Genomic DNA, 57,671 nt, shown 5'->3' on the forward strand with positions numbered 1-57,671 from the left:
ATTGTTCCATGCGATCGCCCATAGCTTGAGAAGAATATTGAGTTTCAGCTTGCTGGCGACAGGCGCGACGGTCGATTTCATTTAGGCGATGAATGGCTTCTACCAAGCCTTCCACGCTGTCTGGTTCTACTAAAAAGCCTGTTTTGCCGTCTTGGACAATTTCTGTTAAACCACCCCGACTATAGGCTATCAGAGGTACTCCACAGGCCAGCGCCTCAAGTGCTACGTTGGGATAAGCCTCAATCCATCGGGGAGTGATAAAGACTGCTCGACACTGACCTAATTGGTGTTGTAGTTCATGGGTGGATAAAAAGCCCACATATTCTATAGGTGCGTCAGGGTATGTTTGACAAATCTGCTCCCAGTAAGCCTCATTCTGTTTCAAACCGAAGATTTTCAGGGGAATTCCGGTGATATTGGCCGCTGCGACTGCATCTTCTAGACCTTTTTCCGGTGCAATTCTCCCTACCCATGCTAAGGCAGAACTTGGTTCACCACAAAACGTATAAGCTGATATATCCAGCCCATTTAACAGACAGTGACATTTTTCGGCAAATGTAAAAGTAGCGGCTTGTGTTTTGCCGTGGACACCAATTGTACCTGGAAAATTATTGGCGACCTTTTCAATCATATCGTCCATCACATCTGTTAAGGAACCCATGCTGATGAGATGGGCGATGGGACGATGAAAAAATGGTGTTAAATATAATGGTAACCAATCATAAGAAAAATTCACTATCAAATCATAGTCTGTTTGCACTTGACGAGCATAGTCCCACATATTGGCCAAAACAGAGTTAGTCGGGACAAAAATTGGGTCGGTACGATTTTGATTTTGGGCTGATAATTGTAGTTTCCCTGGAATTTCTTTAATGGGTAATGAACTAATAGCAGAACCTTGTGGTGCTACTATTTCTAATTTGTGTCCTCGCCGCAAAAACTCTTGTGCAATATTAAATAAAGTAAGTTCTACTCCCCCTCCTAATCCTGTGCCTAAAGCACCAATGGGAGTAGACACAAATAATAATTTGTAAGTTTGTGATACCATTTAGTTTAAGTTGAAACTAGAATTAATTGAGTGATACAAGTAAGCAAGCGACAATAAATTAAGGCATATTAATTAAGCTAAAAAATAATCTGGCTCATAGTAAGGTATAAGCCTCACTGTGAGCCTTCTATAATTAATGCTGCTTTAATTAATTTAACGTGAATTCGACGGCTGAAAAACCCCTCTCCAAACCTCTCTCCTTGCAGGGGAGAGGCTTTGAAATCTTGATTTTTCGTCGATATTTCGTGCTATTTGCTCCCCTCTCCGTGTCGGAGCGAAAAGTCTGTAGCTTGCTTCCCGTAGGGTGCGGAGGCTTCCTCCGAACAGAACTTTTCAAGACAGAGGGGTTGGGGGAGAGGTCAAAAAAGACTTATCGAACTTACGTTAATTTAATGATATCAAACTAGTGTCACCTAATTTTACTAACCAGAAACTTTAGCTACTGTAGATGGTCTTGGTGGGTTAACTTGCAACTTTTTAAACATTGCTTCCCGTGCTTGTACAGCCAAACTATCATCTAGAGGTTGTAAAGTAATTGGTTGCTGATACTTTAACCGCAATGCTGTTTGAATCAACCAATCAGCCACAAAGGGGTTTTTGGGTAATAGTGGGCCGTGGGAATAGGTTGCTATGGCATTTTGATAAAATGCGCCTTCTGTACCATCTTCACCATTATTACCTAAGCCATAAACCACTTTTCCTAAAGCTTCCACCTTACCTAACTTAGTGCGTCCGCCGTGATTTTCAAAACCCACTAAATAGGCTTTGCTTCCTGTCATTTCCTCTAAATCTTTTGCTAGACGACTGGCCGTAACTTCAATTACCAAGTTACCGATACAACGTTTAGTATTTTCACCAGGATGGATAGAAACTAAATCCAGTATTCCTAAACCTTCAATACGTTGTCCTAAGCCTGGTTCGTAATAGTGTCCTAATAACTGGGGTGAACCACAGGTAAAAACTCCTGGTGTACCATTGTCGATTTTCTCACGCATCGCGTCAGCTTTCGCACCTTGCAAATCGCGCATGACGATTTCTTGCTGTCTGTCTTGTGCGCCACCACCAACTATCACATCTACAGACTTAATATCTTCTGCTGTGGAGTTTTGGTCTAAAGGTAATACTTTCACCATATATCCCCGCCATTGGGCGCGACGTTCTATAGTAATCACATTACCGCGATCGCCATAGGTACTCATTAATGTAGGATATAGCCAACCGATAGTTAATTCTAGGGTCATATTTTTTAAATGGGGAGATGAGGGAGTAGGGGAGCAGGGGAGCAGGGGAGCAGAGGTAGCAGGGGGAGCAGAGGGAGCAGAGGGAGCAGGGGAAGTAAAAAAGAATAACTATGGACTATGGACTATGGACTATGGACTATTGACCAATGACAACCGACAACTGACTAATTTAAAGAATTTTCCTACCTGTGAGGACTTCGCGCACTTCTAGCATGGCGGAATAGGTGGGGAGGATGTGCAGGGTTTCGGTGGCTGGGGTGTGTTCTAAAGCTGTGGCGATCGCTTGACGCAAATCTGCTTCGACAATTAAATTGAGATTACTCTGCGCCGATTTTTCACTATAACGCAGACGTAACGCCATATCATAGACGCGATCGCCACTGACTACTAAGGTTCCTCCCCGTTCGACTAGTTTTTCTGTATCTACGTCCCAAATCCAAGATACATCTGTGCCATCGGGTGTGCGATCGTTTAATACTAATAGGGTGGTTTTATCTGTGCTTTGAGTAACGACGCGAATTGTTTCATTTGTCCCCACAGGATTTTTTGATAATAAAATTCTGACGCGTTTACCATCAATCACTAAATCTTCCGCACGACCAAAAGCCGCCTGGAAATTATTAATAGTATCTCTAATTGTGGTTTCATCCACACCTAATTCAATAGCGGCGGTGGTAGCGGCTAAGGTGTTGTATTTGTTATATAAACCAACGAGAATTTGCGACCATTCCCTACTGGCTAAAGTGGGTTGACTCTTAGTAAATCCGCAACTGGGACAAGTAAAATCTCCCAAGTGGGATAAATACACACCTTGGTAATCTAAAGAATGTCCACATTGAGGACAGTAGATAGAATCAACGGCGTGAGGAATGGCTTCTAAATAATGTTCTGGTTCATTTAAGCCAAAGAATAAAACCTTTTGGGGTAACTGCTGGCCGAGAAGGGATAAAGTCGGGTCATCAGCATTGGGAATGACTACTGTTTCTCTGGGAAGGGTCGAGATAACCTTTGTCCACCGCTTGCTGATGGTGTCTACTTCACCATACCTATCAAGTTGGTCACGGAACAGGTTTAAACAGAGGATAATTCGTGGCTGGAGTGGTTTTAAGACTCTGGGAACAATATTCTCGTCTACTTCCAGAATGGCATAATCCACATCTAGCGTCCCCACCAGGTTAGTGCTGTCTAGCAACGCGGTCATTAACCCATTTTCTAGATTTGCACCTGTGGAGTTATGACAAACACGGTAGCCTTTATTTTCTAAAATAGTGCATAACAGCAGTGCTGTGGTGGTTTTGCCGTTAGTCCCCGCAATGATGATGACCCCATTTTTCACCTGCTGACTCAATAATTGCAGCAACCGGGGTTCAATGCGACGAGCGATAGACCCTGGTAATACACTAGCAGCACCGAGACGGAGCGATCGCACTAAAAACGTCACACTTTTCGCCAGCAACACCGCAAAACCCAACCGCAGCCTATCTATAACTTTGATTTTATTTGCCACATCCATACCCTAATTTATTAATAGTCATTAGTAATTAGTCAATAGTCCATAGTCAACGGTCAAAGGTCAACAGTCAACATTCCCCACAGATCCCACTAGGCGCTATCTTAAAAAATAGTATACGGGCGTAATTATATATCCAGCCCAGGTTGCCCCATTCAGCACAAACCGAAGACAAACAGTAGCTTGTAAGGTTCATTTTGATGAATAGTATAGAGTTTTCTTTTTTACATAGACAGATTGCTGACTGGCGACGGTTGGTTTTTAAAGGCCTGTGTTTGCTTATATGTCTATTGATTGTAGGAATACAGCCAGCCTTTGCAGGTATTAACGATGATGTATACGACGGCAATATGTTCGTGGTTTATGCGGGTAATGGATCGTTAGTGCCATCCAGATTTACTTTAGCCCAATCGTTAGCAGAACATAAGCCAATATTTCTGGCATTCTACTTGGATGACAGTAGCGATTGCAAACAATACGCCATTGTAATTTCACGGGTGCAAGAATTCTACGGTAAAGCCGCAGAAATTATCCCCATCAGTGTGGATACAATCTCATCCAAAAAGACTTACGAACCCACCGAACCAGGATATTACTATTCTGGAGGCGTGCCTCAAGTTGTAGTGTTTAATCAGTCCGGTGAGGTAGTCTTAAACAAGAAAGGTCAAGTTCCTTTTGAAGAAATCGATGACAGACTACGAGAAGTATTTGATTTATTACCACGCACCGAATCAGTACAATTAAAAAGGCGATCGTTCAATGAGTTTAGTAGTGAGTTAGCCAAGTAACTTCGGGGGTAGACCAAATTGGTCTGCCCAAATTTTTAGTGATATCTGTTACTGTATTCCCCATCATGCCAAGAGATAATGTCGAAATATCAACAGTTCAGAGTCAATAGTCAACAGTCGAAAACTAGAACTAATGACCAACGACCAATGACCAATTAAGTGTGTTCTGATGTCAAAGGTTTATACCACCGAAGAACTAATCCACATCTTGGCAGCTGAACGCCTAGCTTGCCTTAAAGGAGAGCGTCTAAAATTAGAAGTAACAGTTTCTGGTAATCCTATAATTGACCAGTTTATCAGAACAGATGGACTACAAAAATTTACTGCCTATCAAGATTTTAAAAATGCCATACATGACTATCAAAGAGAATATCAAATTTCCGGTATTCTTTGGAAAGAAATTTCCATAAAGGGCAAAATATTACGTTATCCAGAAGTAGATACCCAACTGATTGCTTTAAGTAGTGATCTAGAAATATTACAATCTGCTAAAAATTCCATCTTAGAATTTTGGTATGAAGCCTCAGCCGGGATGGATTTATATTTAAGCTTTAATAATAATAAACAACATCAGTTAATTTTTATGTCTGATGTAGAAAGAATTGTCCAAAGAACAGAATGGGCTACTTTATGGAAATCAGAAAGTTCTAATTTTTTAGAAATAGTTTTACAGTTGGGATGGGGTAAACCAGAAGAAGCCAGTTATAAACGCGGTAGACCAAACTCAGGTAGTGAGTTTATTCATGCAGTTAATCCTGGTAATCATCCTATTGGGTAATTGGTTAGTTTGGAAGCAAATTGGAAGAAGATTGATGCGTTACGCGGTTGTAATTGAAAAGGGTGAAACTAGCTATGGTGCTTATGTACCTGATTTACCAGTATGTGTAGCTGTGGGTGAAACTTTAGAAGAAGTTAAACAACTGATTACAGAAGCTATTGAGTTTCATATAGAAGGAATGCTTGTCGATGGGTTACCTATTCCTCAACCCACAAGTATGACTCACGAAGTTGAAGTCTTAATGTCATGACCAAAATAGAGATAAGACAGTTTCCCTATTTTGGCAAATGCCTATAAATCAATCACTAATAATATCTGTATTAGTTGGTAATCGGTAACAGGTAATGGGAAAGACCAATTACCTGTTACCGACAATACCAAGCATATTTCCAGCAATTAGCAGGACTTAATTTACATTTCCTAATTACTTATCCTTGCACTTGACACAGCAATAAACCAAACCACTGATTTGCATCAGTCCAGGTCTGGACAGGTATTAAACCTTTGGCTGCGAGTTGTTGCTGAATGCTGTCGAGATTAAATTTGCGGGAAATTTCGGTGAGGATGGTTTCACCTTGGGCAAGATTGACGGTGAGATTGAGAGACTTTAATTGGACAGTTTGCGATCGCTCACTTTTCAAGTGCATCTCAATGCGCTGTTCACTCTCATTATAAAATGCCCAGTGTTTAAACTGTGTCGTATCAAAATTTCCCTCAAAACTTCGGTTTAAATGTTCCAACATATTGAGGTTAAACTCTGCGGTGACTCCTTGACTGTCGTCATAGGCTGGTTCCAAAATCTCCTTGGGCTTTTGCAAATCCACTCCCAATAAGAAATATTCACCGACATTTAAAGTTGCTCTAATTTGGGACAAGAAGACATCACACTCTTGCAGATTAAGATTACCCAAGGTACTACCAATAAAACAAATCATCCTACTAGATAATTTTTTGGGAGTCAGTTGTGCAAGCGCTAATTCATAAGTTCCCGCTAGCGCATAAACTTCTAGGGAAGGATAGTCTTGAAGTAATTGCTTGGCGCTACTTTCCAAAATCCCTGCACAAACATCAATCGGTAAATAACGCAGAGGATAATCTAGTTGCTGATAAGCATCCAGTAATATACGAGTTTTGGTAGAGTTACCGCTTCCCAGTTCTACTAACTCGCAAGCACCAGTAATTCGAGCAATTTCACCCGCAAACCTTTGTAAAATAGCCGTTTCTGTGCGTGTCACGTAATATTCAGGTAACTCACAGATACGCTCAAATAATTCAGAACCTCTGTCATCATAGAAATAACAAGGGGGTAAAGTTTTGGGTGTTTGAGCTAACCCCCTTACCACATCACCCCCAGCAGTAGATGTAACTACGCGGGTTGGCGCTTGCAAACGCTGTATTTGCAAACGTTGTTCAATGCTGTTAGTAGCTTTCAGTACTGACATTTAACCTCCGGATGCTGGATGTAAGAGATTGCCCTGAAAGACGAATCTTTACACTAGCCAGTGAAACATATAGCCATAATAAATAACATCACGCTACAGCAGGAATACTTAAACTTTAAAGCTATATTTAAGGTTTTTGTCCAAAAAAGTGCCGTTAGCGATAGCGGGGCTTTCACCCTATCCTGAGTAAGAATTTTTATCTCACTTTCTCATTCCTGTTTCATTTCTCATATATAAAACTCCCAAAACCCTGTAGCTTCTCCTAACGGAGTGGCTACATCATTTCACGACTAATTTTGAATTGATTCATCTTTAATCCCTCACACAACGAAACCCAGCAAAAATCTGACGAACCTGGGGATGATACCAATTGCGGAAACTAGAACGTAGCACCCAAGGACGCGTTGCCCAACTACCACCTTTTAACACACGATGTTTTTGGTCAAAATAAACTTGCGCGTAACCTTTGTATGGGTAACTTTGAAAACCTTTGTAACCATCAAACCATGACGCTGTCCACTCCCAAACATTTCCTAAAGTGTCATATACACCATAGGCACTTTGACCAGCATGGTAAGCATTGACTGGGGTGGTTTTATCGCCTAAACCTCGTCGTAGTCCATCACAATTACAATTTTGAGGTGTGGGGATATCTTCCCCCCAAGGGTAGGTGTGGCGACAGTTAGCTTTGACATTCCAACTTGCGGCTTTTTCCCATTCAGTTTCTGTGGGTAAACGCTTACCAACAAACCGTGCATAAGCTTCGGCTTCATACCAACTAACACCATATACTGGGTGATTCTCCGTGGTAGAGCTTAGGTGATTCCAGTAAAGTGGTTGTATTACTTGCTCCGTTTGTAACCATTCCCAACCTGCTACTGACCACCATTCAGGGTTTTGATACCCTCCAGCCTCCATAAATACTTGATATTCACCACAAGTCACAGGGTAGCGGTCAATCCAGTAAGTATCTAAATAAACTCTATGTGCTGGACGCTCATTATCTAAAGCATCAATGGAATCGTTACCCAACTCAAACTCACCTGCTGGAATTTCCACCATCTCCCCCACAGAATTGAAAGTTTGACCATTGACTATTGACCATTTACCATTGACTATTGACCGTTGACTATCAAGTAATTCCAACACCATAGTTATGATTTCGCAGTGTTGGCTTTCGTGCTGAATTAAAAAGCGCCAAAGTCGCTCTTGCTGTAGAATATCAGCTACTTCTAGATATTCCAGCACTTTTGCTCTCACTGTATCCAAGTAATAAATAATTTCTGCTATTTCTGGTAATTGGACTCGTTGCGTTTTCGGTAAACCATCAGCTGCGAATAACTGACGATATTGGGGAAATAAGCATGGTAAATCAGCACTGTGTTCTAATACCCACAGAGATTCAATATAGGCAATATGTCCTAAATGCCAACCTACAGGACTGAAATCAGCATGAGGTTGACAACAGAATGTAGCTGCATCCATACCTACAAATAAACTGAGGGTTTTAGTGCGACATTCCTCCAAAGCAAAAGCAATCAACTCTTTCACACTAGATGCTTTCAATTTTGATATCACAATCCTCTCCCACACTGATAATGCTATTTTCTGGACAAGCAGTCCAATTACCTGCAAACAATGGTTCAGATGCAATAATGACAGAATTAGGAAAAGTCAAATCATCTTTGAGCCAATACAGCGATGGCGGTGATGAAGATGAAGCAAAGCGGGAGGCGATGAGGCGATCGCCATCACTAAAAACTACATTTGCAGAAGCATTAACTTGATGACGTTTGGCCATCTCCCACAGCATTAGTAAAGTGTTACGTAACACCGACTCTACAGAACGATGTTTATTACTTTGTATTTGAGAAAGTAGTAATGCAAAAATATGCTCAGAATCAGTACTACCATTGATATGTTCGTAAAAATCTGGGGTTAAAGTACTGCGGAGTTTACGATGTAAGGTCTTGCGAAAATTCTCAATGTACCCATTATGAATAAATAAGGATTTCTTATAATTGAACGGCTGACAGTTGGCAAAATCTAGAGCTTGTCCTGCTGTCGCACTACGAACATAAGCTAAAACACACTTAGATTCCACATAACGGCTCAGACTCGGCAAATTAATATCGTTCCAAATAGGGAGAGTATTTTTATAGGTAAAAGGTTCAGTATCTTTTTGGCTATGATACCAACCCACACCAAAGCCGTCTGCATTTACCACCCCAGAAGTCATTTCACGGGGTTGGTAACTTTGAACTATCAACGAATGTTCTGGTTTATATAAGAGATATTCCAGAGAAACAGGCGAACCAAGGTAGGCAAGTAGACGGCACATAATGAAAGAATTTGCTCCTAATTCCTGTATAGAATAAACTGTGTTGAGCATTATTGACGTAATACCGCATCAATTTCAGTCATTCGTCAAGTGACCAATGCCCAATATCACTCACCTTAAGCCCCCACATAATTCAGAAATCAAACAGTAGCCATATATTTTTAAGTCGTTGCATAAATGAGGGATGAATTGGGACTTTTGTACAAAGCAGAATATTGATTCTTTGCGTCTACCCTGCGGGTTCCGCTTGCGGTATGCGTGTTAGCGTTAGTGGGGCGTAGCCCGACAAAAATCATCCCACTAGTCGGCAACGCCAGTTTTAAAAGACGAATAAGGCGCAAGTTAGAGACTATTTATTAGAGACTATTTATAATCTCATAGAACTCGTCTTTACCTTCGTTCAAAAGCATCAGCGAGATTGTTTCCTTATTTTATGGGTCGCCCGGGATTCGAACCCGGAACTAATCGGTTAAAAGCCGAGTACTCTACCGTTGAGTTAGCGACCCTTGCGGTTTGTTTCGCAACTTTGCCATCATAGCATAAACATCCATAGACTTGTAAAGGGGTTTTAGAAAAAACTTGCCGATAATCTTACAGATGCTTTGTAGCTAGCTCCTGGCTCTAGCACTGTCAGCTTTTCACCAGTATTGAGGGAGTTACGAGGAGCGCTCCAAGGTTCTAGACAATAGAATTCTTTGCCCTTCAGCGTCCAAAATACCAACATTGAAAAAATATCATCAGCCTCCAAAGTTAGTTTAAAGTGCCGATTACGGTCGATGACACTAGCAGACTGACTGGTGATGTGACCAAACGCAAAATCCATTTCATCACGGTTAAAGTCAAAATTGCCATTAAAGGGATGAACTTCCTTTGTTTGCTGGTCTTGATACTCCTGGGAGGGAATGTCAAACTCCAGTTGATTTTTATCCCCAGTCAAGAAGTAAGGATGGAACCCAGCCGAGAAGGGCAATTGGGTAGATGAGAGATTTTGGTACTCCTGGCGAATTTCTAGCGTATTCCCTTGTAGTACGTAAGTGAATACTAGTTGGAAATCGAAAGGATAAACCGCCTTTGTATGTTCGTTGCTGCGGAGAACTAACGTCAGTGCAGCAGTGTCCTTAGTGGTCTGCTCAACTACCTCCCAGGGCAAATCACGGGCAAACCCATGTTGTTTGAGTGTGTACTGCTGACCGTTGAGGGTGTAAGAATTATCCGGTAAGTTACCGCAGATGGGAAATAAAATTGGTACTCCACCTCTGACACTCAAATCTGGATGAGTGAAGCGTTCAGCGTCTAGGTAGAGAATTTCCTCTCCCTTCACACGCCAACGAGTAATAATACCGCCACGTTCTGGTACAACTTCCAGTTGAGAACCAGCCGTTTCATCAGAAAGGATATAGGTTTTGTACTGTTGCTGTTGAATGGCAATACTAAACACAAGTTGAGTCCTCAGAGGCTAGGGGCTAGAGGTGAGGTGTTGGGGTTCAGAGGCTGAATATATAATTCCTGCTCCCTCATCCCCAATCCCCAGTCCTCAATTTATTCGTCTTCTGCGAAGACAAAGCGATATAATTCGCTGGGGTCTGGTTCAGGGCTACTTTCTGCGAACTTCACCGCATCGTCGATAACGTCCTGAATCTTGCGCTCGATGGCTTTGAGTTCTGCCTCATCTGCCAAGTTCTGCTCTATCAGATAAGCTGCTAGCTTCTTAATTGGGTCACGGGAAAACCAAAATTCTTTCTCAGCTTTACTACGCATTTCGTCTGGGTCTGCCAAGGAGTGACCACGGAAACGGTAGGTTAGGGCTTCTATTAAAGTTGGGCCTTCACCCGCACGCGCACGGGCTACAGCTTCTTGAGCGACTGCACGCACCGCCAGCACATCCATACCATCTACTTCTACGCCAACCATGTTAAAGACGCTGGCTTTTTTGTAAATTTCTGGGTCAGAAGTTGCCCGGTCGTGAGCCATACCAATAGCCCACTTATTATTTTCTACCACGAAAATAATCGGCAGTTTCCACAGAGCAGCCATATTGAGAGTTTCAAAGAACTGCCCGTTGTTAGCAGCGCCATCACCGAAGAAACAAGCTGTTACTTGGTCGGCGTTGGGGTCTCCCAATACTTCCCGGCGGTATTTACTTTGAAAAGCTGCGCCAGCTGCTACAGGAATTCCTTCCGCTACGAAAGCATAACCACCTAATAAGCCATGTTCGGCGGAAAACATGTGCATAGAACCGCCGCGCCCTTTGCTGCAACCTGTGGCTTTGCCAAATAACTCTGCCATGACTTCTCTAGCAGGGACTCCAGCGCTCAAAGCATGAACGTGGTCGCGGTAAGTACTGCTAACAAAGTCTTCCCCTGGTCGCATTGCTTGAATGACACCAGTAGACACTGCCTCTTGTCCGTTGTACAAGTGGACAAAACCAAACATTTTGCCTCTGTAGTACATTTCGGCACATTTGTCTTCAAAAAAACGCCCCAAAGTCATGTCTTCGTATAAAAGCAATCCTTCTTCTTTGGTGATTTTGGCGTTGGCGGTATTAAATTTAGGTATTGTGCGTTCTTGAACCATTATTTTTTAGTATTCCTGTCTAAAATCGAAATTTACCATTTTAAATAGGTTGTTTTCTGAGCAATTTTATTTTCCCCAGTAGGGTTTACTAGAGTGAACAACCAACATTTTCTACACCACAAAGAGTTAGGGGAAATAGTAGAGAGTAAATGGGGGAATTTTGTGTTTATGGGACATTTATCTAGGAATATCTCACTGTAACAACAATATTCTTTTTCTCAGTCTGACTCATCCCTATTTCAGTTCATAGACTATCACCCAGAATAGCTCGGTTTCTGCATACCGATGAACAATTTCCAGGAAATTAAGAGTGACGACTCCTCAATGTATATGAGGATTCAGTTTTGATTTTCCTTCGGGTAAAGTGGTGTAGCCATACTGATTTCCGTAGTTAGAAGACAGAGGAGAAGGGAAATTAAGATGTAGGGAATTTTTCTGCCCAGGCTATGCCAATAGTGATTACATCGGATACCTATATTTGTGTAGTTGCCATAAAAATATAGTTATGATATTATCTTGTTCTTTCTGTTATCCGCATCTACCATTAACAATGGTGCATATTTAACCCCTTAATCAGAAGATTGTCTGATACAGGATTAATTGTACCTATGTGTAAGCACAACATTAGTCATCAAAAACAATGATTCTTATGTTGGTTTTACAGTAATTTAATTATTGATAACAGTTATTTTCAGCAGAAATACTAAGAATTAAGACAAAACATCAACATTTCCTAGCCAAGGAATAAAATATGACACAAATTTTTGGGAAGATACAAAAGTAATTGTTGCAATATACACTTATAGTGTAAGTTCACCACGGTATTATTCACCGTACGATTATGGCACGGTTTTACAAGCCTGGAATGGTCTAGGTGAATTATGTTGATCACGGTGCAGGGGAAGTACGCTGTGCGAATTCCGCTAGATTACTACCGAATTTTAGGGCTACCGTTAGCGGCAAGTGATGAACAACTGCGACAAGCATACAGCGATCGCATTGTCCAATTGCCACGACGGGAATATTCTCAAGCAGCTATTGCTTCCCGTAAACAACTTATAGAAGAAGCTTACGTGGTTTTATCAGATCCAAAGGAACGCAGCAGTTACGACCAGTTGTATCTTGCTCACGCCTACGACCCAGACAACACGACTGCGACCAAAGTAGCCGTGGAAAATCGTGGGGACAGCAACAATGGTCATTTCGATGTCCAAAGTCTGAGCATCGAAATTTCCTCCGAGGAATTAATTGGTGCTTTATTAATCCTGCAAGAGTTGGGAGAGTATGAACTCGTACTCAAGCTAGGTCGTAATTACTTAGGTAATCAAAACGGCACAGCGTCCACCAGAAATGGCAATCATCGCACACCTGAAGAATTTCTCGATGGTTCTGAACGTCCAGATATTCTTCTGACTGTTGCTTTGGCATCATTAGAACTAGGCCGGGAACAATGGCAACAAGGCCACTATGAAAACGCTGCTGTGTCTTTAGAAACTGGTCAAGAAGTGTTGTTTAGTGAAGGCATCTTCCCCAGCGTCCAGGCAGAAATTCAGGCTGATCTTTACAAATTGCGCCCTTATAGAATTTTAGAATTACTTGCCTTACCCCAAGAAAAAACCATTGAACGCCACCAAGGGCTGGATTTATTACAAAGCATCTTAGACGATCGCGGTGGCATTGATGGTACAGGCAATGATCAATCAGGCTTAAACATTGATGATTTCCTCCGATTCATCCAGCAATTACGCCACCACTTAACAGTAGCCGAACAACACAAGTTGTTTGATGGCGAAAGCAAGCGCCCTTCGGCTGTGGCTACATACTTAGCTGTTTATGCTTCCATCGCCAGAGGATTCACCCAACGCCAACCTGCTTTAATTCGTCATGCCAAGCAAATGCTGATGCGTTTGTCTAAGCGGCAAGATGTCCATTTAGAGCAGTCACTATGTGCGCTATTACTAGGGCAAACTGAAGAAGCCACACGAGTTTTAGAACTGAGCCAAGAATACGAAGCTTTAGCTTTAATTCGGGAAAAATCTCAAGATTCTCCAGATTTGCTGCCTGGTTTGTGCTTATATGCCGAACAATGGCTGCAAAATGAAGTTTTCCCCCATTTCCGCGATTTGTCCAGACAGCAAGCTTCCCTGAAAGATTACTTTGCTAATCAACAAGTACAAGCGTACTTAGAAGCCTTGCCCAACGATGCGGAAACCACTAATGAATGGGCTGTAATTAATCGCCAATCTTTTTCCCAACCAAGCGCCAATTCTTACTCTGGAGGCACACCAGTCACCAAACGTACCCCAGGGAAAGCAAACAGGCCAGGAGATGCGTCTACAAGACAGATGCCGCAACGTAGTCATCCATCAGAAGTAAACCGACAATTTTATCAAAACAGAACTCCTGATCCCGAATTACCAGAAACCTCAAACCACAGAAGACCAGAGTCTTCACATTTTACAACCGCTAGAGAAAATATATCGCCCACAGCTGCTTACACTGACAATTATCCACCAGAGATCCCAGTGGGACGCGCCAGCAGACCTGTTCAGCCGGGGGTAAGTAGTCATACCCAATCGACCCCTACACGGCAAACTCCTAAACGCAGAAGACGCAAGAAGCCACCGGAAGTTGTCAACAGAGGACACAGTATTCATCAGCAACGCCAGCCTTCCCCTAGCACTCTAGGTCGGAAAACAAGATTACTTTGGATAGTCTTGGGTTCTTTAGGCGGGATATTATTGTTCTGGCTGATAGTCTCAACTACTTTTGGCTGGTTAAAGAATGTATTCTTCCCAGCACCGTCTTTACAAGGTGAGCAATTATCGATTCAGCTTAGTCAACCACCTTTAGAGATTCCTGACAAAAATGCGGAGATACAATCCCCAGAGGAAAGTCTTACAGAAGAAACGGCAAAGAAAATCATTGAAAATTGGTTAGCTACCAAAGCTAGTGCTTTAGGGGCTGAACATAAAATAGAGAGTTTAAACGAGATTTTAACTGGTTCAGCTCTATCTCAATGGCGATTAATTGCCTTGCAAGATAAAGCCGATAATCGTCACCGAGAGTACAGTCATAGTGTCAAGGTGGACTCCATCAGTAAATCTGACATAGATCCCAATCGTGCTAGCGTAGGGGCTACAGTCAGAGAGTTGACCCAATTTTATGAGAATGGGCAAAAAGGGAAGTCTTCTGACGAAAGATTGCGAGTGCGCTATGAATTGATTCGACAAGATGATATTTGGCGGATTCAGAGGATGTCAGCTGCAATAAATTAACTATGAATTTTTATATCTAAATCAACTAAACTCAAGTTGTTTGTCTCTAGTGACAATTGGTAATTCGGAATGAAGAAAGTCAGATTTATCTGGGTTTTGGCATTTTGAATTGACCCAAGACGCGTACTTGAGACTAATGACACTGCTTAATCCCTATGATGATTCATGACAGAAACTTTGTTTCAGGCTTATACACCCCTGATTCTGTGGATAGGTTTGGGTTTATTGATATTTAGATTTTTACCTACGTGGTTACCGCAATTTTTAGGTCGTGGTCTTTACTGGGTGGGGGTACCGTTGGAACTGGTGGCCTTGGCTCGTAAAGGTAGTCAGAATGAACTTGGTGGTGCTGGGAGTACTCCCATACTAGCATCATTAATTACCTTTTTGGCATTACTGCTGGGCTTAGTGGCCGCGTTGCTGGTGTGGTGGGGATGGCAACAAATCTCACCTCATTTGTTTAAGCCTGACTTGAGTGAGTCGGTTGCTCGTCCTTGGCTGGACTCTTCAACTAAAGGTAGTTTTCTGCTGGCGGCTGTTTTAGGAAATACTGGTTTTGTGGGTTTGGCGATCGCACCATTTTTAATCCACGTTGATAGTCTGAATTGGGTTGTTCTCTTCAGTATTACCCACAATGTTATCGGCCCCTACGGTATAGGTGTGTTAATCGCCAGCTACTTCAGCCATACCAAGTCTAATAATCGCTGGTGGATGCAGCTGTGGGATCTGCTGACTGTACCGCCTTTATGGGCGTTTCTCATCGGGACTCTCACCCAACAGGTAAAACTACCGGACGTTGTGGAAGCGGGATTACAAGGTTCTGTTGACATTGTCATTGCTTGCGCTTTTCTCTTGACTGGTATTCGCCTGGCTCAATTACAAAGATGGCAAAGTTTCCAACTGGCACTGATCCCCACTGTGTTGAGGGTTGTGATTACACCCTTACTGGTAGGTTTAGTGACAACTGTGTTTTTGGGTTTGTCAGGCGATCGCCGTTTAGCAATGGTGTTAATGTCGGGAATGCCCTCTGCTTTTGCTGGTCTTATTTTGGCAGAAGAATACAACCTCAACCGTGATTTAATCGCCAGCAGCATTATGCTCTCAACTCTTCTATTACTGCTGATCCTACCCTTGTGGATTCAAGTTTTTGGGTGAGTTCAGCGTATTGTGATGAAATCTTGATATAAAATCGGGGATCGCCGACAGTAATATCAAAATTTCATGACAATGCGATCCCCCCAGAGGTAATAAGTTCGTAAATTAGGTAAAAAAGCCTGTTGACACCCCTTGATCCCGGACAAGAGTTAGTAGTTAATATTTAGTTAACAAACTTAATAAATTGACTCCTCCAATCCTAAAGTGCTGATTTTGGCACAAATAAGGAGTTGAAAGGGAGTGTCCCCTCTTTTAACAAAAGACTAAAAACACACACTTAGCAAAACCAGGAGTCAGGAATAAGAAATTCATCTGGAAAGGATGATCTTTTATCAAGCATTCTATAACCAGGGGAAATCATTTACCTTTCAAACTACTGGAGGCCAAACACATGGCGAAAGAACGCCCACCGCTAGAAGAGATGACATTAAGGCAACTACGGAAAGTTGCCAGCGAATTCAGCATCTCTCGCTACAGCCGAATGCGTAAATCACAACTGCTGGCAGCAATTCAAGAAGTCCAGCGAAATAAAGCTTTGCTTAACCCATCTCGTTCACTGGAGGCACAGGAAACCGTGGAAGCCGCGAAATTTGAATTAGGACAAGAAGATCGTACTGGTGGCTCTCTGGCTGATGTTGATGAAGGACTAGCAGACCTACCTGGTGGTTACGGTGACAGCCGAATTGTCCTTCTACCACGCGATCCTCAGTGGGCTTATGCTTACTGGGATATTCCTAACGATCATAAAGAAGAGTTGCGCCGCCAAGGGGGACAACAACTAGCCCTGCGGATTTACGACGTTACCGACGTTGATCTAGATTACCAAAGCCCCCACAGCATCCAAGAATATCCTGCGGATGAACTAGCAAGAGAATGGTACATACCCATTCCCGTGAGCGATCGCGATTATGTACTCGATATCGGTTATCGTGCAGTAGATGGTCGCTGGTTAGTCTTAGCTCGTTCCGCCCGTGTCCACATCCCCCCAGTCTATCCTTCTGACTGGATTGAAGATGTGTTCATCAGCGTCAACTTTGAAGAAGACTTACGCGGTAAGACACTGTACGAATTGGTTCCCCCAGCGAAGAAAGCCCCCACTGTGGCTGCTGGCGCAAATGGCAGCAACCCCATCTACGACCACATCTTTGGCTTGGCAGAATCAGCCGAAGCCCAACGGGTTGCAGGTTCTCTGTTCGGTTCTCAGCAACACGTTGCTGGTTCCGTACGTCCCGAACAAGCTATCAGTTCTTATATCTTCCCCTCTGGTGTAGGTATGTGGGCAGTTCCCACCGCCTCCGGCTTAAATATGTCCGGTGTGGGAATGTCCGGTGTCGGCTTCTCCGCCTCCGCTATCCCAGTACGTCCTCGCCAGTTCTGGTTAATTGCTGATGCTGAGTTGATTGTTTACGGTGCAACCGAACCCGATGCTACTGTGACAATTGGTGGCCGTCCTATCAAACTGAATCCAGATGGTACATTCCGCTTCCAGATGTCCTTCCAAGATGGCTTAATTGACTATCCTATTTTGGCTGTGGCAGCTGATGGTGAGCAAACACGCTCAATTCACATGAAGTTTAACCGTGAAACCCCATCTCGTAACACCAACACTAAAGAAGAAGCTGTTGTGGAATGGTTGTCTTAATAAAGTAGGACGCAAAAGGCAGAATAATTTTAAATTGATGATGATATCAAGCCTTTAAAGTCTGTTTACTCACAATTGAAATTTTGAATTATTAACCGCTATAGTCGTGCTGTAGCGGATTTTTATTTTATATGTATCTGAAAAAACTCATTGCTTTATCTGTATTTATGGGTGCTGTCAGCTTATTGTCCGGTTGTAAAAAAATTGATGCTAGTTCAGCACCAAAAGCTGCAAAAGTTTGTCCTGGGGAAGATACTCAATTTAGTATGGAATTTTTTCAGACTAACAATCGTGGTGAAAAGTTTGCTAAAGGTATTAATCATGTGATTATTTTCAATCCCAGATCAGCCGCCTTAGATTTTAAAGTTAACCTTGGTTTATCTCATAAGTTATATACGAAAGATGCTAGGGGGAAAATTCGCCGAGAATATATCCCAAAACAATTTAATGAACTAATTTCTGATAGCAACTCTATATTAAATGGACAAAAACCTATAGCAGCAATTAACGCCGATTATATAGATCCTGAAAATAAACCCCAAGGTTTAAATATTTCTCGTGGAGTAGAGTATTCAGGAGATTTTAAAAATAAACGTTCTTCTTTTGGCATTTCTGGCGGTAAACCACAAGAACGGAAAGCGACAATCCAAGCGGGAAGGAGAAACATTAATATCTTGAATTACAACTTAGTAGGCGGTAACGGGAGATTTTATCGTCAGGGTAAATTTAAAGATATTTGTCAAGATTTGGGTGAATTTGCCTGCAAACAAGCCACAAATCGTTCTATGGCAGCTATTACCAGTAAGGGTTATGTCATTTTATTAGTAAATGATGTCAAAGCTAACTCTAATATTGAAGTAAATTCAACTAATCAAGAGTTAACACCAGATAAGTTTGATGATGTTTTAGAAGGTATTGCCCGCCAGAACTGTTTAGGGAACATTCAAGAGGGAATTTTATTTGATGGTGGGATGTCACCCGGATTATATTACAACAAGAAAATTTATGTAGAAAATCCTGGCCCTATTGGTTCAGTATTTTTAATTTATAAGAACTCAAATTAAGTCTTGAATCGTGAAAACTGATACCATCTTCTACAGCCTATTTCAAGCATTTCCCAACATCTTCTTTGAACTGATTAACCAGTCTCCACAAGAAGCAAGTATCTACGAATTTACCTCGCGCGAAGTTAAACAACTGGCTTTTCGTCTGGATGGATTATTTTTACCAAAAATTAACGACTCCACCAAACCATTTTATATAGTTGAAGTCCAGTTTCAACCAGATGATGATTTTTACTACCGTTTGTTTGCAGAACTATTCCTCTACTTAAAACAATACAAACCTCCCTATCCTTGGCAAGTGGTGGTAATTTATCCTAGTCGTGGCATCGAAAGACAGCAGACTATACATTTTGATGAAATTCTTGTACTCAACAGAGTCAAACGCATTTACTTAGATGAGCTAGGAGAAGTAGCAGAAACTTCGTTGGGCGTTGGAGTTGTTAAGCTAGTAATTGAAACTGAAGACACTGCACCAGTATTAGCAAGACAGTTGATAGCACAAGCAAAGCAGCAGCTAACTGATGTAACCGCTAAACGCGACCTCATCAACTTAATTGAGACAATCATCGTCTACAAATTACCGCAAAAAAGCCGCGAGGAGATAGAAGCTATGTTGGGTTTAAATGAACTGAAACAAAGCCGAGTTTATCAAGAAGCTTTAGAAGAAGGAAAACAACAAGGTTTAGAAGAAGGGAAACAGGAAGGGAAACAGGAAGCTAAATTAGAAACGATACCTCGTATGGTACAGTTTGGTTTGAGTGTAGAAGCGATCGCTCAATTATTAGATTTACCACTAGAAGTTGTCCAGCAAGCAGTACAACAGTACAACCAATAAGCTGATGCGCCTTTGTACGCGAAAGCGGTACGCTAGAGGCTAAAGCTCAAAAAAAGACGATGACACCTGAAGTAATTGCCCAAACTCTGGCAGAATTATTTAGTACAGCAGATGTACAAGCGATCGCACCTGGATCGTGGCAAGTAGATACATCTACATTTAGACTGTTGGTATTGTTGTCGGAAGATAACAGTTGGTTGCGAGTTTTACTACCAATTGTGCCATTGCAAGAAGCTCAAGCATTCTTAGCACAGTTTTTGGAAGCCAACTTTGATGATACTCAAGAAGTCCGTTATGCCTTGTATGATGGGGTGATTTGGGCAGTATACCAACACAATAGCAGTACTTTGACCCAAGATGACTTGAGTAGTGCGATCGCTAGACTTATTTCCTTATATGAAGCAGGTTTAAATGATGTCTTCAATCGTCTGATTGAAAGTCGCATCCGGCAAATTGTGCAAGCAGCAAAACAGCAAGGACAATCTCTGGAAGCCACAATGCAAAACCTAGAAAGGTTTTATGCAGAAGGATTGTTAGGAGAAATTAACCAAACTGTAGAATCAAGAGAAGAAGTTTTAGCGGCTTGGAAGCGTCAGTTACAACGGCTGTGGAATGAAGTAAATAGCTAGATAATTGGTAATTGGTAATAGGTGAATGAAAATTATTGAAATTCTTAAGCAGGACTATCAGCGATTTCCCGTGAATCAAACTTACAGCATTTATGCGGAAGACGTTTATTTTCAAGACCCACTAAATAAATTTCGTGGTATTACACGTTATAAGCAAATGATTAATTTCATGCAAACTTGGTTTTTAAATATCAAAATGGATTTGCATGATATTCAACCTTTAGAAGACAAAATCAAAACCGAATGGACACTGAGTTGGAATACTCCCCTACCTTGGAAGCCACGTATTTCTATCTCCGGTTGGAGTGAACTAGGTCTTAACTGTGAGGGTTTAATCGTTTCTCACATTGATTATTGGCAATGTTCACCTTTAGATGTCATCAAACAACACTTCTTTCAGGTAAATAATCAGTAACACTGTTTCTTGATGTAGCTTGCCTGGCGTAGCCATAGATGCACTTTATTCTGTACTGTAGAGACGTTGCATACAAAGTCTCTACATCATTTATTTGGCGCAACTTCATAGAGAATTGGTATAAGATTTCCCTTCCAATAAATAATTTATACCTATTACTCATTACTCACTACCAAGCCTTGATGAACGCGAACATTTTCCGTAGGGTTTTGGTACTTTCCGTGAAAAGTCAGCCTCCCCTGTGGGTGAGCTAAATTACCCATCACCCATCAATACCCAATGATTTCTTGACAGTAAACCCACTCAAACTGCACTTATTCCCTGCAAACCATCGATAATAGAGATAACGTAAATAAATGTAAACAATTCTCAGGCAGGGCATAATCATCCATGCGAGTAATTTTGATGACAGGGAAAGGCGGCGTAGGTAAAACCTCGGTGGCTGCTGCAACTGGGCTGCGGTGTGCAGAATTAGGCTATCGAACACTGGTTTTGAGTACAGACCCCGCTCACTCATTAGCAGACAGTTTTGACATGGAACTAGGCCACGCACCAAAACAAATCCGTCCCAACTTGTGGGGTGCAGAACTAGATGCACTGCAAGAACTAGAAGGAAACTGGGGTGCAGTGAAGCGCTACATTACCCAAGTTTTGCAAGCTAGGGGTTTAGATGGAGTGCAAGCGGAAGAATTAGCCATCCTACCAGGCATGGATGAGATTTTTGGCTTAGTGAGAATGAAGCGCCACTATGATGAAGGTGATTTTGATGTATTAATTATCGACTCTGCGCCCACCGGTACAGCATTGCGCCTCTTGAGCTTACCAGAAGTGGGCGGCTGGTATATGCGGCGTTTTTACAAACCATTCCAAAATATCTCAGTTGCGCTGCGTCCATTGGTTGAACCTATTTTTAAACCAATTGCTGGGTTTTCCTTACCAGATAGAGAGGTGATGGATGCGCCTTATGAGTTTTATGAACAAATTGAAGCTCTGGAAAAAGTACTAACAGATAATACGCAAACTTCTGTACGTCTTGTTACTAACCCAGAGAAGATGGTAATCAAAGAGTCTTTACGCGCTCACGCTTATTTAAGCTTGTATAATGTTGCCACAGATTTAGTTGTGGCTAATCGCATTATCCCTGCCCAAGTGCAAGATCCATTTTTCCAACGCTGGAAACAAAATCAGGAAGAGTATCGTCAAGAAATCCATGAGAATTTCCACCCTTTACCAGTGAAAGAAGTGCCACTTTTTTCCGAAGAAATGTGTGGACTAGCGGCTTTAGAACGCCTAAAAGAAACCTTGTATAAAGATGAAGATCCCACTCAGGTATATTACAAAGAAACGACTGTAAGAGTGGTGCAAGAAAATAACCAATACAGTTTGGAATTGTATTTACCTGGGATTCCCAAAAACCAAGTTCAACTCAGTAAAACTGGAGATGAATTAAACATCACCATTGGTAATCATCGCCGCAATCTAGTGCTACCACAAGCTTTGGCAGCGTTGCAACCATCAGGAGCAAAGATGGAGGATGATTATTTAAAAATCCGCTTTGCTGATAACGCAAAAGTTTAATTGGTTGAGAGATAAAAGCAACCAAAATCCCGAAGACAACCTGAATCATGCCTGAGAAAAGACACGCTTCACTTCGTGTCTTTTCTATTTTAAATTCTAATTAGTATGTAAATGATTAAGACATAGTTATTCAGCTTAAGTTTGCTTTTTTCTTTGCCTTGTCTTAATAAACTATGTAAATTTCCGAGGATAAATATTTATATAAAGAACAAGTAATTTTATTAATTAGATTCTGACCGTAATCTTACTGTAGACAATGTAATATTTAAAATTTAAAAATACTTTTATATTTGTTAATAATATCGTGATTTTCCTGAACTTAATTTAAAGAAAAGCAATGTCACCGATCGCTAAACCAAATTCTCAGGTTAGTCTCAATCAGGAAAGTGTAGTACGTCGTATTACGGCTCGGATTCGTCAATCTTTAGAGTTGGAGGATATCATCACAGCGACAACAGCAGAGGTACGCGCTTTATTGGGAACTGACCGAGTTATGATGTATAAATTCCATGCAGATGGAAGCGGTCAGGTTATTGCTGAGTCAATTTATGAAAATCGTCTACCCTCATTGCTGGGGTTGAATTTTCCGGCTGATGATATTCCACCCCAAGCAAGGGAACTTTTGGTCAAGTCTAAAGTACGTTCCATAGTTAATGTTACTACGGGGATGATTGGTCAAAGCCCTGTGCATAACTTAGAAACGGGGGAATTAATTTCAGAAGACATTTGTTACCGTCCTGTAGACCCTTGTCATTTGGAATACTTAACAGCGATGGGCGTGAAATCTTCGGTAGTCGCGCCTATTTTTCACCAAGATGAACTGTGGGGGCTGTTGGTATCTCATCATTCCGAAAACCGGATGGTTTCAGAGGATGAGTTGGAAGCCATGCAGATGATTGTAGATCAACTTGCAGTAGCGATCGCCCAAAGTCATCTCCTCACCCAAGCCAGAAAAAAAGCTCAAAAAGAAGCCATCATTAACCGCATTATTACCCTACTGCACTCATTACCCACGATTGTCTTACAGCCAACTTTAGAAGCAGCAGTTGCTGCTTTCGATGGTGTTGGCGGTAGGCTGTGTTTAAGAAATCAAGCTGTTGAGTCACAACACGTTGCTTCTCGGAGTTTAGCGGAGTGTTTAATTCCAGGTAATAACTGCGTCCAACTTTATACCTGTGGACAACAACCTATCACCCCAGAACAAACTATCTATCCACTCATTGAACAGTATAGGGTCTGGCAGGAACATTACACATCTCATCATGATATCTGGGCGATCGCTGATATTTATCAAGATCCTACCTTGCGTAGTTTGCAAGCCGTTTTTCAAACAACTAAAATTCGCAGCATTTTAGTCATTCCCCTAGAATATCGTCAGCAGTTACTAGGTTATTTAACTATTTTCCGCAATGAGATAGATACCGAAACTCTCTGGGCCGGACACATTGATCAAGATCAGAGGCAAATGTTCCCCCGTGTATCATTTAATTTATGGCGTGATGCCAAAAAGTCACAAGCTCAACAATGGACAAGCGAAGAGATTGAACTAGCTAAAGAAATCGGTCAACACTTTGCCTCAGCTATTCAGCAGTATGAATTATACCAACAAGTACAGGCCTTTAACGAAAACTTAGAAAAACAAGTGCAGAAACGCACTCTTGAACTACGCCATACATCAGAACAACAACAAGCAGTGTTTGGTGTAATTTCTAAGATTCGTGAATCACTAGATACTAACACTATTTTTCAAATAACTACTAAAGAAGCTTGTCAATTAATTAAAGCAGATCGGGTTTCTGTGTATCGCTTTAACGATGAATGGGGAGGCGAATTTGTGGGTGATTTTGAAGCCACTAACCTTCACTGGTCAAATGAATCAAACATAAGTATTAATACTGTCTGGAATGACACTTACTTACAAAACACACAAGGAGGACGCTATCGCTACAATGAAACATTTGCCGTAGATGACATTTATAAAGTGGGGTTTACTCAATGTCACGTTGAAAATCTAGAGCAATTTCAAATTTATGCTTTTGTCTTGGCTCCTATCTTTGTTGGTCAGAAACTCTGGGGTTTACTAGCAACTTATCAACATTCTGGCCCCCGTCAGTGGAAACCTTCAGAAGTGAACTTCCTGACTCAAATTGCTGCCCAACTAGGAGTGGCGCTACAACAAGCTGAACTACTCAATCAAACCCAGCAACAGGCTCAAAAGTTAACTCAAACACTGCACCATTTACAACAAACCCAAACTCAACTCATCCAAACAGAAAAAATGTCTTCATTGGGTCAATTAGTAGCAGGTGTAGCTCATGAAATTAATAATCCAGTGAACTTTATTTATGGAAATCTCAGCCATGTAAGTGAATATGCTCAGAATTTACTCACGATGCTGGAACTTTATCAGCAAGAATTACCCAACCCTAGTGCAGCAATTCTAGAACAGGCAGACGAAATCGATCTAGAGTTTTTAACTGAAGATTTACCCAAAACTCTCTCCTCTATGCAAATTGGTGTCGAGCGCATCCGCCAAATTGTCATGTCTTTACGGACTTTCTCTCGCCTTGATGAAGCAGAAATGAAAGCCGTAAATATTCATGAGGGTATTGATAGTACCTTGTTAATTTTGCAACACCGCTTGAAAGCCAAGCCGGAAACTGCGGGGATTAAACTTACCAAAAAATACGCTGATATTCCCTTGGTAGAATGCTACGCCGGACAGATGAATCAAGTATTTATGAATGTTTTGAGTAATGCTATCGATGCTCTAGAAGATTATAAGGAGGCACAATCAAAAAATCATCATGGCGAAATTATTATTTTTACTAGCTTTGGTCAAATCAGGGACAGCATTCAAAGTGTAGTCATTCGGATTGTGGATAATGGCCCTGGCATACCAGAAGATTTGAGACTCAGAATATGCGATCCGTTCTTTACTACAAAGCCAGTCGGTAAGGGTACAGGTTTAGGTTTGTCTATTAGTTACAAAATTGTAGTAGAAAAGCATGGTGGGGTTTTTAAATGTGATTCTCAACTAGGTTCAGGTACAGAATTTTGGATTGAAATTCCGATTCAGCAGGTTAATAATAATTGGTGATTGGTAATTGGTCAATTCCTAAGTATGAATTACGAATTACTCTGACTCTTGTGTTATTGGTAAAAGGATTTGGGAACTGTTATTATCTCTGCAAGTGACGCTAATTGTGATGATTTGGGCATGGAATAAACTATCGCTATCCAAAACTGGACTATTACCAGAGTTCATTGCATAGGCTGGGTAGCAGGCTGCACTCAAACTTAAACGTAAAGAATTACCTTGAGGAATGCGGATACAAGTTGTTTGTAGTTGAATTCTTCTGGTGGTGTGATTCATTCCATCTGGGCAATGTAAATAACCTTGGGTGAAGTTGTATACTTTGCCATCGGGATAAACTTGTGAGAGTACTGCACACAAATCATAACTGGGTTGATCAGCACTACAAACGATTTCTACGATCGCACCTCCTAATAAATGTAAGTCTGCAATCAAGGGTGCGCTGGTGTATGTGAGGACATCTGAGCGGCAATCGATATGCGATCGCTCAAATACACCAGCCGGAATCGCTCCATGACCACCCACTGATGGCACTGGTCGCCAAGGGTCGTGGACGAGAACATCTGGGGGATTGGGGATTGGGGAAGTCCCCTCTGGGGATAAGGGGTAATGGGGACTGGGGATTAGGGTTCCAGAGTCTTCGCGGATGCTGGCTAGTCCGGTGGTTGACAAAAAGTAAGTTTTCTGGTTTGATATAGGTATTATGGGAAAATATGTCCACATATTACTTCCCATCTCAAATAAACTCACAGGTAATTCATCAAGCAATCCTGTGTCGATGCCTTTGAGAAAGTAATCAAACCATCTGACCTGCACTTCATCAACAGGACTGACAGCATTAACACCAAAGTCAACTTCGCCCACTTTGCGACCCCAAGGTATATGCGCCCAAGGCCCGACTAATAAATGTTGGGGTGTAGTTGCACGGGCTGCCATATCTTGATATAAATGCAGCGTACCGCGTAGGTAGGTATCGAACCAGCCGCCGATATGCAGCATGGGCAAGTCTACACCTTGGAAATGGGTTTTGGGTGAGAGTGCTTGCCAATATGGGTCTGCTTGGGGACGGGTCACCCATTCGTGATAAAAAGATTCGGGTGCAAGTTTTTGGAGGATTTCGGGATTATTTAAAGGTAGGTTGCGGGATGCAGTGAATAAGGCTTGATATTTTTCCTTATCTCCTCGTAACCGCGCCGTTTCTGTAGCTAATTGAATTGCCCACGCCAGATTAGTTTGCAAACAAAACGCGCCGCCTTCATAAGCCCAATCGGTATATAAATCATAGCCAATCATCGACGGGCAGATAGTTTTTAAAGCTGGCGGTTGGGCAATTGCGGCATATAACTGAGTCATTCCCTGATAGGAAAACCCATACATTCCCACCTGTCCATTACTCCCAGGCAGACTTGCAGCCCAGTTTACCGTGTCTTCACCATCGGCAATTTCATTAGCAAATAACTTAAATTCGCCTTGAGAAGTTCCCCGTCCCCGCACATCTTGAATAACGACAATATACCCGTGGGCAGCATACCAAGTAGGATGAGCATAGACAACAGTAGATGCGATCGCTCTACCATAGGGTTGTCGCATTAATAATACCGGAAATTCACCGTCTGCATCTGGTCGATAGATATCTGCATCTAGCCTCATCCCGTCACGGGTATACATCGATGCTGTTTGCTTACCAAGAACGTCAAACATAAGTAGGGTTAGGGACTTCCAGATAAAAAAATGTCCAAAGTGTAGGGTGCGTCAGTGGGAGGAAAGCTAACTGTACCGGGAAATTATTCATACTGACGCACCCTACTAACCGTCAATTTGGAATAATTTATACCAATTTAATTAATGATGGCAACACATCATTGGGTTAAGAAGACGCGATTAATCGCGTCTCTACAAGATGGTTTATTTGTCGCATTCTTTTTTCAAATCGGTTTTATTTGTTGGTGTTCCCTTATGAACTGCGTAGGCGGTGACTAATTTTGAATTGGTTTATTACTTGCGTTTTTTATTTTTCTTTTGCTTCTTTGGCTTTTTACTTACAAGTGGTGCAAAACCACGGGGTTGTCCAAGTTCCTGCTTGTAATAATTGACGATGTCTTCCAACCTAAACTTTGTTTCGGGGACTTCTTCACGGGTTTTCAGCCCCAATTCTACTTGTGCATCGCCCCAATTCCCGACAATAAAAGGTGGTACTCGATTAGCTGCAAACGCTTGTTCTATGACTGATGCAGACTCAACAGCTTTTAAATCCAGTAGTTCACCAATCAAAAAAGCGTTAAATTCTGGGTCATTATTGGCAAAGTCTTCTAACCTGTGCGTCAACACTGCCACACATTGGTCACGTAAATCGGGATGTTTCTCAGCAATTTTTGTTAAGGCTGTAGCCGCAGCAGCGAGTTGGTAAGCATCGTGAGAAGAATCCCCCAGATATGCTTCTAGTGTAGGAATTGCCGCAGATCCAACTGTAGCAAAGTACTGAGCTAATTCACTAGGTGTCCAATCGTCATCGACTTCGTGAAATAGATTTACCAGGGGTTGAATCGCTGCTTCTGCACTTAGTTGAGTCAGTACCCGTATCGCATGGAGTGGACTCCAAACTTCCAGACTATCTTGGTCTGCATTATTTAATTCCGCATCAGTCGCCATGCGAATTAAGTCAGGAACATGGTCTGCATTAAAACCAAGTTTCTGCACATAGTTGGGGACATCTCGCATCTTACTACAATCACCGTAGGTCAATAGCTTATCTACTGGAGATGGATAAATAGACGCTGTCATATTAGTTATTTCTGCCTTTTTGGTTGTAACTATTATCCCTATGATTTGCCATCACTAAAAACAGAACTATTTGAACTACTTATATTTAGCATTGCCAAACACTTATAAACTGATACAACGCTAAAGATGTAAAATTTCTGTTAAATTCATCGAGCATCAATAGTTTCCCATCATCCTTATCAGGTACTCAGCATGACTGCAATCACACCCAAGGCTTCGTCAGCGCTTCCCGAATTTGCGGAAGGTATTCAATATTTTGGTGAAGCACTACCAGATTTTGAAACTTATGGTGCCACACCTGCGATAGAATCGGGAAAAGTAGCGATCGCCGATCCAACAAACCCTCAAGCTGTATATCAAACTTTACTCGCTGCTGATGCCTTACGCTACCTGACACTACAAATCACTGGTAGTAAGGCTTCTGGACATCCAGGCGGGTTTGCTAGCCAAGCGGAAGCTTACGCGGCTTTGGTCATGCTGGGGTATAAAAATATTATTACCGAAGTCGGACACCATGCCCCCGGATTTTATAGTGCCATGTTCCTCGATCGCTCCTTGGAGGATATGGGCATTTCTACAGTACAACAATTGCGCGATCGCTTCCGCGAAAAACATGGATTATTAGGACACCTTTCCGGTTACATCCCCGGTATTCTTGCACCCGCCGGCCCCTTGGGACAAGGACAGCACTTTGCAATGGCGGCTGCACTCCTCCACCGTGACAAACTTTTCCCCTTCACCCTCGGCGACGGTGGACTAGGTGAACCATACATCATGAGTTCAATGGCGCACTTTAACACCGCCTATCCCAGCGTCACCAACTTCTTACCCGTGTTGGTGTGGAACGGTTACAGCCAAGAACATCACAGCATGGTTTCCCTCAAAACCAACGCACAGATGACAGCATATTGGCAAGGTAACGGTTTTGAAGAAGTTGTATTAGTTGATGCCAAAGAATTTGACGATCAAAACCAACCAGGAGATTATGTTGACAGTACCATCTTCTCCTTTACCCAGCGTCTAGCCTTCACCCAAGCCGTACTCGTCGCCGTAGATAAAGCCGCCCGTTCCGCCCTGGGTGGTAAACTGACAGTCTTCATCATCAAACAACTCAAAGGCGCAGGCGTTCACGCCAAGGGTGCAAAATCTCACAACCTCTATCCCAAAGACACCCTAGACGCACCCCATATTATCACCGCCTTACAAAAACGGGCATTATCCCCCGCAGCTTGGCAAACCGTCAGAACCAACGCCGAACGCGCAGGGGGAGGCCCCGCCGCTAAAACAGTGGTGACAGAATTTGAGTTACCATTACCAGATTTAGGCGCATTACCATTAGAAGAATATGCAGTCGGTGGTGAACCCAAAGTTTCCACCACCGCAATGGGACAAATCGTCGGTGCAGTCGGACAAAAAGACCCCAGTTTCCTCGTCACTAACGCTGACGGAAACGAAGCATCAGGTATAGGTAACATCAACCAAGCCTTAAAGATTATCCACCCCACCACCGACGACTTATATAACCAAGCACCAAACGGCCAAGTTTACGAACCCCTGAGTGAAGATGCTTGTGCAGGTTTAGCGGCGGGTTTATCCTTGATGGGTGCAAGAACCCTCTGGTGTTCTTACGAATCCTTTGCCATTAACGGCTTACCAATCTGGCAAACCGTCATCCAAGCAATGGCAGAATTACGCCGCCCAACTCCCTCAACAATTACCTTATTCACCGCCGGCGCACTAGAACAAGGACGCAACGGCTGGACACACCAACGTCCAGAAATCGAAGCTTACTTTGCATCCATGATGCGGAACGGCAATGTATTCCCCGTATTCCCCCCCGATGCTAACAGTACCCAAGTTTGTTATGACTGGGCGTTGACAACTAAGAATAAAGGCATTGTCATCACCGCCAGTAAATCACCCTTACCAATTCGCACCACCTTTGCCCAAACCCGTCAAGGTTTAGAAGAAGGTGCAGTAGTGCTGCATGAAATTCCTGGTGGTAAGCAAGTTGTGTTTGCTGTCATCGGCGACATGACATTAATTCCCGTCTTTGAAGCCGCCGCTTTCTTAGAAACTGAAGGTATCGGTGTGAAGATAGTTTCTGTAATTAATCCCCGGCGTTTATATCGTCCTCATGATGTAGCGTGGGATACCTGTTCTGAACCCGATGGCAATTTCATTGATGATGCGAAATTCGCTGAATTATTTGCTGGTGATGCGTTAATTGGTGTTACTGGTGGTGTTGCATCGATGTTAGAACCCATCATGTTGCGGAGTAATAGCAAGCGCGATACATTCGCCTGGAAGCGTGGGGAGACTACAGCTAGTGCTGGTGAGTTGATGGCGTTTAATGGTTTGACTGCTGAGGCGTTGACTAAGCGAGCGATTGAGTTAGTGCATTAATTAGAACGCAGATGTACGCAGATGAACGCGGATTGGTGTTTGGTTGCGTACATTTGCTGTTTTTATGTGATGTTGAGGGGGAATGCTGATGAACGCTGTTGAAGAAGAATCCAGAAGTCAGAATTCAGGAATCAGAATCAATTCGTGGGGGATTCAGACCCGCCACTAATTGTAGACCGCTAAATTTTTAATTTAGTGGGGATTTTAAACCCGTTTATACTCCTACGGAGAAGCAAGCTACATTCGCCCTTCGGGTGACGCTCCTTACGTCGCTACCGCTACGCTAACGCCAGTTCCCTACGGAGGGAAACCCTCCTTCAAGACTGGACTCACCACTCGCACAGAATTCAATTGGAGAATTCTGTTTGTTAGAACGAGAAGACGGTGCGGAGTGTACCTGTAAGGATTGTGCCATTGACGCTTTGATTAGCTGGATTTGTAATCACTTGAAATACAGGTGTGACACGGATATGGTCATTAATTGGGAAATTGTAGAAAGCCTCGAAATTCGTTTGTGTTGAATCTCCTATTTCACTTGCGATAAACGGCTGACCTACAGCTATGCCTGCCAGAGCATTTTCAAGGAATAGATTCTGAAAAGCTACACCTGCCATCCAATAGCTAGGCTTTAAATCACCAAAGGCAGTATCAGCGTAGCTACCATAACCGTAGCGTCCAAAAACAGCAAAACGGTCTGAAAGCGTCAATTCCAAGTTGGCTCCAAAGACATCAAAGTTCCCTCCCAAAATACTACCGCTCGTATATTGCAAGCGTAGCGCAAACCTTCTCGAAGGAGCGTATTCTAACTCAATGATTCCTTGATAAGGATCGCCAAACAGCCCTCCTTCTCCTCGTCCGTTGGGATAAAGAATGTATCCCAGTGGGAAAATACCAGGAACTGGAGATGAACTCTCTATTTTTGATCGACTGGCAGATGCCGCCACATAAGCAGCTCGTGCTGTAAATGCGCCTTCATTAGGATTCCACCTGATAGCAGCACCCGCTCCTAGCCCTTGAACTGGGAAAAGAATATAGTTGTTTACCAACGCTTGCGTAGAGAAGTCTAGAAAACTGACATTTGCATAGCGATTTAAGTCTACATAGTCAGTCAGACTGATGACTGGGCCTAGGGAAAGCGTCAAATCCTCAGATAGAGAAAACGTATAATTCAGACGGGACACGCCAAACTCTTCAACAGGCGGTTTGGCTGAATAGTCTAAAACGCTGCCAAAACTGGGTTCTAATAATCCTGCTGCATTGTCATCTGCCCCATTGCTGCCAATTTCCAGCCAGAGTTCTAGTGCATCTGTTCCATTAAAACTTGTAGTGAAGTCTAGGGTAGCTCGATAAAGGAATGTAAGGTTTGGATCTTTTGTCGCGATTTCTCTGCTTGTGACATCAACAATGCGATCGCCGCTAAAGCCTCCGCCAGTGACTCCAAATACAACTATTCCTGATAATGTGGTGGTTGTCGAGAACTGATTTGCTTCCAACTCAGCAGTTCGGGCTGCTAATCCATCTACACGTTCTTGTAGTTTGCTGAGTTCGCCAGAAAACTCTTCTTGAAGTCGTTGTAGTGTCTCTAAATCATCACGAGATATTCGTGAACCAGTTCCTTGAGCAATTTGTTCGCTGATTTGTTTAAGTGTTATGTTCAATGCTAGTGCAAATTCGTCGCGAGTCATTGCTCTTAGATGCAAAGCGGCTTGTCGTGAGACATCGCCCCGAAAAGTTTGGGCTGGATAGCCTGTAAGAATGTTATATCGAGAGATCAAAGACTGAAGCACCTGAAATGCCCAATCTGTCGGTTGAACATCATCTAGTTGATTTACTGAAGTCACTTGTCCTTGTAGCGTTGTGTTTGATTCTTGGGGAATACTTTCAGGAATTAGCTGAGTAATTGAAGTTGGAGCAACAGGAGAAAGTGTAGGGACATCCTCTGTTGCTTGTTTTTCCTCAAAAGTTAAAGACTCAACAGTCTTGGCTAGGGAAGGAGTTGCTCCCTTAAGGATGACGAAGCTCAAAACACTCAAACAACCCAGTATATGAAAATTTGCAAACCAATAATTTTGCATACTTCAGTAGTAGATTTTTAGAGGGGTTAACGCTTACGTCCAAGCGTGAGTGCTGCAAAAGCAACGATCGACAAAAACATCCCGGCGGTACAAACTCCATTCCATCGCCAGAGATTCCAGCCGTAAGCACCCAGGAATGAACCGATCGCGCCACCAAAGAAATAGAATGTGACAAACAGCGCATTCAAACGGCTATGCGTTTCTTCAGGTAGCCTGTAAATCAATGCCTGGTTGGATACTGTTGTCACCTGTACCCCCATATCTAACAAAATCACGCCAACAATCAGTCCCCATAGTTGGTATCCAAATAACCAAAACACCAGGAAAGACACAGTAGTTGCGAGTAAGCCCAGTGCAATCGCGAGTCTCGGACTTCTGCGATCGGCAAGTTTGCCAGCTAGTGGCGCGCTTGCGGCTCCAACGACCCCAATCAACCCAAACAACCCAGCGACCTCGCTGCCATATTGATAAGGTGGTTGTTCTAATAGAAAAATCAAGGTACTCCAAAAAACGCTAAATGCCCCGAAAGCCATTGCACCTGTAATTGAAGCTTCTTGCAACACAGGCTCTCGAACCAACTTCAACATCGATCGCATCAATTCTCGGTAAGTAAACATGACCGCAGGCTGACTGTTGGGCAGCACCCGAAACAGAACGATCGCTAACATCAACATTACGCCACTCGCAATCCAATACATCGCCCGCCAACCTAGTTCTGCACCAATAAAGCCACTCACCGTCCGGGCGAGAAGAATGCCAGTCAGCAGTCCGCTCATGACTGTGCCGACAACTTTGCCCCGCACTGCCGCAGGAGCAAGTAAAGCTGCAAAGGGAACCGCGAGCTGAGGTACGATCGTCGTTACCCCAACGATGAAGCTAGCAATAATTAACCAGCCAATGGTAGGAGAAACAGCAGCCGCAGCTAAAGCTAGAGCAGTTCCAATAAGCATGTTAACGAGCAAACGTCTGCGCTCTAGAAGATCGCCGAGAGGAACGATGAAAAAGTTGCCCATTGCATAGCCAATTTGTCCTAACGTCGGAATTAATCCTGCGTCTTGAACAGAGGCGTTCAAATTCTGAGTAATTGCTGCAAGCAGGGGTTGGTTGTAATACAGGTTGGCAGCAGCAGCCCCACTGGTAATTGCCATTAGCCAAACGATATTGCGATTCATAATCATTGAAAAGATAGAGAGCAAGGCATTGCAGGCAATGCAGAACTTAGTCGCTCGATTCAGATGCAGGTACTAGATTGCCAAGTTTCTACAACTTGTTGAATGGCTTCATGAGCAGTTGCGATCGCTAGTTGTCGTTCTTCAGACCCGATTGCCAGATTTTCGGCATGGATAAACGTGACATCAGTTATACCAATGAAGCCAAACACTGCACGCAAATAAGGCTCTTGAAAATCGAGTGGTTCGCCTGCATAGCTTCCGCCTCGTGTTGTAATTACCAACGCTTTTTTATCTTTTAACAGTCCTTCGTAACCATCAGCACTCAGCACAAACGTCCGTCTGACTCTCACAATCTGATCGATGTATGCTTTGAAACTGGCAGGTACACTATAGTTGTACATAGGAATGCCAAAGATATAGAGGTTTGCCGCCAGCAGTTCAGCAATCAACTCATCGGAAATCATCAAGGCAGATTGTAATTCTGGAGTGAGTTGAGATGGAGGACAAAACGCAGCAGCAATCCACGCTTCATCGATCGCGGGTACTGGATAACGTCCTAAATCGCGATAAATGACAGGAACATCTGGATACATTTGTTTCCACAAACTCACAAATTGTTGGGTCAAAGTGCGTGAGATAGAGCGCTCGCCGCGTGGGCTAGAATCAAGGTGCAGAAGTTTCATGGATTAATCCTCTTAAAACCTGTTTGTAGAGTCAAAAAAACAATTACATTTAAGTATTGTGTGAGTACGATTGCAGCTTATAAATCAAGATGACTAAGCATCCTGCTGGTTTTTTGCTATTCGTTGATATCTGACAAAGAGTAGGGCATTGCAAACCAGCAAGACTGCGCCAAAGCCAAATAACGCCTGCATCACGCCAAATTTGTCAGACACAAAGCCAATCAGAATTACAGGAATGCCGTACCCCAAATAAGCGCAGACAAAATAGCCAGAGGTGAATCTCGCAGATTGAGTGCCGCTTATCTGTACCACTTCAGCCAATCCGCCCAGGTAGGTGAACCCGTAGCACGCCGTTCCAGCGATCGCCACTCCTGCCAGCACCAACCCTAAATAACCAAGCCACGCTCCACATGTGAAGCTAAAATAGCCAGCTACCAGCAGGACAGCACCGATCTGAAGTGATCGCCGAGCCTCTAGCCGACGGGCAAAAGGTTGAAACACAACCCCTGCGATCGTAATGATGAATAGCATTAAACCTGCCCAGTTCGGTAGCCCATATCTTGTTAGCTGGGTAGGTAAAATGACACCGACAATTCCTGCCAAAGACCATGCCAATGCGATCGCTAACCCCGCCCAAACTGCGCCCATTGAGAAACTTGGCAGCCGGATCAACACTGCTGAAGCCGTTGCCTGTTCTGGAATACTAATGGTTAAACCAATACAGCCCAGAAGCAAAATAAAGACGACCCAATAGCTAAACGGCACCAGTGAATAGCGATAAAACAAAGTGGCATTTGTAAACAGCGCACCACTGGAAAAGCCCAAAGCAGTAGTTAAGCTGACGTAAGCAGCAACCTTCGTGGCATTTTGTGGCATCAGCGTTGATAGGTATGCCGTTCCTGTTCCAGTCATGAAACCAACACTAATTCCTTGTAGAACTCGTGTGACAAACAGCGTGTAGATATTCGGCTGAACAATCATTAAAAACGTTGCGACACAAGCCAATAGCAAACTTGTGAGGATGATAGTTTTGCGTCCAATCCGGTCAGAGGCTCCACCCAGCAGAACCAGCGTCGGCACCAATCCTGCAATATAGGTTGAGAAAGCGATCGCCGAAACACCACTACCAAAACCTGCCATCTTTGCATAAGTACCGTACAGGGGAATTTGCAAATTCGTTGCGTGGGTGATGAGGAAAATGGCTACTGCCACAATGAACTGGGGTCGTTTCATTGTGAAACTCCTGAAATCCAAGTTGTATCTGTCAAAAAAGCCTTGGTTTTGCATCAAATATGCGATTGTTCCAGCAAACTTCAGCTGCTATAGCTGCACTTTATAAAGAATAATCTTTATAAAATAACTCTACAAAACCGCCTCAATGCTGTCTTGCACATTCTTGAGTTTTTGGACACATTCTTACTGACTTTTAATAAATACTTTGGGACTTACACCCACCAATCGTTTGAAGTGGCGGCTGAGATGGCTTTGATGGGTGAAGCCAAGACTGTAGGCAATTTCTGCGATCGTTAGGTTACTTTGTCGTAGCAATTGCTTGGCACGATCTACTCTGCACTGAATCACATACTGATGCGGTGCTAACCCGGTTGAATGTTTGAATAACGTTGAAAAATAACTCGGACTCATTTGCACAATGGCTGCTAGTTCGGCAAGTGCCAAGTCCTGTTCAAGGTTTTGATGAATGAAATCAATCACCTTCTGCAATTGGCGTTTGGCTAAACCACTCTGAGGTCTAGAGATGGATCTTTGGGCTGAGTAGTGCCGCAATAAATGAGTCATCAGAGCAGCTGTTAGCGAATTAATATAGAGACGACTGCCAACTCCGCTAGACTCCAGCTCTGACTTGAGCGCGAAGCCAAGACTGTAAATCAGCTGGTCAGGTTTGCTGAAACTGGGGACAAGCTCGATATCAGTGGCAGTTGTCAGATCGAAGGTATGACGTGCAAACGTCCTCGCCTCAAAACTGAGGGTAATAAATTCGTACTCGGTGTTCCAATAAGCAGAATTGAGGACATCAGCAGGCACAACCGTCACATCGCCATATCCAAATTGTCGCTTTTGAAAACGATGCTCGATCATCTCTTCAACCATTGGCGGCGAAGGACTGCGATCGTGAATGATAATGCGATGCTGCTTGGAATAATTTTCCGAAAGCTGATGTGGCGGATGTCGATGATATTGCAGTTGAATACCATCCCATTGGGCTTTGTCACTGGAAAGTAGGGGCGCTTCAGGGTAAAGCTTTAGCACATCATCCTTTTGAGCAAAGTCAATAACTAACAAGTCTGAGGCTAACATTGCTTGCTTTACTTCCTTAGACTGTACATGGCTTCAAGATAATGGATAGTAGTAATATTTGTTTTTTCTAGGTGCTAGACTGCATTACAGCTTAATTTATTTTTTAAAGATAAATCTTTAGAATCATCATAAGTATCCTGCTTGACTTTGTAAAGACTTTTCTTTAATTTGTTGATTATGAAAACTAGTCGACCAGTAGAATCAACTAGCATTCGGACTCGACAGGCGGTTGTCAAATGGCTCAAGCAAGAAGGATCGATAGATGCGGAAACGCTCGCCTCCTACTTGAACATCACTGCAATGGCAGTGCGGCAGCATCTCTACGCTTTGCAAAAAGAAGGATTGGTGACGTACCAGAAACAAGCGCGTCCAATGGGACGACCTGCCAAGTTATGGGAGTTAACGCCTGCTGCCGATCGTTTTTTCCCCGATCGCTACGCTGAGTTAACGTTGGGTCTGATTAACTCAATGAAAGAGGCATTTGGTGAAGAGGGATTTGATCGGCTACTAGAAGTTAGAACTCGCGAACAAATTCAAGCGTATCGAGCGATTGTGCCTCGCCATACTCCGCTTCAACAGCAACTAGAAGCGTTAGCAGCGCAGCGAACTGAGGAAGGCTACATGGCAGAGGTTACAGCTCAAGCCGATGGTACCTTTCTCTTCGCTGAAAAACATTGCCCCATTTGTGCGGTGGCAACTGCTTGTGCTGGGCTGTGTCAGATGGAGTTAGAAATCTTTCAAGCGGCTTTAGGTGACGATGTGAGCGTTGAACGAATTGAACACATTTTGGCGGGCGATAGACGTTGTGTATATCTGGTTATCAGTACTTAAACAAAACTAAAGAAAAAAGAAGAGTATAGTGGACAAAAAACGCCGACCACGCCCATAGACACAATACTCCTACCGTAGATAATCAGTTGGTGTCAATCAATACTTGATATCTCAGATTGAGAAACATCCTGATTTTCTCAAGCTGGAATATTACACTAGAGTAGCCTGGAATCCTCGGCACAGCTTCAGGATGGGTGAGGGTGAGGATTTGAATAGTTAATTCTTGAGCTAACTTATACCTAATGCTTTTCGCAATACCATTTGATCTTCTAACTTAGCTTGAAAACGACCATTTTCAATATCACGAATCCAACTCTGGCTTTTACCTGTTAACTTCGCTAAATCTCTTTGGCTTAAACCTAGTTTTTTTCTAGCCTCAATAATAAATTCTGTAGAAAGAGTTATTGGCGGCTTTAAGTTTGTCTTATTGTGGCTAATTCGTTGCTTTTTCTTGGGCTTGGTAAGCAGCTTTTTCCACTCTGGTGGCATTTCAAAATGTAAGATGCGAGCATTCATTAATCGATTCCACTTACCACGAGGAGCAGCATCAGTCAAACGATTTTCATTATTACCATCATGAATCCAAAAATCTATTGCTGCTTCGCCATCTTCTGGAATATCCGCTAATTTAGACCACAAAGGTTGAATTTCTAATGGATAGGTAACTGGATCAAATATCGGCTTCATCCCATAGTGGTTAAGTACTTCTAAATCACTTTCAAATATTTTTAAAAGACGTTGTCGATTTTCTGGTTGCAAGGCTACTTGCTGGATTCGTCGCTCTCCGTAAGCAACTTTCATCAGCATAGGAATTGTAATGCACTGTTCTTTGCCTAACTTAATTTTAAATAATAACCATAGCATCATCCGAGCAGCACCCTCATGTTGCTGCCAAATCTTCATTATTGTAGTTAATAAGAATTTGGGTAAAGTACCATATTGATAGAACGCTGTACGCTCTTTGCAACCTTGTCTGTTGAGAAAGTATTGCGCCCATTCACCAGCTTTTATTGTCAAAGTCAATCCTACTAAATGTTTGCATCCAGATTCGTCTTCCTGAAAGTGATGTTGAATATTCAATAAATGCCATAAACGGCTATTTTCTAGACAAATTTCTTTAATTTTTCCCTGGGCAGGTAAATTAATCGAAGCTATAATTCTGCATGGTTGTTGAGCTAGTTCTTTGATTAAATTTAGCTTGGTAATTTTGCTCAAATCCTTACGTTTATCTAGTCCTAAATACTGCTCAATTTGCTGGTCGTTAATAGTAAATTCTTCTTCCCAAGGCTTATCTAAATTAGTCGCATAAGCAGCATAGAGCAGGTGCATACAAGCAGCTCTAATATCAAAGGTTTTGATTGTAGATAAAGCTTTTGCACCTTTGAGGATGGCTGATGGCTCTGATTGTACGCTATCTGTAACTCGAAAGGCGATCGCTCCCTTACCGCGATTAATTTGTCGTTGATAATACAGTTCTCCCGACTCATCAGTTTCCCAAGGGAGAGACTGTCTCTGTGCTAAAACATTGCATAATTCCCAGATGGCGATCGCTGATGCAAAAGGATGGCTTTTCCCATCCGCAAAAAGTTCTGGACTAGGAACCTTTCTGTCATCAAGTTTGTATCTTCCCTTTTTCGGTTGAGAAGGGATGGGAGAATTGACAGGACAACAAATTACACACTGTGGCTCAAGATAATCTTCACAGTTATTACACAAACTAGGGTCAATCCAGTAATCACCGTCTATAACTTTGATCGCACCTTTAGGACATAGGGGAACGCAGGTAGCGCACTGAATACAACGATTAGTAATGGCGTAGGGCATAGTTTTGTGCAACTGATTTTAAAGTAGAAATGCTAACCACAGATGTAAATATTGGAAACATTCAGCTGTTATAAACTCCTCGCCTTGGCAAAGGTGCTGAAGTTACTGGATGCTGCTATTGCCCAATCTCAAAAATAAATCGAGTAAATTGGCAGTATTAACCGCCACATCTTTCAATTATTTTTGAATGTGCTTGTTGTGTATATTCTTAGCTTTGATAAATGATCATCGCTTACATTTAGCCTATTAGTTATCAGACCAAATAATTAGAGCAAAAATTGGTTTTTTATGCTGCTGATTTACCATTTTGTTTGATTTACTAATTAAATCTCTTGAAATCTCTGTTTTGTATGTGATATGCTGCTAATAAACCGACTAAGAATCTCCCTCATTGGTAAAAATTATTTTCAATTTTGGGAATTTTTTTGTTTTTCAGGTATTAAATGAGTATGATTTGTCAGGTTTAGTAAAAAGTTTTATTTGCCAGCCTAGCAGACTTACAAGTAAGATATTTTTGTTATTTACACTCAGGCTGCTAAATTGAACTTGTTTATTCTCTAGTCCAAACCTTTAACTGGAATGAGCGTGATTTACGTTACCACGGAAGGAATTTCTTGATTTTCTATTATCCAAAAAAATTTCTAACTTCTGGCTCCTTATAATTGTTATTAGTACCTTTTGTAACTGCTAAGACATTAAAATTTTGTTCATTATGAACTATTAAACAAATTTTTATTTTTGCACAAAGATTATTGTATTTATTATACATAAGACTACGCTATATTCATTTGTAATAAATTTTACTTTTCCCTATATAATAAAAGTAATTTTGAAAAAATATTAGCTTTTTTGAGGAAATTGTGGCTTTATAGAGTTAATTCAAACAATAAAGGAGTAAAAAGCGAATTTAGGTTACTTTTCACTCCTATTTTTCTGAAATTTAGTTGTTCTATTCGGTAAAAAATACTACTGCTTGACAGATTTCACATAATTGAAGACTTAAAAATCTTTAATTATGTTCAAGTGGGCTATGGGTGTAACAATTTTTCGGACAAGCCCTAGCGCAAGCCTGACAGCCAATACAATACTCTGGATGAATAATAGACATTACTTTGCGTTCGATTTCTTCTCCCTCCTCATCTTCTACAAATTCGCCATTTTCATTCAGCGCTCGCAGTATTAGCACATTCTGGCCGCAAGCCTTAAAGCATCGACCACAACCAATACATTTATCTTGGTTAATTGCTTCTACAAATTGGGGTGTCCAGACTTGACCTCCAAAGGTTAAACCAGTGAGTGTTGCCATAGGGTGATTGTTCGTAATTGTAAGGGTCTGAGGGGCAGAGGGGGCAGAGGGGGCAGAGGAGAATGACTACTAACTGTGGAGTCAAGACTCAAACTAAATAGGGTTCTTGATGAGTGCGAATTGTGCAGTCAGAACGGGGATAGGAGACACACAGGACAATAAATCCTTTAGCCATTTGCTCTTCATCGAGAAATACTTGTTCGGACTGATCAACTTCACCCTCAACCACTTTAGCGACGCAACTAGAGCAAGACCCAGATTGACAGGAAAAGGGTAACTCTATGTCTTGTTGTTCTGCGGCATCTAGAATTGTGGTATTTTCATCAACAGGAATAGTAATGTCGATCGCTCTCTTCTTATTAATCAATCTCACTTGATAAGTCGTCATCTTCGTATCCTCCAAATCAATAGGGTTTAGGGTATCAACTACAAGGAACGCCAGCCGGACTGCAATTACCTGCTTGGAATGATTTCCCACAGCCACAGGTATCAGTAGCATTGGGATTACTAAACTTAAATCCGCTTTCTAGCAAGCCATCGACAAAATCAACCACAACGCCTTCTAGTAATGGCGCACTTTGCGAATCAACATAGATCCGTAATTTCCCTTGTTGCAGCACCATGTCATCTGCTTGGGGTGCGTTAATAATTTTGATGGAATACTGATAGCCACTACAACCACCATCTTCCACAGCAACGCGTATCCCTCGTTGGGTGGAATTTTCATCTTTACTAAAACTTAAAAGAAAAGTACGCAGCCGGAATTCTGCTGCCTCTGTTAAAGTTAAAGTCATAAAAGATACCTTTAAACTATTGACTATTGACTATTGACTAAAACGCGACTTAGTTGTTGAGGGTGAGGATAGTGTTGAGAATGAGTACCGCAAACTGGACAATTGCGATCGCGGTAAGAACGACGCTTGGCGAATGTTAACTGGTGCAGATTCATTGTCAACAGTTCTGATGAGAGTGGCTGACTAAATCCAGTAATTAACTTCATGGCTTCTAGTGCTGTCAGACAGGCGAGAGTTCCCGAAACTGCACCCAGCACACCAAAACCACGCCGATCCCATTCTGGTTTTTCGGGAAATAGACAAGACAAACAAGGCGTAACACCAGGAATAATTGTTGTCAGATAAGCGTCCATCCCATCCATTGCGGCTTCTACCATCGGCTTACGCCAACGTACACAAGCTGCATTCAATAAGTCCCGTTCCCCAAAGTTGTGAGCGCAGTCCAGTGCTACATCGGCGGATTGAACTAAGGAATCAACGTTATCTGGTGTAACGTAATCAAATATGGCTTCAACCTCCACATCTGGGCTGATATCTTCCAGCCTTTCTTTCGCTTTAAACACCCTTGGCTTACCCACCCAATCATCACTCATCAGAATCTGGCGATTCATATCATCCAGCCGCAACTCACCGCCTCGAACCAGAATCAACCGTCCCACACCAGCTACCGCCAAGTAAAGCGCGGCTGTTCCACCTAACCCACCTACACCCGTCACTAATACCGTTGCAGATTTAAGTCGCTGCTGTGCTTCTTGTCCAAAACCAGGGAGCATGATTTGGCGGCGGTAACGTTCTAATTCAGTAGGCGTGAGATTTACCACTTTTTGATCTCCTAGCTTGTTGCAATTTCTGTCAGCATGACAATATTTTTCGGCTTCTGTTTAAACACCTTGAACAACTTTTGTTCTAAAGGTGTAGAACTCAAGAAAATTTCGTAAGCTTGTTTAAGTGCTGTGCAATATAAATCGAGCTTTTCTGCTTGGCTGGCTTGTGAATTATTAGCATCAATCTCTTGAATAGATTGAGAAAACTGCTTCAAAATATGCAGGCGGTTAACCTGAACTACTTTAGGCTCATAAGGTAGTTGAAAAAAATCGAAATATTCCTCTGCATTTACAAGTTTATTAAACTGTTCAATATCCCATGTCATGATTTTTTCTCCAAACTTTTTAGCTGAGACTTTAATTCATCTAAATGACGATAGATTTCATAAGTTTCGGCTGCTAGTGCTGTCAAATTTTGGTAATCAATTGGCAAACCTTCAGCCAAATCATGCAGATCCATTTTCAATTGACCAGCCTTACTGTTCAGTTTCTTAATTTGTAGTTTTAACCCTTCAATCGTCTGTTGATTGACAGAATCTGTTTTGGCTGACTGCACCATAATACTTCTCATCTCTCTGCGACTCTGCGTGATAAAAAATTATCTTGATTACAACTTAGTAACCTCAGTATATTTCTCCGCTAACTCAATCCCCTTTAGTGTCAGTTTCTCACCCTCTGCTGCTAACTTTTCTATCGAATCAAAGCCAAAACGTTGAGCATCACGTAAGGTTCTAGATACTAACAACAGCCGACCAGAGAATACCAACACCCAACCAAAACCTTCATGACTCAAATCAAGAACCACCTGGGATAGTGAGCCAGTTTTCTGTTCGATTTGGGAGGCGATCGCCCGATAGAATGACATAATCCTGGCTTTGGTAGCCGATTCAACATCACCCTCTACAGAGATTTGGCGTTTAGCTTGCTTGCTGACAATATAAGGTTTGAGAATTAATTCATCCGACCAATTGCGATAAAATCCATAAGCATCTTGAGCGCGAATTTGTCTTACCAATTCTTGAACAAATGGAGATTCTAAAGCTTTGCTACTGATGGATTGATTAACAATTTCAGTTGAACTCATACGCCTACTTCCTCCTCTACAAAACTTGATGATTTTTGTTGTAAGACTTTCCGCAACCAAGGTGGAGGACTGCCTTTCAAAGTTTTGACTAACTGTTCCAAAAGGTCAGTAATTTTGTCATCCTCAGACCGCGCCTTGATTGGTGTAATTCGTTTCTTAATTAACCGAGCAGCCGCACTTCCGCCAATTGCTGATACATAAACAATCGTACAATCAGCCAAAGCTTCAAGTTTAGGTACTAATTTATCCTCGTTACCATCTTCTTTCAGGTCGCCCTCAAACCTCAAAGTATTGAGAAACTGATACCCATCTGGTGAAACTTCATAAACATCAATTTTATTAGCCCAACCAAAATGAGCATTAATATGAATTTGGTCATTAGTTGCAAAAGCAATTTTCATAATTTATCTTCCACGAATGACGAAATTTCTAATGCTTGGCTTTTTCTTCTTCTGCTTCCAGAAATAAATTGCCAATATCAAATAAAAGTTGTGTAGTCCCTCGATAGCCCACAGTACAACGTTGTCCATTACCCAAGCGGTCAAAAATAGGAAAACCAAGACGATAAAAAGAAGTTTCTAGACGGCGGGAAATGGTTTTACCATGAGAATTAGCAATCACCAAATCAGAACCTACCGCTAACCGCTCAAAGTCTTCCAAATCGCCAATAGTGACGCTTTCCACTGGCAGTTTTTCTAAAAGCGGCGACTTTGTAGTTGTGACTGCGGCCTGAACTTCAGCACCCATTGATTGCAAAAACCAAACTATTGACCATAGCAAATCCGGTTCTAGTGCTAACGAAACCCGCTTACGCCCGAAGTAAAAGTGAGTATCCAGCATCGCGTCTTGCAACTGGCGGCGTTGGTGGCGGTATTTGGCTGGGACTGTATTCCCACTAATATCAACCAGTCCTTGCAAAAAGTCATCCACTGCATCTAACCCAGTCAGTTGGGGAAAGACTTCGTAAGGTATGCCAAACCGTTGTTGCAAACTCTCGGCTGCACCCCGCACACTTTCGCCTAGTGCGAGGGTAAACACCGAACTACCCATTTGTCGGAGTTCTGCCAAAGTTGTACCGCCACCTGTCACCGCACTGTAAGAATCATCTAAATGACCATCAAGTGAAGCGGAAAGGTCAGGTACGACAATGGCTTTTAGCCCAAAGGCTGAGACAATCTCTTTAATTTCCTGCACATCCCCAGACGTAAACGCAGAACTTGCCAAAATATTGATTTGGTCTAGCCGGGTTTCTCCGGGTTGGGGAATTTCTTTAACTATGCTTTCGACTGCTGTGGCAAAACCATCCTGCAATGCACCTTTAAAATCAGGTGTAGAAGCAAATACAATCGGCAAATCATATAATTCTGGGTGGCGTTTGCGGATACTTCTGAGGATGCCTTGCATATCATCCCCTCTGGTTTCCGTAAGTCCGGTAGTTAACAAACCAATAATTTCTGGCTTTGACTTTTCTACCAGCGTCAAGATTGCTTGCTCAATATTATCTTCGCCACCCAAGATAGTGGTAACTTCAGTCATGGCAGTGGTGGATAGGGGAATGGCTTCCCGAAAATGCCGCACTAACATGACTTTGGCGAAAGCAGTACAACCCTGAGAACCGTGAAACAAAGGCATTACGCCCTTCAATCCTAAAAATGCTAAGGCTGCACCTAAAGGTTGACTTTGCTTCAAAGGATTAACCGCAACCACCTTTTGCGAATTTTGAACTACAGTTTTCCCCCTCTGCTCCCCTGCTTCCTCTGCTCCCTCTGCTCCATCTTCCCACAATGCCGGCTTACGCACCTGCGCCCAGACTGGACTGTAAAGCGCTTCATCCAGTTCTCGCGCCATTTCCACCATACCCACATAGCCAGCATAGGGATGATGCCGTTCTTGGTTAATATCTAAAAAGGGGATACACGCTTTCAGGGCCGTGTATTGATTGCGACCACCAGCAATCAGCATATCGGCTTTCGTTTGGGCGATTACTCGTAACAGTTCTTGAGCATTGCCTTTTTCCATGACGATGCCATCTTTGCCCAGTAAGTCTATAATTTTGGCTTTATCCTCCTCAGTGCTTTTCTTGCTGCTAGTGGCGACAACTTCCATTCCCAAGTCTTTAGCCGCCGAAATAATTGACCAACTTTTCACACCCCCGGTATAAAGAACAACACGCTTACCTTTGAGGCGATCGCGATAGGGAGCCAAAGCAATATCTAAAGCAGCAGTTTCTTGGGTAATTAACTGTTCTACTCGCTCTTGCAGACCTTGATCACCTAACTTTGCAGCAATATTCCGCAAACAGCGATTCATGTCATCCACGCCATAGAAAGATTCTTCAATGTAGGGAATGCCATAGCGCTCCTCCATCTTTCTTGCCACGTTAATCAAGGCTTTGGAGCAGATCATCACATTCAGCTTGGCGCGGTGAGCATATTGCACTTCTTTATACTTAGCATCACCCGTAATTTTAGCGAGAACTCGAATACCTAATTTTTCAAATAAAGGCAGAACTCCCCACAATTCGCCTGCAATGTTGTACTCACCAATGAGATTAATATCTAATGGGGTTGTATATTCTGGTTCAGCACTACCGATAACGTATTCTAGTAAGGCTTCCCCACCGACTCGATTACCAAGGTTTTTACTACCAATAAAACCAGGGGAATTCACAGGGATTACAGGTGTACCTGTTTTCTTGGCTGCGGCTTCACAGACTGCATCTAAATCATCGCCAATCAATGCTGTAACACAAGTGGAGTAGACAAAAACTGCCGCAGGTTGATAGCGTTGTTGCACCTCCAAGATGGCTTTGTACAGCTTCTTTTCCCCACCGAAGATAATATCATTCTCACTCAGGTCGGTTGTAAAACCCATTTTGTAGAGATGGGAACCAGAGGAAAGGCTACCACGACCACCCCAAGAATTACCAGAGCAGGCGATCGGCCCGTGGACTAAATGAGCTGCATCAGTAATGGGGACTAGGGCGATTGATGCGCCATCAAAAGCACAACCTCCTTGTGCTGCACCAGGTTGGGCTTGTTGATGACAGGATTTGTTTTTTTTCTGCCCATGTTTGTGGTGATTGTGTTCGCATCCTGGCTCACTTAGCAGCTCGTTAATTTTGCCTTGGGTGATTTTCATTGGTGTTTGAGTAATATTGTGTTTGGTTAAATACTTCTCATCAAGTGAGCAGAGGAAGCGGAGGAAGCAGAGGGGCAGAGGAGGCAAAGAAGATGGAAAAGAAACCTATTAAAAGTCATAAAGATTTGAAGGTTTATCAGATGGCATTTGATGCCGCTATGAATATCTTTGAACTTTCTAAAAAATTTCCTGTTGAAGAGCGTTATTCATTAACGGATCAAATTCGTCGGTCTTCACGCTCTGTTTGTGCAAATATGGCTGAGGCTTGGAGAAAGCGTCGATATAAGGCAGCTTTTGTTGCTAAACTTAATGACTGTGAGGCTGAAGCTGCTGAAACTCAGACTTGGATTGAATTTGCTGTTAAGTGCAACTATCTTGATGTTGAATCAGGCAGAGAGATATATGCAACTTACAATCAAATTCTCAGTGGATTAGTGAGTATGATTACTAACCCTTCACCTTGGCTAATGAAACGCTAGTATTATTCCTCCTCTGCCCCCTCTGCCCCCTCTGCCCCCTCTGCTCCCTCAGCAAATATATCTGGTGATATCTTCACCACATTCATCAGAGAGGTAGGAGAGGCTGCGGAAGCGTAAGGCTATAAATTCGTCGTAGAGGGGATTGAGTTTGCAGAGTGGGGGGATGTGGATGGTGTGTCCCAGGAATGTAATGGTTCGTTCAAAGGGACAGCAGCAGGGAATGAGGCGGCAAATTAGATGGGCGGTATTGCGATCGCACACTTGAATTTGATCTACCCATCGACGTAGGGGGGAGAGAATATTGAAGCTTTCCGGGGTGTGGATGATGGTACTCATAGCGGGCAATGTATAAGGAGAGCAGAGGGGGCAGAGGGAGCAGAGGAAGCAGAGGGGGCAGAGGAGGAAGAGGAGGAATGCCCAATGCCTCATGCCCTCTGCCTAGTTACTATCGAATTAAGTCGTAGGAAATATCGGTCTTAGATGGAATGATGGTGTTACGATCCAACTCATCCAGAATGGTGTTAACTATCCAGTTGAGTAGGTTGATTGTGCCTTGGTAGCCGTAGGTGGCGTAGCGGTGTAGGTGGTGGCGGTCAAAAATCGGGTAGCCAATCCGGACAAATGGGGTTTTGGTGTCGCGCCAGAGATATTTACCGTAGGAGTTACCGATGAGCAAGTCTACAGGTTCGGTGAATAGCAAAGACCTCATGTGCCACAGGTCACGTCCACCGTGGATAGTAGCACCTTGACCAAAGGGGCTAGAGTCCAGTAATGCCCGCAGTTCTGCTTCAAAATGTTCGTTACTGTTGCTGACAACGATGTGGACTGGTTCTGCACCCAGTTCTAACAGGAATTGTGTCAAACCAATCACCAAATCAGGATCGCCATACATCGCCACGCGCTTGCCGTGTAACCATGCTTGAGAATCGGTCAAGGCATCCACTGCGCGTCCGCGTTCATCTTCTAATTCTTGGGGAATTGGCTTACCAGTTAACGCCGATAGTTTCATCAGAAATTCATCAGTGCCACGAATCCCGACTGGACGGTTAACGTAGGTCTTTTGCTTCCATTCGTGTTCGATGTACTCACGAGTTTTAGTAGTGGCGTAAGCTTGCAGGGCAATGGTCGCTTCTGCATTGATGGAATCAGCCGCGTCCTCTAGCTTAGTTCCGCCAGGATACATATTGTATTCCCCGTTATTTGGAGAATCCAGGTATTCTGAGTTATCTGCCAACAAGGTGTAGTTAATTCCCATCACATTGGCAATCCGTTTAATTTCGCGCAGGTTGCCAATATAGGTTTCAAATCCTGGAATAAAGTTGATTTTGCCGTTGCTGGTTTCTTTCTTCTTCCCGGCTGTCAAATTCGACAGAATCCCCTTGATCATGTTGTCGTAACCCAAAATATGGGAACCTACAAAGCTGGGGGTATGAGCATAAGGAACTGGGAAGTCTTCAGGCACAGCACCTTCCTCTTTTGCAGTTCTGATAAAAGCTTGCAGGTCATCTCCTATTACCTCTGCCATGCAGGTAGTACAAACAGCGATCATCTTGGGCTTATATAGGTTATAGGAAACTGCTAAACCTTCAACCAAGTTTTTCAGACCACCGAATACGGCTGCATCTTCTGTCATAGAGGAGGATACAGCAGAAAACGGTTCTTTGAAGTGGCGGGTTAAGTGACTACGGAAGTAAGCAACGCAACCTTGAGAACCATGTACGAAAGGTAGTGTACCTTCAAAACCCACGGCTGCCAAAATTGAGCCTAGAGGTTGACAAGCTTTTGCTGGGTTAACGGTCAAAGCTTGACGAGCAAAGTTCTTTTCGCGGTATTCCCAGGTCTTTGTCCACTCAGCAATGCGGGTAACTTCTTCGGGGTTGTGTCCACATTCAAACTCTTTCTTGGCTTGAAATAATTCTTGATATTCTTGCTGTTGAAAAAGTTCGGCGTGATCCTTAATCTTGTTTACATCATTTTGAGCCATTGGTAGTCTCCAAGTTTGGGGGGTGGGGAGTATCAGAGCAGGGGAGCAGAGGGGGCAGAGGAAGAGGCTGAATTATTTCTTCCACGGAGCGCCAATTAAGCTCCAGGTGGGGCTGTTGAGAGCTAGATCCATGTCACGGGCGAAGATGGCGAATCCGTCGTAGCCGTGGTATGGCCCGGAATAATCCCATGAGTGCATTTGCCGGAAGGGAAGCGCCATTTTTTGGAAGACGTACTTCTCTTTAATACCAGAGGCAATTAAATCGGGATTGAGTGCTTTAACGAACTGCTCGAACTCATAAGCAGATACGTCATCGTAAATCAGAGTGCCGTTTTCCACGTAGTGGGTAGTGCGTTTGTAGTCGTCGTTGTGACCAAATTCGTATCCTGTACCAATTAGCTTCATACCCAGGTCTTCAAAGGCTGGTACAACGTGGCGAGGACGCAGACCACCAACCATGAGTGCAACGGTTTTCCCTTCTAAGCGGGAGCGGTACTTGTCAAGCACAGCTTTGGTTTGGGCTTCGTACTTAGCGATGACTTCTTCTGCTTTTGCTTGAATGGTTTCGTCAAACTTGGCTGCAATTTCTCGTAATGACTTAGCAATTTGAGTGGGGCCGAAGAAGTTGTATTCTAACCAGGGAATACCATAGGTTTCTTCCATGTGGCGGGCGATGTAGTTCATGGAGCGATAGCAGTGAACTAAGTTCAGTTTCACGCTGGGAGTAAGCATCATCTCATGGAGTGTGCCGTCGCCAGACCACTGCGCTACAACGCGCAACCCGATTTCTTCTAAGAGGATGCGACTAGACCAAGCATCACCGCCGATGTTGTAATCACCGATGATTGCTACATCGTAAGGGCCTGGTTCAAATCCGAGTGTGCCTTCTTTCTTGGCTTTGTCGGCTTTGGGGAATACCCAGTCGCGGATGGTGTCGTTAGCAATGTGGTGTCCAAGGGACTGAGACACACCCCGGAAGCCTTCGCAACGTACAGGAACAACGGTTTTGCCAGTATCTTTGGCTTTCTTCTTGGCAACGGCTTCGATGTCGTCTCCAATTAGACCGATGGGACACTCGGATTGTATGGAAATACCGCGATTGAGGGGGAATAGTTCTTCAATTTCATCGATGAGTTTAGCGAGTTTTTTATCTCCACCAAATACAATGTCCCGTTCTTGGAAATCGGAAGTGAACTGCATCGTGCCGAAGCTATCAATGCCAGTAGTACCGATGTAATAGTTACGACGACCAGACCAGGAGTAGTAACCGCAACCGACCGGGCCGTGGCTGATGTGGATCATGTCCTTGATTGGCCCCCAAACCACACCTTTAGAACCTGCGTAGGCACAACCACGGGTGGTCATTGTACCGGGAACGGATTTGATGTTGGATTTAACGCCGCAATCTGATTTGCCTTCTTCGTAAACGTTGAGGTGCTTTTCCCGTCTTTTACGTGATTTTTCGGGATAGGCTTGTAGCACATCTTGAATAAGTTCTTTTTTATCAACGACTGGCGTTGTTTCGTTTAAAGATTCGGTAGGTGACATAATTTTTGGGGATGAGGAAGTTGCTATTGGAGTTCCATGAAGTAAGGGCGAGTAGTGAGGGTTTCAGCCTCACTACGAAACAGAGTATTAGACTACTACTGCTTTGCCTGCGTCTTGAGCGATCGCTTTTTGATATTCTTCTTCGCCGCCAAGAATACCGAACTCCACCAGCAGTTCTTCCAATTCGTCCATTGAGATGGGGGTGGGGATGGTCAGTTTGGTATTTTCTTTGATTTTCTTCGCCAAGGTGCGGTATTCGTTGGCTTGGGGATGTTCGGTAGCGTATTCAATTACTGTCATCCGGCGCAGTTCTGCGTGTTGTACTACGTTGTTGCGAGGTACAAAGTGAATCATCTGGGTGTTGAGTCTTTCAGCCAATGCTTCAATCAATTCGACTTCTCGGTCAACATTACGGCTGTTGCAGATGAGACCACCCAAGCGTACACCACCGGAGTGAGCATATTTCAAAATACCGCGAGCAATGTTGTTTGCTGCATACATCGCCATCATTTCACCAGAGCAAACGATGTAGATTTCTTGCGCTTTCCCCTCCCGAATTGGCATGGCGAAACCACCACAAACAACGTCGCCTAATACGTCGTAGGAAACGAAATCAAGGTCTTCATAAGCGCCGTTTTCTTCTAAGAAGTTAATGGCGGTGATGATACCACGTCCAGCGCAGCCCACACCAGGTTCGGGGCCGCCAGACTCGACACACTTAACGCCTTGATAACCAGTCAATAATACTTCGTCCAGTTCTAAATCTTCGACTGCACCGCGTTCCGCAGCTAAGTGGAGAATGGTAGTTTGAGCTTTGCTGTGCAACATCAAACGAGTGGAGTCTGCTTTGGGGTCGCATCCGACAATCATGATGCGTTCGCCCATTTCTGCAAGACCAGCGATCGTGTTTTGCGAGGTTGTGGATTTACCGATACCACCTTTACCGTAGAAAGCGATTTGTCTAATGTTGTCAGTCATGGTAGTTTCTCCTGCAATAATTTTCGTTGTTGGGATTTTATGGTTTGTGTTTGATGGCGGCGATCGCTTTAAAATAACTAGGCGATCGCTTTTGAGAACGGCCTTGGTGGCGATGAACTACGCCCCACCGGAGGTGAACGCTCTAAAAGGTTGGGAACGAGAAAAGAGAAATTGTGCATCTATTTAGTTAGGTGAAAATTTTTATCTAGCTCTACTGATACTGAATAATGGGTCAACTGCTTCTACTCGCAAGCTGTGGCTAACACGCTCTTGCAATTTGGCTTCAACAGCAATTTTGAGGGTGGCGGTACTGCTAGGACATGAACCACAAGCACCTTGCAATACTACTTGGACGTTATCTCCTTGCACATCGTACAGTTCGATATCTCCTCCATCAGCAATTAGTAGTGGTCTAACTTCTTCATCCAAAACTTTTTGAATCAAGGCAATTTTTTGGACAGTTGTTAGCGGTCGTGGGGATTGTTCCTGAGTAGTAGCGGCAATTTTTGTACTTAATTTGTAAGTACCCACAGGTGCTGATTCCTTGATAACCGCAGAGATGAGGTCATCGATATCAGCAAGACAAGAACCGCAACCACCACCAGCTTTGATATAACTTGTGACCTGTTCGGCGGTGGTGAGATTGTTTTCCCGAATCACACGGCGAACTTTAGACTCGCTGATTCCAAAGCAGCGACAAACTAAAGCCCCTTCATCATCATCATGAGCAGCTACAGGAATACCTCGGTATTTGAAAATCGCTGCTTCTAAAGCTTCTTGTCCCATTACCGAACAGTGCATCTTGGCTTCTGGTAATCCGCCCAGGTATTCAGCAATCTCCTTATTGGTAACTTTTAAAGCTGAATCTAAAGTTAAACCCTTAACTAACTCAGTCAAAGCCGAGGAAGAAGCGATCGCACTGGTACAACCAAAGGTCTGAAAACGAGCATCTAGAATTTTATCAGTGTCTACTTCTATCTTCAGGTGTAGTCTCAAAGCATCTCCGCAGGCAATACTACCCACCTCACCAAAAACCACTACCACCCCTGCTTCGTTACTATCTGCGATCGCACCTTGGTTTTTAGGATTGTAAAAAAGCTCTAATACCTTCTCTGTATATTCCCACATAACTAATTTAGATTGTGTATTAATTATTTGTTTTGTTATTCGTTATGGCTATCAAAGAAACTCCCTCCTCTGCCCCTCTGCTCCCTCTGCCTCCTCTGCCTCCTCTGCCTCCTCTGCCTCCTCTGCCTCCTCTGCCTCCTCTGCTCCCTCTGCTCCCTCTGCTCCCTCTGCTCCCTCTGCGCCCTCCGCTCCCTCTACTCCCTCTGCCCCCTCAATGCGCCAACACTTCCTCCCTTCCTTGCAACCAATCAGCTTGGTCATTACTAAAGGGAGAGATAGCCCGCAGACGTTCGACAATTGGGGGCATGAGTTGGAGGACTTTATCTATCTCTGCTTCAGTGGTGTAACGTGAAAGGCTGAAGCGAATGGAACCGTGGAGAATGGTATAGGGTAAGCCCATAGCCCGTAAAACGTGGGAGGATTCTAAAGAACCAGAAGTACAGGCAGAACCAGAAGATGCACAGATGCCGTATTTATTGAGGGAGAGGAGAATCGCTTCGCCTTCGATGTATTTGAAACCGATGTTGCTGGTGTTGGACAATCTGGAAGTAGGATGACCGTTGACTTCAGTATTGGGAATTGCCGATAACAAACCTTGTTCCAGGCGATCGCGTAATGCCTTTTCCCGCTTCACATCTTTTAAATGTATCTGGGCTAATTCCGCCGCTTTACCCAAGGCAATCATCCCTGGAACATTCTCTGTACCTGCTCTGCGTCCCCGCTCTTGGTGTCCACCAACTAACAGAGGACGAAATCTCACACCGCGTCTGACATACAGCGCACCGATACCTTTGGGTGCATGGAGTTTGTGACCGGAGAGGGTAAGCATATCAATGCTGCTAGTTTTGAGGTTGAGAGGAACTTTCCCCACCGCTTGCACTGCATCGACATGGAAGATAGCGCCTGCATCTTTCGCCCGTAACCCAATCTGTTCGATGGGGAACACTACACCAGTTTCATTATTAGCGTACATGGTGGAAACTAAAGCCGTATCCCCGGTCAAGGCTGCTTCTAGTTCCAGCAAATCAATTTGTCCCTGACTATCTACAGATAAATAGGTAACTGTATAATCTTGCTTTTCCAGTTGTTTGCAGACATTAATTATGGCTGCGTGTTCTACCTGAGTAGTAATAATATGACGCTTTTGGGGTTGTGCTGCTAAAGCTGCCTTGATAGCTGCATTGTTGCCCTCAGTACCGCAACTGGTAAAGATAATTTCTGATTCTTCTGCTCCCAACAAAGAAGCAACTTGCCCCCTAGCTTGTTGTACAGCTTTACCTACTTGTCCGCCAAAGGTGTGCATTGATGAAGGATTGCCGTAAAACTCGGTGAGGTAAGGCAGCATTGCCGCTAGAATTTCTGCATCTACCTTAGTTGTGGCATTGTTATCTAAATAAATCACACTCATGCTTCGATTTATATTGTGTTCACTGAAAGACTTTTCATTAAGACCGCAGAGGGGGCAGAGGAAGCAGGGGAGCAGAGGAGAGGGTTTTAATGATTATTTTCTAGTCCCTAGCCCCTAGCCTCTAGTAGTCTGCCAAGAGAACTTTGCAAGGTTAATAGCAGCACAAAAAATCTCTTTCTCCCCCTGCTTGCCCTAGCCTAGCAATTTTGGGTTGGTGAACTACTAGTCTCTAGAATCCATTGCTCGTAAAATTCCAAAGCCACCTTTTCAATCACGTCGTAAGCCTCAACGGTTTGTAAACCGGCTTTGAGTAATTGTTCTTGAGGACAGTTACCAATTTTCGAGACTAAAACTGCTTTGCAATCAGAGATAGCATGAATAATGTTGTCGAGAGTGGCTTCCTCTCCGTATCCACTTTGGCAATAATGGTCAATCTTGCGATGGCTGACAAATTTAGCATTTCTACCATCTACTTCGTAAATCATGAACTCTTTAGCATGACCAAAGTGTTGGTTAACTAAGCCACCGCCTTTAGTAGCGACTGCAACTAGAATTTTAGGACTATTGTTTAAAGATGTTGTCTGTAATGTCTCTACTACTTTTTCTTTGACGACTTGGATTTCTTTTTGGGATTTTTCAATACCTGCGTGAACTGCTTGGCGTTGCTCCAAGTTGTATTCTGGAGCCATTTCCATGAATTTTTCTTTAGTAAATTCTTGGCTGCGGTCTTCACCTAATAACCCTACCGCATCGGCGCGGCACTGGCGACAGTGGCGCATCATTTTCATATTGCCAGCACAGTTATCTTGTATTTGCTTCAGTTCTTTAGCTGTGGGGCCGCGTTGACCAGTCAAACCGAAGTGAGTACCATGTTCTGGGGCGGAAATTAAGGGCATGATGTTGTGCAGGAATGCACCTTTGGAACGGATTACTTGATTAACTTCTACTAAGTGTTCGTCATTTATCCCCGGAATCATGACCGAGTTAACTTTGCAGAGAATGTCTGCTTCTTGGAGGGCTTGCAATCCTTCCATCTGCTTTTCGTGCAGAATCTGAGCAGCTTCTATGCCTTTATAGCGTTTGCGTCTATAGTGAACCCAAGGATAAATCTTTGTGCCGATTTCTGGGTCTACCATATTAATAGTAATGGTGACGTGATCAATGTTGAGTTGTTTAATGCGATCGACGTAATCGGGAAGCATTAATCCGTTGGTTGACAGGCAAAGTTTGATATCTGGTGCTTTCTCGGCAATTAACTCAAAGGTGCGGAAAGTCTTTTCAGGGTTCGCTAGGGGGTCTCCAGGCCCGGCAATTCCCAATACAGTCATTTGGGGAATTTTGCCAGCAATCACCAGGACTTTGTGCGCTGCTTCTTCTGGTGTGAGTAATTCACTAACTACACCAGGACGGCTTTCATTTGCACAGTCATACTTGCGATTACAATAGTTGCATTGGATGTTGCAAGCTGGTGCTACAGCAACGTGCATCCGTGCATAGTGGTGGTGTGCTTCTTCGCTATAACAAGGATGTTTCTCAATCCGCGCCTTGATTTTCTCATCTAAACCAGTTGTCGTATCTGTTTTGCTGCTACAACCACAACTATTAGATTTGGGTTGAGTTTTTGTTTGTGGAGTGGCAGATGTTAGAAGTCCTGTAGGTGGTGGTGTCATTGAATTTCGCTACTATTAGGGTAAGATGCTGAAACTTCAATCTCAGCCAGGAATTAAAGTCGCGTCTCTGAGAACCTGCCTACGTTACCGATGTTGGATTGTGGATTGGTGATTCCATCGAGAATCACAAATCTAAAATCCAAAATGGTTTGACTTTCGGCTAGTTTATCCACGTTGGGGATTTGGGGAAAATTTAGGCTTAAAACCGCAACTTCTATTCACCGTTAACTTTCGAGTTTGTTTAGCGCTTTGGGTGTTTAGCTATACGATGTTTTTATTTATAGCAGCCAATTGAAAACAAAAATTTGTGAGTGTTTTTTAGAATTTATTAAAATAATTAATTTTGTACTCAAGAAATGAAACCCAGAATCCACAAGGTTTCAGGAAATTTGAAAAAATTTTTTTAGGTATGGGTGCTAGTATTTTTCTGCCAGGGTACGAGTATTTATGATGAAGGGGTGTCAGTATTTATGTACTCACCTGTGACCCAATACTAGCAATAGTTCGGGTGTATTTTGACCTATTTTTTTGTTTTTTCTATATGTACTCAGATAGCTGGCGATCGCCTGCCCAAAGCATTATTCATTTGTTTTTGCTTCGAGATAAATAGCTGCAATAGTGAACTAATAGCTACTCCAGGGTTCTAGCAAAATGCGATTCTGTATCCAAAATAACACTTTCTTGATTTAAAAAAGTAATTTTAAAATAACTTTATATAAAATTGTGTCTTCATATACAGATTGACTATTGCAACTTCTGTGATGTGTTTACTTGCTCTATTGCAAAGATAACATACAGGCGGCAAAAATATTTGCTAGAGAACTTTTAATATTTATATTTTTACTCATTAATGTATATGTAGCTACAGAATTTTATTATTTCTTAGCAAAATGGTAATAGATTAAGAGTCTTGTAGCTTGATATACAGAAAATTCTTTTCACCGCAGTTATCTGCATTAACCAATGAGTACAAATTAGGATAGGAACTTCCACCAACCCTTGGTGCTACTTGATTCCACAGTAAATAATAACTCACTGCTGATAGGAAAAAATTCTCGTACCCTACCCTGAAAAAAACTTTTTTTAGCTGGGGACATCCGATGGTACGGGGATTGATATTAATTGAGTACAAATTAATATATGCACTGGAATGATCAGAGCTATCTGATATAAGTAGTCGTCATTAACTTTACAAATAAATCAATATCCAGCAAAGATTTAAAGTCTTTCAGCATTATGCAATCAGATGAATTAGAACTAGACTTACCACCAGCGTTTGAAATTGGCGCAAAAGTCAGAACTCGCAAGCTAATCCGTAACGATGGCACTTATCCTGGGCAAGAAATTGGGGCAACATTAGCAAAAAAAGGAGAGGTTGGCTATGTTGTCAGTATTGGTACATTTCTGCAAAATTCCTATATCTATGCAGTGCATTTTATCGAAAAGGGTTTTATTGTCGGTTGTCGCAAAAAAGAACTAGAAATTTTTGAGGAAATTAAATGAAAATCATGCTGCGCCAGAATTCTGCGGGAAATCTAATGGTTTATATTGCCAAAAAAGACCTAGAAGAAGAAGTAGTCAAGCAAACAGAGGGATCTGATGGTAAAGTCCTCACTTTAGCCAACGGTTGGGAATTAGCGATTCCTAATTTACAAGAACCTGTTCGATTACCGCAAACTGTAGAGGCTAAAAGGCTACTTTAGCAGTGCAGCTAACTTTTAGGTTCAAATTCATACCCTCAAGCATAGCAGAAAAATAAAGCGATCGCTCAAGGCAAACGCACCTTAAACTAGCACTTTAATAGTATTACGGAATTAATTAATG

General features: G+C 42.9%; 50 protein-coding genes and 1 tRNA gene (1 of these 51 only partly in view). 18 read left to right on the forward strand and 33 right to left on the reverse strand.

Annotated elements, in window-relative coordinates:
* The 3 genes from ACM5QX_RS11750 to ACM5QX_RS11760 form a co-directional block, all read right to left on the reverse strand.
* On the reverse strand, nucleotides 1-1,048 hold the 5' portion of the coding sequence (locus ACM5QX_RS11750; protein WP_414753658.1) for a glycosyltransferase family 4 protein. Its footprint begins 29 nt before the window's first position; the window shows 1,048 of its 1,077 coding nt (coding positions 1-1,048); it begins with the start codon at nucleotides 1,046-1,048; its stop codon lies off the left edge, out of view.
* A 422-nt stretch (nucleotides 1,049-1,470) separates the two neighbouring features.
* Complete coding sequence (locus ACM5QX_RS11755; RefSeq protein ID WP_414753659.1) at nucleotides 1,471-2,289, reverse strand: type 1 glutamine amidotransferase; 819 nt, start codon at nucleotides 2,287-2,289, stop codon at nucleotides 1,471-1,473.
* Nucleotides 2,290-2,458: 169 nt separating this feature from the next.
* Complete coding sequence (locus ACM5QX_RS11760; protein WP_414753660.1) at nucleotides 2,459-3,802, reverse strand: MurT ligase domain-containing protein; 1,344 nt, start codon at nucleotides 3,800-3,802, stop codon at nucleotides 2,459-2,461.
* 197 nt (nucleotides 3,803-3,999) lie between these two features.
* Between ACM5QX_RS11760 and ACM5QX_RS11765 the strand changes: the two genes are divergently transcribed.
* The 3 genes from ACM5QX_RS11765 to ACM5QX_RS11775 all read left to right on the forward strand — a co-directional run bounded on the left by ACM5QX_RS11765 (nucleotide 4,000) and on the right by ACM5QX_RS11775 (nucleotide 5,615).
* A complete protein-coding gene (locus tag ACM5QX_RS11765; RefSeq protein WP_190567989.1) occupies nucleotides 4,000-4,587 on the forward strand; it encodes a thylakoid membrane photosystem I accumulation factor in 588 nt (195 codons plus the stop codon).
* 169 nt (nucleotides 4,588-4,756) lie between these two features.
* On the forward strand, nucleotides 4,757-5,365 hold the full coding sequence (locus ACM5QX_RS11770) for a hypothetical protein (protein ID WP_414753661.1): 609 nt from the start codon (nucleotides 4,757-4,759) through the stop codon (nucleotides 5,363-5,365).
* A gap of 34 nt (nucleotides 5,366-5,399) precedes the next feature.
* A complete protein-coding gene (locus tag ACM5QX_RS11775) occupies nucleotides 5,400-5,615 on the forward strand; it encodes a type II toxin-antitoxin system HicB family antitoxin (protein WP_414753662.1) in 216 nt (71 codons plus the stop codon).
* 178 nt (nucleotides 5,616-5,793) lie between these two features.
* Here the strand turns inward: ACM5QX_RS11775 and egtD are convergent, their stop codons facing one another.
* The 6 genes from egtD to pdhA form a co-directional block, all read right to left on the reverse strand.
* Nucleotides 5,794-6,807: an L-histidine N(alpha)-methyltransferase gene (gene egtD / locus ACM5QX_RS11780; protein ID WP_414753663.1), complete on the reverse strand. Its 1,014-nt coding sequence runs from the start codon at nucleotides 6,805-6,807 to the stop codon at nucleotides 5,794-5,796.
* Between the two features lie 312 nt (nucleotides 6,808-7,119).
* Nucleotides 7,120-8,385: an ergothioneine biosynthesis protein EgtB gene (gene egtB / locus ACM5QX_RS11785; RefSeq protein WP_414753664.1), complete on the reverse strand. Its 1,266-nt coding sequence runs from the start codon at nucleotides 8,383-8,385 to the stop codon at nucleotides 7,120-7,122.
* Complete coding sequence (gene egtC, locus ACM5QX_RS11790) at nucleotides 8,360-9,148, reverse strand: ergothioneine biosynthesis protein EgtC (protein ID WP_414753665.1); 789 nt, start codon at nucleotides 9,146-9,148, stop codon at nucleotides 8,360-8,362. Before egtC ends, egtB begins: the two co-directional genes overlap by 26 nt.
* Nucleotides 9,149-9,582: 434 nt before the next feature.
* Nucleotides 9,583-9,654, reverse strand: a tRNA-Lys gene (locus ACM5QX_RS11795).
* Nucleotides 9,655-9,716: 62 nt separating this feature from the next.
* The gene (locus ACM5QX_RS11800; RefSeq protein ID WP_414753666.1) at nucleotides 9,717-10,586 is read right to left on the reverse strand and encodes an aldose epimerase; all 870 of its coding nucleotides are present in this window, start codon (nucleotides 10,584-10,586) and stop codon (nucleotides 9,717-9,719) included.
* Nucleotides 10,587-10,687: 101 nt separating this feature from the next.
* Nucleotides 10,688-11,722 (reverse strand): pyruvate dehydrogenase (acetyl-transferring) E1 component subunit alpha, encoded by a 1,035-nt coding sequence (gene pdhA, locus ACM5QX_RS11805; protein WP_010996861.1) that lies wholly within the window; start codon nucleotides 11,720-11,722, stop codon nucleotides 10,688-10,690.
* 881 nt (nucleotides 11,723-12,603) lie between these two features.
* On the opposite strand from pdhA, the gene ACM5QX_RS11810 reads away from it, so the two are divergent.
* From ACM5QX_RS11810 to ACM5QX_RS11850, 9 genes are all read left to right on the forward strand, one after another.
* Nucleotides 12,604-15,000, forward strand: a complete 2,397-nt coding sequence (locus tag ACM5QX_RS11810; protein ID WP_414753667.1) for an IMS domain-containing protein — start codon at nucleotides 12,604-12,606, stop codon at nucleotides 14,998-15,000.
* A 165-nt stretch (nucleotides 15,001-15,165) separates the two neighbouring features.
* Nucleotides 15,166-16,155, forward strand: coding sequence for an AEC family transporter (locus ACM5QX_RS11815; protein ID WP_414753668.1), 990 nt, complete (start codon nucleotides 15,166-15,168; stop codon nucleotides 16,153-16,155).
* 391 nt (nucleotides 16,156-16,546) lie between these two features.
* On the forward strand, nucleotides 16,547-17,797 hold the full coding sequence (locus ACM5QX_RS11820; RefSeq protein ID WP_414753669.1) for a DUF4912 domain-containing protein: 1,251 nt from the start codon (nucleotides 16,547-16,549) through the stop codon (nucleotides 17,795-17,797).
* Between the two features lie 131 nt (nucleotides 17,798-17,928).
* The gene (locus tag ACM5QX_RS11825; protein WP_414753670.1) at nucleotides 17,929-18,861 is read left to right on the forward strand and encodes a phosphodiester glycosidase family protein; all 933 of its coding nucleotides are present in this window, start codon (nucleotides 17,929-17,931) and stop codon (nucleotides 18,859-18,861) included.
* Between the two features lie 10 nt (nucleotides 18,862-18,871).
* Nucleotides 18,872-19,696, forward strand: coding sequence for an Rpn family recombination-promoting nuclease/putative transposase (locus ACM5QX_RS11830; RefSeq protein ID WP_414753671.1), 825 nt, complete (start codon nucleotides 18,872-18,874; stop codon nucleotides 19,694-19,696).
* Nucleotides 19,697-19,755: 59 nt separating this feature from the next.
* Nucleotides 19,756-20,325, forward strand: a complete 570-nt coding sequence (locus ACM5QX_RS11835) for a hypothetical protein (RefSeq protein WP_414753673.1) — start codon at nucleotides 19,756-19,758, stop codon at nucleotides 20,323-20,325.
* A gap of 25 nt (nucleotides 20,326-20,350) precedes the next feature.
* Nucleotides 20,351-20,740: a DUF2358 domain-containing protein gene (locus ACM5QX_RS11840; protein WP_414753674.1), complete on the forward strand. Its 390-nt coding sequence runs from the start codon at nucleotides 20,351-20,353 to the stop codon at nucleotides 20,738-20,740.
* Between the two features lie 390 nt (nucleotides 20,741-21,130).
* The gene (locus ACM5QX_RS11845) at nucleotides 21,131-22,318 is read left to right on the forward strand and encodes a TRC40/GET3/ArsA family transport-energizing ATPase (protein WP_011320948.1); all 1,188 of its coding nucleotides are present in this window, start codon (nucleotides 21,131-21,133) and stop codon (nucleotides 22,316-22,318) included.
* A 337-nt stretch (nucleotides 22,319-22,655) separates the two neighbouring features.
* Entirely contained in the window at nucleotides 22,656-25,418 is a 2,763-nt protein-coding gene (locus tag ACM5QX_RS11850; protein WP_414753675.1) for a GAF domain-containing protein, read from the forward strand.
* Between the two features lie 36 nt (nucleotides 25,419-25,454).
* On the opposite strand, the gene ACM5QX_RS11855 is transcribed toward ACM5QX_RS11850, so the two are convergent.
* Both ACM5QX_RS11855 and ACM5QX_RS11860 read right to left on the reverse strand, forming a co-directional pair.
* Nucleotides 25,455-27,116, reverse strand: a complete 1,662-nt coding sequence (locus tag ACM5QX_RS11855; protein ID WP_414753676.1) for a CocE/NonD family hydrolase — start codon at nucleotides 27,114-27,116, stop codon at nucleotides 25,455-25,457.
* Nucleotides 27,117-27,410: 294 nt separating this feature from the next.
* On the reverse strand, nucleotides 27,411-28,196 hold the full coding sequence (locus ACM5QX_RS11860) for a hypothetical protein (protein WP_414753677.1): 786 nt from the start codon (nucleotides 28,194-28,196) through the stop codon (nucleotides 27,411-27,413).
* A gap of 192 nt (nucleotides 28,197-28,388) precedes the next feature.
* Between ACM5QX_RS11860 and ACM5QX_RS11865 the strand changes: the two genes are divergently transcribed.
* Nucleotides 28,389-30,602 (forward strand): phosphoketolase, encoded by a 2,214-nt coding sequence (locus tag ACM5QX_RS11865; RefSeq protein ID WP_414753678.1) that lies wholly within the window; start codon nucleotides 28,389-28,391, stop codon nucleotides 30,600-30,602.
* 368 nt (nucleotides 30,603-30,970) lie between these two features.
* On the opposite strand, the gene ACM5QX_RS11870 is transcribed toward ACM5QX_RS11865, so the two are convergent.
* The 5 genes from ACM5QX_RS11870 to ACM5QX_RS11890 form a co-directional block, all read right to left on the reverse strand.
* Nucleotides 30,971-32,677 (reverse strand): iron uptake porin, encoded by a 1,707-nt coding sequence (locus tag ACM5QX_RS11870; RefSeq protein ID WP_414753679.1) that lies wholly within the window; start codon nucleotides 32,675-32,677, stop codon nucleotides 30,971-30,973.
* A 26-nt stretch (nucleotides 32,678-32,703) separates the two neighbouring features.
* Nucleotides 32,704-33,849, reverse strand: coding sequence for an MFS transporter (locus tag ACM5QX_RS11875; RefSeq protein ID WP_414753680.1), 1,146 nt, complete (start codon nucleotides 33,847-33,849; stop codon nucleotides 32,704-32,706).
* Between the two features lie 59 nt (nucleotides 33,850-33,908).
* Nucleotides 33,909-34,532, reverse strand: coding sequence for an FMN-dependent NADH-azoreductase (locus tag ACM5QX_RS11880; RefSeq protein WP_414753681.1), 624 nt, complete (start codon nucleotides 34,530-34,532; stop codon nucleotides 33,909-33,911).
* A 93-nt stretch (nucleotides 34,533-34,625) separates the two neighbouring features.
* Complete coding sequence (locus ACM5QX_RS11885; protein ID WP_414753682.1) at nucleotides 34,626-35,765, reverse strand: MFS transporter; 1,140 nt, start codon at nucleotides 35,763-35,765, stop codon at nucleotides 34,626-34,628.
* A gap of 183 nt (nucleotides 35,766-35,948) precedes the next feature.
* Nucleotides 35,949-36,848, reverse strand: a complete 900-nt coding sequence (locus ACM5QX_RS11890) for a helix-turn-helix domain-containing protein (RefSeq protein WP_414753683.1) — start codon at nucleotides 36,846-36,848, stop codon at nucleotides 35,949-35,951.
* 177 nt (nucleotides 36,849-37,025) lie between these two features.
* Here ACM5QX_RS11890 and ACM5QX_RS11895 point away from each other — a divergent pair, with 177 nt between their 5' ends.
* The gene (locus tag ACM5QX_RS11895) at nucleotides 37,026-37,679 is read left to right on the forward strand and encodes a helix-turn-helix transcriptional regulator (RefSeq protein ID WP_414753684.1); all 654 of its coding nucleotides are present in this window, start codon (nucleotides 37,026-37,028) and stop codon (nucleotides 37,677-37,679) included.
* A 228-nt stretch (nucleotides 37,680-37,907) separates the two neighbouring features.
* Here the strand turns inward: ACM5QX_RS11895 and ACM5QX_RS11900 are convergent, their stop codons facing one another.
* From ACM5QX_RS11900 to ACM5QX_RS11945, 10 genes are all read right to left on the reverse strand, one after another.
* A complete protein-coding gene (locus ACM5QX_RS11900; RefSeq protein WP_414753685.1) occupies nucleotides 37,908-39,503 on the reverse strand; it encodes a helix-turn-helix domain-containing protein in 1,596 nt (531 codons plus the stop codon).
* A 1,009-nt stretch (nucleotides 39,504-40,512) separates the two neighbouring features.
* Nucleotides 40,513-40,809 carry a ferredoxin III, nif-specific gene (gene fdxB, locus ACM5QX_RS11905; RefSeq protein ID WP_414753686.1) on the reverse strand — a complete coding sequence of 99 codons (297 nt, stop codon included), beginning with the start codon at nucleotides 40,807-40,809 and terminating at the stop codon, nucleotides 40,513-40,515.
* Nucleotides 40,810-40,897: 88 nt separating this feature from the next.
* The gene (locus tag ACM5QX_RS11910) at nucleotides 40,898-41,197 is read right to left on the reverse strand and encodes a 2Fe-2S iron-sulfur cluster-binding protein (protein WP_011320938.1); all 300 of its coding nucleotides are present in this window, start codon (nucleotides 41,195-41,197) and stop codon (nucleotides 40,898-40,900) included.
* 34 nt (nucleotides 41,198-41,231) lie between these two features.
* Nucleotides 41,232-41,603 carry an iron-sulfur cluster assembly accessory protein gene (locus ACM5QX_RS11915; RefSeq protein ID WP_011320937.1) on the reverse strand — a complete coding sequence of 124 codons (372 nt, stop codon included), beginning with the start codon at nucleotides 41,601-41,603 and terminating at the stop codon, nucleotides 41,232-41,234.
* Nucleotides 41,604-41,626: 23 nt separating this feature from the next.
* Nucleotides 41,627-42,424, reverse strand: a complete 798-nt coding sequence (locus ACM5QX_RS11920) for a HesA/MoeB/ThiF family protein (RefSeq protein ID WP_414753687.1) — start codon at nucleotides 42,422-42,424, stop codon at nucleotides 41,627-41,629.
* Nucleotides 42,425-42,435: 11 nt separating this feature from the next.
* Complete coding sequence (gene nifW, locus ACM5QX_RS11925; protein WP_414753688.1) at nucleotides 42,436-42,753, reverse strand: nitrogenase-stabilizing/protective protein NifW; 318 nt, start codon at nucleotides 42,751-42,753, stop codon at nucleotides 42,436-42,438.
* Nucleotides 42,750-42,986 carry a CCE_0567 family metalloprotein gene (locus ACM5QX_RS11930; RefSeq protein WP_414753689.1) on the reverse strand — a complete coding sequence of 79 codons (237 nt, stop codon included), beginning with the start codon at nucleotides 42,984-42,986 and terminating at the stop codon, nucleotides 42,750-42,752. Before ACM5QX_RS11930 ends, nifW begins: the two co-directional genes overlap by 4 nt.
* 48 nt (nucleotides 42,987-43,034) lie before the next feature.
* The gene (locus tag ACM5QX_RS11935) at nucleotides 43,035-43,511 is read right to left on the reverse strand and encodes a NifX-associated nitrogen fixation protein (protein WP_414753690.1); all 477 of its coding nucleotides are present in this window, start codon (nucleotides 43,509-43,511) and stop codon (nucleotides 43,035-43,037) included.
* A complete protein-coding gene (nifX, locus tag ACM5QX_RS11940; protein ID WP_414753691.1) occupies nucleotides 43,508-43,912 on the reverse strand; it encodes a nitrogen fixation protein NifX in 405 nt (134 codons plus the stop codon). Before nifX ends, ACM5QX_RS11935 begins: the two co-directional genes overlap by 4 nt.
* Before the next feature lie 28 nt (nucleotides 43,913-43,940).
* Complete coding sequence (locus tag ACM5QX_RS11945; RefSeq protein WP_414753692.1) at nucleotides 43,941-46,652, reverse strand: bifunctional nitrogenase iron-molybdenum cofactor biosynthesis protein NifEN; 2,712 nt, start codon at nucleotides 46,650-46,652, stop codon at nucleotides 43,941-43,943.
* A 92-nt stretch (nucleotides 46,653-46,744) separates the two neighbouring features.
* Between ACM5QX_RS11945 and ACM5QX_RS11950 the strand changes: the two genes are divergently transcribed.
* Nucleotides 46,745-47,131 (forward strand): four helix bundle protein, encoded by a 387-nt coding sequence (locus tag ACM5QX_RS11950; RefSeq protein ID WP_414753693.1) that lies wholly within the window; start codon nucleotides 46,745-46,747, stop codon nucleotides 47,129-47,131.
* A gap of 48 nt (nucleotides 47,132-47,179) precedes the next feature.
* Here the strand turns inward: ACM5QX_RS11950 and ACM5QX_RS11955 are convergent, their stop codons facing one another.
* The 4 genes from ACM5QX_RS11955 to nifH all read right to left on the reverse strand — a co-directional run bounded on the left by ACM5QX_RS11955 (nucleotide 47,180) and on the right by nifH (nucleotide 51,641).
* Nucleotides 47,180-47,467 (reverse strand): Mo-dependent nitrogenase C-terminal domain-containing protein, encoded by a 288-nt coding sequence (locus ACM5QX_RS11955; protein WP_414753694.1) that lies wholly within the window; start codon nucleotides 47,465-47,467, stop codon nucleotides 47,180-47,182.
* 109 nt (nucleotides 47,468-47,576) lie between these two features.
* Complete coding sequence (gene nifK, locus ACM5QX_RS11960; RefSeq protein WP_414753695.1) at nucleotides 47,577-49,115, reverse strand: nitrogenase molybdenum-iron protein subunit beta; 1,539 nt, start codon at nucleotides 49,113-49,115, stop codon at nucleotides 47,577-47,579.
* Between the two features lie 72 nt (nucleotides 49,116-49,187).
* Entirely contained in the window at nucleotides 49,188-50,663 is a 1,476-nt protein-coding gene (nifD, locus tag ACM5QX_RS11965) for a nitrogenase molybdenum-iron protein alpha chain (protein ID WP_414753696.1), read from the reverse strand.
* A gap of 87 nt (nucleotides 50,664-50,750) precedes the next feature.
* Nucleotides 50,751-51,641: a nitrogenase iron protein gene (gene nifH, locus ACM5QX_RS11970; RefSeq protein ID WP_414753697.1), complete on the reverse strand. Its 891-nt coding sequence runs from the start codon at nucleotides 51,639-51,641 to the stop codon at nucleotides 50,751-50,753.
* Here nifH and ACM5QX_RS11975 point away from each other — a divergent pair.
* Nucleotides 51,640-51,828 carry a hypothetical protein gene (locus tag ACM5QX_RS11975; RefSeq protein ID WP_414753698.1) on the forward strand — a complete coding sequence of 63 codons (189 nt, stop codon included), beginning with the start codon at nucleotides 51,640-51,642 and terminating at the stop codon, nucleotides 51,826-51,828. The two genes, nifH and ACM5QX_RS11975, sit on opposite strands and share 2 nt — an antisense overlap.
* A gap of 14 nt (nucleotides 51,829-51,842) precedes the next feature.
* Here ACM5QX_RS11975 and nifU read toward each other — a convergent pair whose 3' ends face one another.
* The 3 genes from nifU to nifB form a co-directional block, all read right to left on the reverse strand.
* On the reverse strand, nucleotides 51,843-52,769 hold the full coding sequence (gene nifU, locus ACM5QX_RS11980) for a Fe-S cluster assembly protein NifU (RefSeq protein ID WP_414753699.1): 927 nt from the start codon (nucleotides 52,767-52,769) through the stop codon (nucleotides 51,843-51,845).
* Between the two features lie 211 nt (nucleotides 52,770-52,980).
* A complete protein-coding gene (gene nifS / locus ACM5QX_RS11985; RefSeq protein WP_414753700.1) occupies nucleotides 52,981-54,177 on the reverse strand; it encodes a cysteine desulfurase NifS in 1,197 nt (398 codons plus the stop codon).
* Nucleotides 54,178-54,374: 197 nt separating this feature from the next.
* Entirely contained in the window at nucleotides 54,375-55,847 is a 1,473-nt protein-coding gene (nifB, locus tag ACM5QX_RS11990; RefSeq protein WP_414753702.1) for a nitrogenase cofactor biosynthesis protein NifB, read from the reverse strand.
* 1,236 nt (nucleotides 55,848-57,083) lie between these two features.
* Here nifB and ACM5QX_RS11995 point away from each other — a divergent pair.
* Nucleotides 57,084-57,350: a nitrogen fixation protein NifZ gene (locus ACM5QX_RS11995; RefSeq protein WP_011320923.1), complete on the forward strand. Its 267-nt coding sequence runs from the start codon at nucleotides 57,084-57,086 to the stop codon at nucleotides 57,348-57,350.
* Nucleotides 57,347-57,550: a putative nitrogen fixation protein NifT gene (gene nifT, locus ACM5QX_RS12000; protein ID WP_011320922.1), complete on the forward strand. Its 204-nt coding sequence runs from the start codon at nucleotides 57,347-57,349 to the stop codon at nucleotides 57,548-57,550. Before ACM5QX_RS11995 ends, nifT begins: the two co-directional genes overlap by 4 nt.
* Nucleotides 57,551-57,671: the final 121 nt, after the last annotated feature.

This window comes from Anabaena sp. CCY 9910, assembly GCF_963920875.1.
In the GTDB taxonomy this organism is placed as follows: domain Bacteria; phylum Cyanobacteriota; class Cyanobacteriia; order Cyanobacteriales; family Nostocaceae; genus Trichormus; species Trichormus variabilis.

Bases quoted from the DNA above. Each gene is read 5' to 3' on its own strand.
- nifS (WP_414753700.1), bottom strand. From the start codon at position 54,177: ATGAGTGTGATTTATTTAGATAACAATGCCACAACTAAGGTAGATGCA.
- nifB (WP_414753702.1), bottom strand. From the start codon at position 55,847: ATGACACCACCACCTACAGGACTTCTAACATCTGCCACTCCACAAACA.
- ACM5QX_RS11815 (WP_414753668.1), top strand. From the start codon at position 15,166: ATGACAGAAACTTTGTTTCAGGCTTATACACCCCTGATTCTGTGGATA.
- nifX (WP_414753691.1), bottom strand. From the start codon at position 43,912: ATGAAAATTGCTTTTGCAACTAATGACCAAATTCATATTAATGCTCAT.
- ACM5QX_RS11760 (WP_414753660.1), bottom strand. From the start codon at position 3,802: ATGGATGTGGCAAATAAAATCAAAGTTATAGATAGGCTGCGGTTGGGT.
- ACM5QX_RS11870 (WP_414753679.1), bottom strand. From the start codon at position 32,677: ATGCAAAATTATTGGTTTGCAAATTTTCATATACTGGGTTGTTTGAGT.
- ACM5QX_RS11875 (WP_414753680.1), bottom strand. From the start codon at position 33,849: ATGAATCGCAATATCGTTTGGCTAATGGCAATTACCAGTGGGGCTGCT.
- nifH (WP_414753697.1), bottom strand. From the start codon at position 51,641: ATGACTGACAACATTAGACAAATCGCTTTCTACGGTAAAGGTGGTATC.
- ACM5QX_RS11930 (WP_414753689.1), bottom strand. From the start codon at position 42,986: ATGGTGCAGTCAGCCAAAACAGATTCTGTCAATCAACAGACGATTGAA.
- ACM5QX_RS11835 (WP_414753673.1), top strand. From the start codon at position 19,756: ATGACACCTGAAGTAATTGCCCAAACTCTGGCAGAATTATTTAGTACA.
- ACM5QX_RS11890 (WP_414753683.1), bottom strand. From the start codon at position 36,848: ATGTTAGCCTCAGACTTGTTAGTTATTGACTTTGCTCAAAAGGATGAT.
- ACM5QX_RS11895 (WP_414753684.1), top strand. From the start codon at position 37,026: ATGAAAACTAGTCGACCAGTAGAATCAACTAGCATTCGGACTCGACAG.
- ACM5QX_RS11945 (WP_414753692.1), bottom strand. From the start codon at position 46,652: ATGAAAATCACCCAAGGCAAAATTAACGAGCTGCTAAGTGAGCCAGGA.
- ACM5QX_RS11975 (WP_414753698.1), top strand. From the start codon at position 51,640: ATGGTAGTTTCTCCTGCAATAATTTTCGTTGTTGGGATTTTATGGTTT.
- ACM5QX_RS11765 (WP_190567989.1), top strand. From the start codon at position 4,000: ATGAATAGTATAGAGTTTTCTTTTTTACATAGACAGATTGCTGACTGG.
- nifK (WP_414753695.1), bottom strand. From the start codon at position 49,115: ATGGCTCAAAATGATGTAAACAAGATTAAGGATCACGCCGAACTTTTT.
- egtC (WP_414753665.1), bottom strand. From the start codon at position 9,148: ATGTGCCGTCTACTTGCCTACCTTGGTTCGCCTGTTTCTCTGGAATAT.
- ACM5QX_RS11770 (WP_414753661.1), top strand. From the start codon at position 4,757: ATGTCAAAGGTTTATACCACCGAAGAACTAATCCACATCTTGGCAGCT.
- nifD (WP_414753696.1), bottom strand. From the start codon at position 50,663: ATGTCACCTACCGAATCTTTAAACGAAACAACGCCAGTCGTTGATAAA.
- nifW (WP_414753688.1), bottom strand. From the start codon at position 42,753: ATGACATGGGATATTGAACAGTTTAATAAACTTGTAAATGCAGAGGAA.
- ACM5QX_RS11825 (WP_414753670.1), top strand. From the start codon at position 17,929: ATGTATCTGAAAAAACTCATTGCTTTATCTGTATTTATGGGTGCTGTC.
- ACM5QX_RS11755 (WP_414753659.1), bottom strand. From the start codon at position 2,289: ATGACCCTAGAATTAACTATCGGTTGGCTATATCCTACATTAATGAGT.
- ACM5QX_RS11775 (WP_414753662.1), top strand. From the start codon at position 5,400: ATGCGTTACGCGGTTGTAATTGAAAAGGGTGAAACTAGCTATGGTGCT.
- nifU (WP_414753699.1), bottom strand. From the start codon at position 52,769: ATGTGGGAATATACAGAGAAGGTATTAGAGCTTTTTTACAATCCTAAA.
- nifT (WP_011320922.1), top strand. From the start codon at position 57,347: ATGAAAATCATGCTGCGCCAGAATTCTGCGGGAAATCTAATGGTTTAT.
- ACM5QX_RS11935 (WP_414753690.1), bottom strand. From the start codon at position 43,511: ATGAGTTCAACTGAAATTGTTAATCAATCCATCAGTAGCAAAGCTTTA.
- pdhA (WP_010996861.1), bottom strand. From the start codon at position 11,722: ATGGTTCAAGAACGCACAATACCTAAATTTAATACCGCCAACGCCAAA.
- ACM5QX_RS11900 (WP_414753685.1), bottom strand. From the start codon at position 39,503: ATGCCCTACGCCATTACTAATCGTTGTATTCAGTGCGCTACCTGCGTT.
- ACM5QX_RS11915 (WP_011320937.1), bottom strand. From the start codon at position 41,603: ATGACTTTAACTTTAACAGAGGCAGCAGAATTCCGGCTGCGTACTTTT.
- ACM5QX_RS11880 (WP_414753681.1), bottom strand. From the start codon at position 34,532: ATGAAACTTCTGCACCTTGATTCTAGCCCACGCGGCGAGCGCTCTATC.
- ACM5QX_RS11995 (WP_011320923.1), top strand. From the start codon at position 57,084: ATGCAATCAGATGAATTAGAACTAGACTTACCACCAGCGTTTGAAATT.
- ACM5QX_RS11845 (WP_011320948.1), top strand. From the start codon at position 21,131: ATGCGAGTAATTTTGATGACAGGGAAAGGCGGCGTAGGTAAAACCTCG.
- ACM5QX_RS11910 (WP_011320938.1), bottom strand. From the start codon at position 41,197: ATGACGACTTATCAAGTGAGATTGATTAATAAGAAGAGAGCGATCGAC.
- ACM5QX_RS11860 (WP_414753677.1), bottom strand. From the start codon at position 28,196: ATGACAGCGTCTATTTATCCATCTCCAGTAGATAAGCTATTGACCTAC.
- egtD (WP_414753663.1), bottom strand. From the start codon at position 6,807: ATGTCAGTACTGAAAGCTACTAACAGCATTGAACAACGTTTGCAAATA.
- ACM5QX_RS11950 (WP_414753693.1), top strand. From the start codon at position 46,745: ATGGAAAAGAAACCTATTAAAAGTCATAAAGATTTGAAGGTTTATCAG.
- ACM5QX_RS11855 (WP_414753676.1), bottom strand. From the start codon at position 27,116: ATGTTTGACGTTCTTGGTAAGCAAACAGCATCGATGTATACCCGTGAC.
- ACM5QX_RS11820 (WP_414753669.1), top strand. From the start codon at position 16,547: ATGGCGAAAGAACGCCCACCGCTAGAAGAGATGACATTAAGGCAACTA.
- ACM5QX_RS11810 (WP_414753667.1), top strand. From the start codon at position 12,604: ATGTTGATCACGGTGCAGGGGAAGTACGCTGTGCGAATTCCGCTAGAT.
- ACM5QX_RS11865 (WP_414753678.1), top strand. From the start codon at position 28,389: ATGACTGCAATCACACCCAAGGCTTCGTCAGCGCTTCCCGAATTTGCG.
- ACM5QX_RS11840 (WP_414753674.1), top strand. From the start codon at position 20,351: ATGAAAATTATTGAAATTCTTAAGCAGGACTATCAGCGATTTCCCGTG.
- ACM5QX_RS11955 (WP_414753694.1), bottom strand. From the start codon at position 47,467: ATGAGTACCATCATCCACACCCCGGAAAGCTTCAATATTCTCTCCCCC.
- ACM5QX_RS11885 (WP_414753682.1), bottom strand. From the start codon at position 35,765: ATGAAACGACCCCAGTTCATTGTGGCAGTAGCCATTTTCCTCATCACC.
- fdxB (WP_414753686.1), bottom strand. From the start codon at position 40,809: ATGGCAACACTCACTGGTTTAACCTTTGGAGGTCAAGTCTGGACACCC.
- ACM5QX_RS11850 (WP_414753675.1), top strand. From the start codon at position 22,656: ATGTCACCGATCGCTAAACCAAATTCTCAGGTTAGTCTCAATCAGGAA.